The following is a 57346-nucleotide window of genomic DNA, read 5'->3' on the forward strand; positions in this document are numbered from 1 at the left end:
TCAACCCTATCGTCTGGAGATGGGCACGCGGCTGAAGACCCGGCGCGGGTCCAGCCTCTACGACTTCTGGGGCGAGCGGATCTCCAAACAGTTGAACGCCGACGCCGAAGGTCAATCAGACCCGACGCTGGTGAACCTCGCCAGCCAGGAATATTTTGGCGCCGTGGACGCCAAGGCGCTGAAGCTGCCGATCGTCACGCCGCAGTTTCGCGAGGAGAAGAATGGCGAGAGCCGCATCATCTCCTTCTTCGCCAAGAAGGCGCGCGGCGCCATGGCGCGCTTCGCCATCGACGAACGTGTGGAACGTGTTGCCGACCTGAAGGCTTTCGACCGCGACGGCTACGCTTTCGATAAGGCCGCCTCGACCGACAATGAGTGGATATTCATCAGATCGGGAAATTCTTGATCCCGACCGCATCCTGCCGCTAATCTCTCGCTGACGAACCAAGGGGCAGACCCATGTCGCAACAGCCTAATGCATCCTCGGGAGTTGACGGCGAGACGCCGACGCTCCGCAGTATCGGCGATCTGACGGGTCAGGTCTCGGTCATCACCGGATCGACCTCGGGCATCGGCCTTGCCTTGGCGCGGGCTGTAGCGGCGGGCGGTGGCGATGTGGTCCTGAACGGCTTGGGCGATCCCGCTGAGATAGAGCAAACGCGCGCCGAGCTGGAAGCCTCGTCCGGGGCTCGGGTTCGCTACCATCACGCCGACATGACGCGCGGCGAAGAGATCGCAGACATGGTCGCCTTCGCCCACAGCGAGCTCGGCCGTCTGGATATTCTGGTCAACAACGCCGGCATCCAACACGTCGAATCGGTCGAGAAATTCCCCACCGACCAGTGGGAGAAGATCATCGCCATCAATCTGTCCTCGGCCTTCTACGCCACCCGCGCCGCGATCCCGATCATGAAGGCGCAAGGGCGTGGCCGGATTGTCAACATGGCCTCGGCCCACGGCCTGGTTGCCAGCCCGTTCAAGTCCGCCTATGTCGCGGCCAAGCACGGCGTCATCGGCTTCACCAAGACGGTGGCGCTGGAACTGGCGCGGGACAACATCACCTGCAACGCCATCTGCCCCGGCTTCGTCGAGACGCCGATCGTGACCAAACAGATCGCAGACCAGGCTCGCACCCGCAACATGACCGAGGAGCAGGTGCTGACCGACGTCATCCTGGCGGCCCAGCCGACCAAGCGATTCGTGACGACCGACGAACTGACCGGGATCTTCCTCTATCTGGTCAGCGATCTCGGCGCCTCGGCGAATGGCACCAGCTTCTCCATAGACGGCGGCTGGACCGCTCAATAAATCTTGAATCGGGGCGGGCATGGCGATCTTCAAACGCAAGACCGCCCAACCGGCGGAAGGTCTTCCCGCTCCCACGGGCCGTCGCCCCGTCTGCCTCGCGCTTCAGGGCGGCGGCGCGCACGGCGCCTTTCAATGGGGCGTGCTGGATCGACTGCTGGAAGACGACCGACTGGATGTCCGTGCGGTGTCCGGCGTGTCGGCCGGCGCCATGAACGGCGCGGCGCTGGTCTCCGGCCTCGCGACTGGCGACGCCCGTGCGGCGCTGGACAAGCTGTGGCGCGAGGTGAACCAGTCCGGTGGCCGAAACGTCTTTGGCGACAGCGCGATGTGGAACGCCGCCCAACCGCCCGACTGGATCAAGGACAACCCCTTCTGGCGCGCCGGCGAGACGCTGGCGATGTCCATGAGCCCCTATGAATTCAACCCGCTGAACCACAATCCTCTGAAACGGGTGCTGAAGGCGGCTGTCGATTTCGGTGCGGTCCAGGCTTCGGACATCAAACTGTTTGTCGCCGCCACAGCCGTTCGTCAGGGCCGGACGCGCCTCTTCGAGACGGGCGAGATCAACGCTGATGTCCTGATGGCCTCCGCCTGCCTGCCCCACCTGTTCCAGGCGGTCGAGATCGACGGAGAGCCCTATTGGGACGGCGGCTATCTGACCAATCCGCCGCTCTGGCCCCTGACCGGCGAAGACACGCCAGACGATGTGCTGCTGGTGACGCTGAACCCGCTGGCCCGCAATGAGACGCCTCGCAGCGCCGGGGACATCGTGGATCGGCTGAACGAGATCGTCTTCAACGCACCCTTGGTCGCCGAACTTCGCGCCATCGCCCTGGCCGGCGAGATGATCGCGCACGGTCAGCTCAAGGGCGGGGGCTCGGGACCCTATCGGCATGTTCGACTACACGCCATCGAGGCGGACGGCTGGCTGTCGGACCTGTCGCTGCGGTCAAAGTTCAATACCGAATGGAGCTTCCTCAACGACCTGAAGGCGCGCGGCCGGGCCGCCGCTGACGACTGGCTTCAGACCTGTCTGCCGAGCGTCGGCCATCAGTCCAGCGTCGACCTCCAGGCCCGGTTCGGTTAGCCGACGAAGCCTGCGGCCCGTCTCAGCCGATCATTGATCGCCTCGCCCAATCCCGTCATCGGGATCGGCGAAACGGCGATCCCGACAGGATGCGTCCGATCAGCCTCACGCAACAGCCGAAACAGGTTTGCCGCCGCTTCTCGAAGGTCGCCAGACGGACTCAGGCTCCAGCGCGGATCGCCGACACCGGCGCCAAATCCCAGCAGGATTTCGCCGCTCTTCGCCTCATGCGCCTCTATCCTGACCGGGGCGTCCGGCGCGTAATGCAGAGCCAACCGGCCGGGCGAGCGATGCCCCTCCCCGCTGTCCGCCAACGGACCGACGAGAACCTCGATCTCTGACCGGGTGACAGCGCCCGGCCGCAGCAGGGCGACACGTCCGCCCAGAACCGACACGACCGTGCTCTCCAGCCCGACTTGGCAATGGCCGCCATCGACCGCGGCGGCGACCGCGAAGCCGGTTTCGTCCACCGCATCGGCGAACGTCGTCGGGCTGGGCCGTCCCGAGCGATTGGCCGACGGCGCCACGACGGGGCCGCCGAACGCCGCCAACACCGCTCTCGCCATCGGATGGGCCGGCACGCGGATCGCTACGCTGTCCAACCCGGCGCGGGCCAGATCGCAGACCCGTGTGGCGTCCCGAACAGGCGTGACGAGCGTCAATGGACCGGGCCAGAAAGCCTCGGCCAGGGCGCGAGCGGCCGGACCGAATTCTCCGATGGCCGCCGCTGCATCCGCATCGACAACGTGGGAAATCAGCGGATTAAACCTCGGCCGTCCTTTGGCCGCGAAGATGGCCGCAACCGCCTGGGCGTTGCCCGCATCGGCGCCCAGCCCATAGACGGTCTCGGTCGGTAGCAGGATCAGATCGCCGTTCGCCAGCGCCTGCGCCGTCTGAGCCGGGGTCTCGCTCACGGTCGACGGGGGATGATCGGGATCATCCGGTGCAGCACATTATCACGGTCTATGAACTGATGCTTCAGCGCCGCCAGAACATGCAGGGCGATCAGGACATAAAGGCCCTTCACCGCCAGCCCATGCAGCCCCATCAGACTGCGTGCCGCATCGCGTCCGCCACCGATGGGCAGAAGAGGCCAAGAGAACAGGCCGAACCATTCGATCGCACGCCCGCCGGCGGAAGACGCCAGCCAGCCGGTCAGCGGAATGACGATCAGCGCCAGATAAAACAGCACATGGCTGATCCGCGCGGCGATCCGCTGCCAGCGCGGCAAACCCGATGGCAAGGGAATGGCCGGATGGGCCATACGCCATCCGATCCGCGCCAGGGTCAGCGTCAGGATCGTCAGGCCCAGCGACTTGTGCAGCATCACGAACTGGCCTGAGATCGGCCCTTCCGTATTCTCATGCGCCGTGATCAGCAGCACCTGGATCAGGACCGCCAAGGCGATGCCCCAGTGAAACAGCAGGGAAACGGTCGAATATCGATTACGGGGCTCGCCCATCTCTTCCCTTCCGTGACGGCACTAGGTCACCTTGCACTTAGATGGGGCGCGTCGCCAAGACGCTTGCAGCGACCGCCCCCGACGCGGCACTTAGGCCGCAAAGACGATTGAGGAAACCCATGACCTACCGCGCCCCCGTTCGAGACCTGGCCTTCACCCTGGAGGCGGTGGCCGGCATGGCCGATGTGGCGGCGACCGGCGCCTTTCCCGACTATGACGCCGATGTCGCCTCGGCGGTGTTGGAGGCGGCGGGCCAGTTCTCCGAAGAAGTGTTGGCGCCCCTGAACCGTATCGGCGACCAGAAGGGTTCGACCTACGCCAATGGCTCGGTCACCGCCGCGCCGGGCTTCGCAGAAGCCTATCGCCAGTTTGCGGCGGGCGGCTGGACCGGCCTGTCCGCCTCGACCGAGGCCGGCGGTCAGGCCCTGCCCAAGGCGCTTGAACTCGCGGCTTATGAGACCGTCCATGCCGCCAACATGGCGTTCGGCCTGTGTCCCATGCTGTCCTTGGCCTCCATCGAGGCGCTGGAGCAGGTCGGAACGGAAGAGCAGAAGACCAAATATCTGACCAAACTGGTCAGCGGCGAATGGACCGGGGCCATGGTGCTGACCGAGCCCGGCGCAGGCTCCGATCTGGGCTCTCTGATCACCACGGCGACGCCGAACGGCGATGGCACCTACGCCCTGAACGGCCAGAAAATCTACATCACCTGGGGCGATCACGACGCTACCGACAATATCGTGCATCTGGTGCTGGCCCGCCTGCCTGACGCACCCAAGGGACCCAAGGGCATCAGCCTGTTCCTGACGCCCAAGTTCGCGGTCAACGACGACGGCACGCTGGGCGACCGCAACGCCTTCCGCCCGGTCGGGGTCGAGCACAAGCTGGGCATCCACGCCTCGCCCACCTGCGTCATGAGCTATGAAGGCGCCACCGCCGAACTGGTCGGTCAGCCGAACCAGGGCCTGGCCCATATGTTCGTGATGATGAACGCCGCGCGTCTCGCCGTTGGCGTCGAGGGCGTCGGCATCGCCGAGCGCGCTTACCAGCATGCCCTCGCATATGCACTTGACCGCCGCCAAGGCCGTTCGGTCTGGACGGGCGAGGCCAATGCTCCGATCTTCGATCATCCCGACGTGCGCCGGATGCTCAGCGTGATGAAGGCCAAGATTTCGGCCGCGCGCGCCATCTGCCTGTCCACCGGCGTCGCCGCCGATCTGGCGAAACACGCCGCGACCGAAGAGAAGCGTCGTCGCTGGAAGGGCCGCGAAGACCTGTTCACCCCCATCGCCAAGGCCTGGTCCACCGATATCGGCTGTGAGGTCGCCTCGATGGGGGTCCAGGTCCACGGCGGCATGGGCTTCATTGAGGAAACTGGCGCCGCCCAATACTATCGCGACGCCCGCATCGCCCCAATCTATGAGGGCACAAACGGCATCCAGGCGATGGATCTGGTCGGACGCAAGCTGTCGATGGACGGCGGCGAATCGGCCAAGGCCCTGATCGCGGACATGAAGGCGACACTGGTTGATCTGGGCGGTCTTTACAGCGGCAAGCCGGTCGAACGGTTCGCGACGGCCATTGAGGCGGTTCAGGACGCTACCCTTTGGCTGCTGGATCAGAAGGCCGATCCGAATGCTGCGGCCGACGTGTTGGCGGCCGCAGACGCCTATCTGAAACTGCTGGGCGACGTCGTCGGCGGTTGGATGCTGGCCAAGGGCGCGCTGGCGGCCAAGGCGAAGCTGGAGGCGCAGGACGGCGACCCGGCCTGGCTTCAAGGCAAGCTGGACCTCTACGAAGTCTATGCCGCCAATGTGCTGGGCCATGTCTCCAGCCGTCTGGCAGCCATCGGCCAAGGCGGCGAACTGCTGCAACGGATGACGGTGGACGCCTTGGCGGGCTGACGAGTCGCTGCTTTTCTTCATTTGACGTGCGACGCTCGCCGCGCCCAAACTTCGCGCTTCAACTATTTGGGGGAGCGACCGATGAATCGTCGGCAACTGATCATGTCCACCGCTGCGACGGCGCTCGCCGCCTCGGCCTCCCCTGCGCTCGCCCGCCAGTCCACCGGATCCTCCATGCCCCAACCGCCCGTCGCCAAGAAAATCCCTGTCGTCACCGAGCAGTTGGGCCGCACCCGCACCGACGACTATCAATGGATGAAGGACGACAACTGGCAGGCCGTTCTGCGCGACCCGACCCTGATCAAGGCAGAGGTCAAGGAGCATCTGACGGCTGAGAACGCCTATCGCGAGGCCATGATGGCCTCCACCCTGCCTCTGCAGCAGACGATGTTTGCGGAGATGCGCGGTCGCATCAAGGAAGACGACAGCTCCGTCCCGGCGCCGGACGGCGGCTGGAACTACTATGTCGAATACCAGACGGGCGATCAGCATCCGCGCTACATGCGCGTCGAGCGCCAAGGCACATGGATGGTGGACGGTCAGCCGGTGACGAAGAACTTCGTCATGGCCCCCGCGCCGCAACTGCTGCTGGACGCCAACGAACTGGCCAAGGGCAAGGCCTATTCCGAAGTCTCGGCCGCGAGCCACAGCCCGGATCACAGCCTGTTTGCCTATTCCGAGGATGCTCAGGGTTCCGAGGTCCATAAGATCTACGTCAAGGATCTGGCGACCGGCGAAGTCCTGCCCGCCGTGATCGACAGCGCCACCGGCGATTTCGTCTTTTCGCCGGACAGCCAGTGGATCTTCTGGACCAATCGCGACGACAACGGTCGCCCCGACAAGATCTTCCGTCGCCCGGTGCGCGGTGGCGAAACTACTCTGGTCTATGAAGAGGCCGACGACGGCATGTTCATCGGCGTGGGACGCTCGGCCGACGACCAGTTCATCGTCATCGGCATCCAGAACCAGGAAACCTCGGAGGCGCGCTATATCCCCGCCGCGACGCCGACGGCCGAACCCGTGGTGCTTGAGCCGCGTGTGGTCGCCATCCGCTACGACGTCGATCACTGGGGCGACCGCTGGGTAATCCGCACCAACGCCGACGACGCCATCGACTTCAAGATTGTCCAGGCCCCGACGGCGACGCCGTCGAAGGCGAACTGGACCGATCTTGTCCCGCACACGCCCGGCCGCTTCATCGAAAGCCTGGACCTGACGAACGACCACCTGGCGCGCCAGGAACGCGCCGATGCTAACACCCGCATCATCATTCGCGACCGTGCCGGCGAGGAGCACGAGATCGCCGTCGACGAACCCGCCTTCGCCCTGTCGCTGGCAGGCGCGTCCGAGTTCGAGACGACGACCACCCGCTACGCCTACAACTCGCCGTCAACCCCGACCCAGACCTTCGACTACGACATGGCGACGCGCGAGCGGACCCTGCGCAAGACGCAGGAGATTCCGTCGGGCCACAATATCGCGGACTATGTGGTCGAGCGGTTGAACGCCCCCGCTTCGGACGGACAACTGGTGCCGGTCACGGTGCTGCGCCGCAAATCTACCCCGGTTGACGGCTCCGCTCCGCTGCTGCTCTACGGCTACGGCTCCTACGGCATCCCCATGCCCGCCAGCTTCTCGACCAACCGGCTTTCGCTGGTGGATCGCGGCTGGATCTACGCCATCGCCCATATCAGGGGCGGCTCCGACAAGGGCTGGGGCTGGTTCCTCGATGCGCGGAAGATGACGAAGAAGAACACCTTCACCGACTTCATCGCCGCCGCCGAACATCTGATCGACCGCAAATACGCCGCGACCGGCAACATCGTCGCCCAGGGCGGATCGGCCGGCGGCCTGCTGATGGGCGCGGTCAACAACATGCGTCCCGACCTGTGGGCCGGTATCATCGGCCAGGTGCCGTTCGTCGATGTGATCAACACCATGAGCGACACCTCCCTGCCGCTGACGCCGCCGGAATGGCCCGAGTGGGGCAATCCTATCGAAGACCCGGCCGCCTACGACTACATGCTCAGCTACAGCCCCTACGATCAGGTCGAGCCCAAGGCCTATCCGGCGGTGCTGGCCACAGGCGGCCTGTCCGATCCGCGCGTCACCTATTGGGAGCCGGAAAAATGGGTCGCCAAGCTGCGACCCGCGACCACCTCGGGCAAGCCTGTGCTGCTGAAGATCAATATGGAGGCCGGGCACGGCGGCGCCGCCGGCCGGTTCGACTATCTGAAGGAAGTCGCCCACGACTACGCCTTCGCTGTCTGGGCCATCGACAAGGGCTGGGAGAAGGCGTGAGCGCACCGACGGTTCGCGACGCCCGCCCAGACGACCTCGCCGCAATCACGGCCATCTATGCCGAGAGCGTCGCCAATGGTCGCGGCACCTTCGAGCTGGAGGCGCCTGACGAGATCGAAATGGCGTCCCGGCTTGCCGGGGTGGACGCTCTGGGCCTGCCGCGACTGGTGGTCGAGATCGACGGCGCAGTCGCCGGCTACGCCTATGCCGGACCGTTCCGCACCCGTCAGGCCTATCGCTACATGGTCGAGGATTCGATCTATGTCGCGCCCTGGGCCAGGGGACGCGGCGTCGCCGGCGCTCTACTAGATGCGCTGATCGCGCGCTGCGAGGCGATGGGGCTTCGTCAGATGGTGGCGGTGATCGGCGATTCCGAAAACACGGGGTCCATCGCCCTGCATCTTACGCGCGGCTTCACCGACGCCGGCGTGTTCAAGGCGGCGGGATGGAAGCATGACGACTGGCGCGACGTGGTCTTCATGCAGCGGGCGCTGGGCGAAGGCGGTTCGGTCTCACCCGACGCCCCCGGCCTGCCGCTGGTGGACAAGAAGCCGACCCGTTGACGCATCGCCCCGACGCCTATTCTGACGTGGTGAAGATCCTTCAATCCCTGTTGATGCTGATCGGCGCCCTGGCGGTGCTGGCGCTCGGCACAGTCGGCGCGTCCGCGTCGCCTGCCGCCGCTGCGCCATGTCATGAAACTGAAACGGGCGAGGCCCCCAGCCACGCTCCCAAGGCCATGAAGGCGATGATCTGCTGCGTCGCCTGCGTGGCGACGCCGACACTGGATCCCGCGCGCCTGTCCGGCTTGAAGGTCTCGCCCGCGCGTCTTGCCGCCGTGCTGATCGACATGCCCGCTGGTCGGCTGCTGTCGCCCGAACCCGCCCCCCCCCCCCGCCTCCTGATCGTCTGACACCGCTCGCGCCTCTCGCAGGCGCAATCCGTCACGACCATCAGAGGAGGCCTTGAATGGCTATCCGTATTCTAGTCGGCGCCTGCGCCGGAGTTTCCCTGCTCGCCTTGGCTCAAGCCGCGGCGGCGCAGGATTATTCCCAACATGCTCCACCGACCACGACCGAACCGACTGCTGACCCGCACGCTGGCCACAACATGCCGATGCCGATGTCAGATGCGACGCCAGTCGATCACGCCAGCATGGGTCATACGATGACCAGCCCTTACGGCCCATGGCCCATGAGCCGCGACGCCTCGGGCACCGGCTGGCAACCCGACGCCGGCGAACATGGCGGCATCCACACCGTCGGGGGCGACTGGATGGTGATGACCCATGCCATGCTGAACCTGGTCTATGACACCCAGTCCGGGCCACGCGGCGGCGACAAGACCTTCGTCGCCGGCATGTTGATGACCTCGGCGCGGCGCGACTTCGACGACGGTTCGACACTGAACCTGCGGGCCATGCTCAGCCCCGACCCCCTGATGGGCAAGTCCGGCTATCCGCTGCTTCTGGCGGCGGGCGAGACGGCGGACGGGGTCAATCCCTTGGTCGATCGCCAGCACCCGCATGACCTCTTCATGGAACTGTCGGCCAGCTATTCGAAGCGTCTGTCCGACAAGGACAGCGTCTATGGCTACATCGGCCTGCCGGGCGAGCCCGCCTTCGGTCCGCCGGCCTTCATGCACCGGATGAGCGCCATAGACAGTCCCGAGGCGCCGATCACCCACCACTGGCTGGACTCGACCCATATCGTCTTTGGCGTGACGACCCTGGGCTGGGCGCATGACCGGTTCAAGATCGAGACTTCGGCCTTCAAGGGACGCGAGCCGGACGAGGAACGTTGGGGCATCGATTCGCCACGGCTGGACAGCTGGTCCGTGCGAACCGCCTGGAACCCGACCGACGAATGGTCGCTGCAGGCTTCCTACGCCGATGTCTCCGCGCCCGAACAGCTGGAACCGGAGGAGGACGAGATCAAATGGTCTGCCAGCGCTATCCATACATGGCGATTAGGCGACGACGGCTGGTGGTCATCGACCCTGGCCTGGGGCCGCAAGACCAACGATCACGGCGAGTCGAAAGACGGCTGGCTGCTGGAATCCGCCGTCCACCCCAACGACCGCTGGACCGTCTTCGCCCGCGCCGAACGGATCGAGACGGACGAGCTGGTTCCCGGCGTCGGCGGCGGACACGGCCCGCTCTACACGGTCGGCAAGGCGTCGGTCGGTGTCGTGCGGGACTGGCGGATCGCCGAACACGTCCGGTTCGGCCTCGGCGGTCTCTATGCAATGAACCGCGTGCCGACAGCGCTGGAGCCGATTTATGGCGGCGATCCCGACGGGGCGATGATCTTCATGCGGCTGAAGATCGACTGACGGTTCAGGCCCGTCCGGCTTCGGCCGGGCGGGCTGGCGGCTCGCCCATATGCCGCACGGCCTCATAGCCGAGCAGCGCCACACCCAGGGCGAGCATCAGCCCGCCGGCGATCAGCACCAGGCGAACATGCCGGTGCAGGTGATAAAGCAACTCGCCGATCATCGACGGTCCCGCCACATCTCGGATCGTGTCAAATCGATCCGTTCCGGGCATCATACTGCAAAATGCGGACCTGACCGAGTCCGGGAACAGCGTTCCCTCAGACGAGGCGGCTTTGGACCACGGCCGCGCCGATGAAGCTCGCGAACAGCGGGTGCGGCGCGAATGGACGACTCTTTAGCTCCGGGTGATATTGGACGCCGATGAACCAGGGATGGTCTGGGCGTTCGACCGTCTCGGGCAGGATGCCGTCGGGCGACAGGCCGGCGAAGACCAGGCCGGCCTTCTGCTCGATCGCGTCGCGATAGTTGATATTGACCTCATAGCGGTGACGGTGACGCTCGCTGATCGCGGTGGAGCCATAGATCTCGGCGATCTTGGACCCGGCCGTCAGGGTCGAATCATAGGCGCCCAGGCGCATCGTGCCGCCCAGATCGCCGCCCTGCTGGCGCAGGACGCGCTGATTACCTTGGGTCCATTCGGTCATCAGGCCGACGACAGGCTCGGCGGTCGGGCCGAACTCGGTTGACGAGGCCTTGGGATAGCCGGCCAGGTTTCGCGCCGCCTCGATCACCGCCATCTGCATGCCGAAGCAGATGCCGAAATAGGGGATGTTGCGCTCGCGGGCGAAACGAGCCGCCTCGATCTTGCCTTCCGAGCCACGCTCGCCGAAGCCGCCAGGCACCAGGACGGCATGGGCGCCCTGCAGCCGCTCTTCGCAGGCCTCAGGGTCACCCTCGAAGGTGTCGGCCTCGACCCAGTCGATGTTGACCTTGACGTTGTTGGCCACGCCGCCGTGATGCAGGGCCTCGATCAGGGACTTATAGGCGTCCTTCAGGACCGTATATTTGCCGACCACAGCAATGGTGACCTCGCCGTCGGGATGGAGGCGACGGCGCGCGATCTCCTGCCACAGCGACAGATCGGGCTCGGGCGCGTCATCGATGCCGAAATGGGCCAGGACTTCGCGATCTAGCCCCTCGCGGTGATAGTCCAGCGGCACGGCGTAGATGTCGGCCGAGTCCATCGCCTGGATGACGCCGCTTTCGCGCACGTTGCAGAACAGGCCGATCTTGCGTTTCTCCTCGGCCGGGATCGGAAATTCGCAGCGGCACAACAGGATGTCGGGCTGGATGCCGATGGACCGCAGTTCCTTGACCGAGTGCTGGGTCGGCTTGGTCTTCATCTCGCCGGCGGTCTTGATGAAGGGCAGCAGCGTCAGGTGGACGAAGCAGGACTGACCGCGCGGCAGGTCCTGGCCTAGCTGACGGATGGCTTCAAAGAAGGGCAGGCCCTCGATGTCGCCGACCGTGCCGCCGATCTCGACCAGGACGAAATCGACCTCCTCGCCGTCGTCGGTAAGGGCCTTGGTCAGGCAGAAGGACTTGATCTGGTCGGTGACGTGGGGAATGACTTGGACGGTCGCGCCCAGATAGTCGCCGCGACGCTCCTTCTCCAGGATGGTCGAATAGATCCGACCCGTGGTGATGTTGTCGGACTTGGCGGCCGACACCCCGGTGAACCGCTCGTAGTGGCCCAGGTCCAGGTCGGTTTCGGCGCCGTCGTCGGTCACGAAGACCTCGCCATGCTGGTACGGGCTCATCGTGCCCGGATCAACGTTCAGATAGGGGTCGAGCTTGCGCAGGCGGACCTTATAACCCCGCGCCTGTAGAAGAGCGCCGAGAGCGGCGGAGGCGAGGCCTTTTCCTAGCGAGGAAACCACGCCGCCGGTGATGAACACATAGCGAGCCATGGGGGGACACCTTACTGCATGATTCGCGAACGACGCACGCCGCCTGCGAATCGAACTGTTGATCAAAAGAAGAAAGCGCGCCCTGCGGCGCGCTTTCTGAAGTCGGGTCGTTGGCCTGACCGTTACCGGGAGGGCTGCTGGGCCGGCGCCTTGGTCGCTGACGGCAGGCTGGCTTCCAGATCATCCAGGGACGGGGCCGCCGGTTGGGCCGGAGCGGCGGGCTGTTGCTGGGCGGGCGCCTGCTGCTGGGTCTGCGGCGTGGTGGCTAGCGAGCCGACGGCGTTGGCGTCGATCACCGACACGGAAGCGCGGTCCATATTGCCGACGACGGTCAGGACGATCGTCAGACCGAACAGCAGGAAGGCCAGGATCCAGGTCACCTTGGTCAGCAGGTTGCCGGCGCCGCGCGCCGTCATGAAGCCCGACGGTCCGCCGCCCATCCCCAGGGCGCCGCCCTCGGAACGTTGAAGCAGCACCACGCCCGTCAGGGACACGGCGATGATGATGATGGCGACGAGCAGGATGGTCTGGAGCATGGCGTCATTCATGTGGGCGCGGATCTGCGCCGATCAAGCGGGGGCCTCTATCATCGAAGCTGACCCGGAGCAAACGTCAGACGGCCGCTTTGACGATGGGCATGAAGTCTTCGGCCTTCAGCGAGGCGCCGCCGACCAGGGCGCCGCCGACTTCCGGCGTGGCCAGAATGTCCCGGGCGTTTTCGGGCTTAACCGAACCGCCGTACAGGATCGGCGCGGTTCGCACGCTCTCGCCCAGCCGCTTGATCATGGCCGCACGGATAGCGGCATGGACTTCGGCGATCTGTTCCAGCGTCGGCGTCAGACCGGTCCCGATGGCCCATACCGGCTCATAGGCTATGGCGAAGTCGCGCTCGGACAGGCCCGTCGGCAAGGAACCCTCGACCTGGGCGGACACCACGGCGATGGCGTCGCCCGCCTCGCGTTGCTCCAGCGTTTCACCAACGCACACGATAGGTTCCAGCCCCGCAGCGATGGCCGCCTCCACCTTGGCGGCGACGTCCGCATCGGTCTCGCCAAAAGCGGCCCGGCGCTCCGAATGTCCCAGAATCACGACGGTCGCCCCCGCATCGGCCAGCATTTCCGCCGACACCGAGCCGGTGAAGGCGCCGACCGGCTTCTCATGGCAATCCTGACCGCCTACAGCGACGCCACTGCCCGCCAGCGCCACACGCACCCGGTCGATCAGCGTGGCCGGTGGGCACAGCACGACCCTATGCCCCAGCCCCGCTGCGCTGACGGCGTCCCTTATCGATTCAGCCTGCGCCAGGGCGGCCGACAGGCCGTTCATCTTCCAATTGCCGACGATCAACTTCACGGATTGTTTCATGGTCGCCTGTCTAGAAGGCGAAAACCGCGAAGCCAAGGGGCCGCGCCGCAATCCGAACACGATGCCGTCCTTGCAGCAGCGTGCCCGGCCCGACTATACGCGTCGATTGACACCAACATCGGCCCCTAATCTCGGCCAGTCTCGGGTTTTCGAATGCTCACCGCCTTCCGCGCCTTCTCTCGATCCAAATGGGCGGCCGCCCTCCTTGTCTTGATCGCGATCAGCTTCGTGATCGTCGGCGCGCGCATGGATGTGTTCTCCAACCTGGGTCCCAAGCATGTCATCGATGCGGGCGACCGTTCGATGAACGAGTTGGAGTTCCGCACGGCCTTCGACCAGGTGCGCGAACGTCTGCAGCAGCAGGTCGGTCGTCCCCTGACCAACCAGGAACTGATCGCGGAAAACATCCACACCCGCTTCCTGACCGAGCAGACCCAGCAGCTGGGCTTCCTGAACTGGGCCTGGAAGGCGGGCATCCGCCCCGGCAAGGAACTGATCGTCAAGCAGATCCGCCAGATCCCGGCCTTCTTCAACTCGGTCACCGGCCAGTTCGACCAGCAGGCCTATGAGGCCGCCCTGGCCCAACAGAACCTGACCCCGGCCATGCTGGAACAGGACCTGCGCGACCAATACGTCACCGAACACTTCGGCGCCGCCGTCTTCGCCGGCGCCCGCGTGCCGCGCATCTATGGCGCGCTGCTGGCCGGCTCGGCCTTCGAAAGCCGCGACGGTCGCTGGTTCGAGGTGACCTCTGCGATGGCCGGCCAGATTCCTGCCCCGACCGACGCTCAGCTGAACGCCTTCATCCAGGAAAACGCCGAGCGCCTGCGCGCGCCGGAGTTCCGCATGGTCTCCGTCGTCCTGTTCACGCCCGAAGCCTCGGCCGCGACGCCGATCACGGACGAGCGCATCCGCGAGCGTTTCGAGTTCAAGAAGGACACCCTTGGCAAGCCCGAGACCCGCACCTTCGTCACCCTGACGGCGCCGAACCGCGAAGCGGCCCAGAAGATCGCCGCCGCCCTGCGCGCCGGCCAGTCGCCGGCCGACGCTGGCCGCGCCAACAACGTCACGCCCGCGACGTTCGACGCCACGCCCCGCTCGGCCATCGGCGACGCCGCGACCGCCGGCGCGGTCTTCGGCCTGCAAGCCAATCAGGTCTCCGATCCAGTCCAGGCCGGCGTCGGCTTCGCGGTGGCCAAGGTCACCGCCATCCAACCCGCGGCGCCCGCGACACTGGATAGCGCGCGTGAAGAACTGATCCAGGAACTGCGCGCCGAAGATGTGAGGACCCAGACCTACGCCAAGGTCGAGAAGTACGAAGCCGCCCGCACCGCTGGCAAGAACCTGGCCGACGCCGCTCGCGACGCTGGCGGTCGCGTGGTCGATCTGCCCCCCTTCACCAAGGACGGCAAGCTGCCGAACGGCCAGGGGCTGAACGCACCGCCGCAGATCTTCGAGACGGCCTGGGGCCTGACCAAGGGCGGCGAAAGCGACGTGATCGACGCCGGCCAGGGCCAGTATTTCGCCGTGCGCGTCAACGACATCCGTCCGGCGGCCCTGCCGACCCTGGCCGAGGTGCGCGAGCCCTTGGCGGCTCAATGGATCCAGCGCGAGACGATGCGTCGTCTGTCCACCAAGGCCGAGGAACTGACCACCCGCGTTCGCAACGGCGAGGACATCGCCGCCGTCGCTCGTTCGGTCAATGCGCCCCTGACGGTCCGCACCGGCGTCGTCCGCAACCAGGCCACGCAGGACGCGCTGGGCCAAGGCGTGTTGCAGGGCCTGTTCGGCCAATCCAAGGGCCAAGCCTTCTCGCAACCGGCGTCGCAGACCGCCTATGTCGTCGGCCGCGTCGATAACGTCCACGCCGCCAATCCGGCCGTCGCCGGCCCGCTGGCCGAACAAGTCCGACCGCGTCTGACCCAGGAACTGGTTCAGGCAATGGTCGAAACCTCGATCGCGGCCGGTGCCCAGCGCTCCAAGGCGAAGAACGACCCGGCCCAGGCGCTGTCGGCGTTGGGCATTTCCGGCGATGCGACGCCCGCCGCCCCGGCGCAATGACCGAGGCTGCATCGGGGGAAGCCGACTTCGACGCCTTCGCCGCCGGCCTTTCGGCCGGTCGGCCGCAGGTGGTGGTGCGCCGGATCATCGACGACCTGGAAACACCCGTCTCGGCCTATCTGAAGCTTGGTCGCGACCGGCCCTACGCCTGCCTGCTGGAATCGGTCGAAGGCGGCGCGGTCAAGGGTCGCTATTCGATCCTGACGCTGGATCCTGATGTCGTCTGGCGCTGTCGTTCGAACGCGGCGGAACTGTCTCGTGGGCCGGACATCGCCGAGGGGCGGTTCACGCCCGAGGCCCTGCCGACGCTGCAATCGCTGCGCGCCCTGATCGCGGCGTCGAAGTTCGACCTGCCTGACGGCCTACCGCCCATGGCCGCGGGCCTGTTCGGTGTCTTCGGCTACGACATGGTTCGCCTGCTGGAGCCGTTGGGCGCGCCAAATCCCGATCCGCTGAATCTGCCGGACGCGGTTCTGACCCGACCGTCGCTGGTCGCCATCTTCGATTCCGTCCGCCACGAGATCGTTCTGGTCTCCGCCGCCTATCCCGACGCTGGCATCGCCCCCCGCGAGGCCTTCGACGCTGCCGTAGCGCGACTGGACGCCTTCGAGACCGCGCTGCGCGAGCCCCTGCCCATCCGCGCCGCGCCGCAGGAAACGCCGGCGCCGACCTTCAGCTCAGCCGTGGACGAAGCCGCGTTCGGCGAATTGGTCGCCAAGGCCAAGGACTACATCGGCGCAGGCGACATCTTCCAGGTCGTGCTCAGCCACCGGTTTTCGGCGCCCTGGACCGAGGATCCGTTCGCCTTCTATCGGTCCCTGCGTCGCCAGAACCCCTCGCCCTATCTGTTCTATCTGAACTTCGAGGGCTTCCAGCTGGCCGGTTCCAGCCCCGAAATCCTGGTGCGTCTGAAGGACGGCGAGGTCACCATTCGCCCCCTGGCCGGAACCCGCATGCGCGGTGCGACGCCCGAGGCCGACAAGGCGCTGGAAATCGAACTGCTGGCCGATCCCAAGGAACGCGCCGAACACCTGATGCTGCTCGACCTGGGTCGCAACGATGTCGGCCGTGTCGCCGCGCCCGGCACGGTCGAGGTGACCGAGAGTTTCATCGTCGAACGCTACAGCCAGGTCATGCACATCGTCTCCAACGTGCGCGGCAAAACCGACCCCAAGCTGGACGCGGTGGATACGCTCTTGGCCGCCCTGCCCGCCGGCACCCTGTCGGGAGCGCCCAAGGTGCGGGCGATGGAGGTCATCGACGAGCTGGAGAGCGAGAAGCGCGGCGTCGGTTACGGCGGCGGTGTCGGCTATATCTCGGCCGGCGGCGAGGCGGACATTTGCATCACCCTGCGCACGGCTTTGTTCGCCGACGATCGAATCTTCGTCCAGGCCGGGGCCGGCGTCGTCGCCGACAGCGATCCTGCGGCGGAATACGCCGAGACCCAACACAAGGCGCGCGCGCCGATGCGGGCGGCCGACGACGCCTGGCGCTTCCGCACCGGCAATCGTTAGCGCGTAACGGTCATCGTCGGATCGTCAAAGTGAACGCCAGGGCCGATGATGACGACGCCCGCCATCAGCACGGCCGCCGTCGCGGCGAATGCAGCGGCGCCGAGGGTGGCGACCGGGTTGGGCTTCGTCTCGACCACGACCAGCTTCGCCTTGGCGGCGGCGATCTTGGCGGCGATATCTTTTTCAGCGGCGAGTTTCACAGCCGCATTTATCTCCGGGTCGGGTTAAAATGCGCTTTACCGCCGCGCCCGCTTGGCGCGGACGCCCGTCAAGCCTAGAAGCCAAGCCATGATCCTCGTCGTCGATAACTACGACAGCTTCACCTACAACCTCGTCCACTACCTCGCGGAGTTGGGCGCGCCGACGCATGTGGTGCGCAACGACGACCTGACGGTGGACGAGGCGTGGGCGCTGAACCCCGCCGCCGTGCTGCTGTCGCCAGGCCCCTGTGCGCCGGACCAGGCCGGCATCTGCCTGCCGTTGATCGCGACCGCGCCGGCTTCGATGCCGATCCTTGGCGTCTGCCTGGGCCATCAGGCGATCGGCCAGGCCTTCGGCGGCGACGTGATCCGCGCCAAGACGCTGATGCACGGCAAGACCTCGCCGATCCTGCACGAGGGCAAGAGCGTCTTCGCCGGCCTGCCGTCGCCCTTCACCGCCACCCGCTATCATTCGCTGGCCGTGAAGCGTGAAACCCTGCCGGATTGTCTGGAGGTCACGTCCTGGACCGCCGACGGCGAGATCATGGGCCTGCAGCACCGCACCCGCCCGATCCACGGCGTGCAGTTCCACCCGGAATCCATCGCCACCGAACACGGTCACGACATGCTGGCCAACTTCCTCCAGATCGCCGGCGTAAAGCGCCTCGCGGCAGCCTGATCGTGGGCGATGGGTTCAAGCCGATCCTCGCCCGACTGGTCGAGGGCCATCCGCTGACGTCGCAACAGGCGCACGACTTCTTCGCCGCCTGCCTGCGTGGCGAGCCGACCCCGTCCCAGGTCGCCGCCGCCGTCACCGCAATGCGGATGCGCGGCGAGACGGTGGAAGAGATCACCGCCTTCGCCGGCGCCATGCGCGAGGCGGCGCTGACGCTGGATCATCCCTACGAGGTGATCGACACCTGCGGCACCGGCGGCGACGGGCAGCACACCTATAACATCTCCACGGCCGCCGCCCTCGTTCTGGCCGGAGCGGGCCTGAAGGTCGCCAAGCACGGCAACCGAGCTATGTCATCTAAATCAGGGTCTTCCGACGTTCTGTCGATCCTGGGCGTGAACCTGATGGCGGATCAGGCTCAGCAGAGGAAGGCGCTGGACGAGGCCGGCATCTGCTTCCTGTTCGCCCCCGCCTATCACGGGGCCATGCGCCATGTCGGGCCCGTCCGGGCCGAGATCGGTTTCCGCACCGTTTTTAATCTTTTGGGGCCGCTTTCAAACCCGGCGTCTGCGAAGCGTCAGGTCATGGGCGTCTATGATCCCCGCCTGCTGGAGCCCCTGGCCGAGGTGCTGGGCCGTCTTGGCGCGACGCGAGCCTGGACCGTTCACGGCCAGGGCCTGGACGAACTGGCGACCTCTGGATCGACCGAAGTCGCGGAATGGAAGGACGGCGCGGTTCGCCGTTTCCAGGTCACGCCCGAGGACGCCGGCCTGCCACGCGCCTCCATCGAAGACATCCGTGGCGGCGACGCCGAGGAGAACGCCGTCGCCCTGCGCGCGCTGCTGGCTGGCGCGGCCGGTCCGTACCGCGACATCGTGCTGCTGAACGCCGCCGCCGCCCTCGTGGTATCGGACCGGGCGGCCGACCTTGCCGAAGGTGCTTTCCTCGCCGCCGCCGCCATAGACGATGGCCGGGCCGCCGAGGCTCTGGAGCGTCTGGCCCGCATCACCTCCATGCCGCTGGAAAGCGAAGGCCCCGCATGACCGACGTTCTGGACCGCATCGCCACCTACAAGCGTGAAGACGTCGCCACCCGCAAGGCTACCACGTCGCAGGACGCGATCGAGACGCTGGCGCGAGCCGTTTCGGCTCCGCGCGGCTTTCGCGCGGCCCTGGAGCGCGTGGAAGAAGAAACCGGCCGCCCCGCCCTGATCGCCGAGATCAAGAAGGCCAGCCCATCCAAAGGGCTGATCCGTCCCGACTTCGACCCGCCGGCCTTGGCCCGTGCCTACGAAGCCGGCGGCGCGGCCTGTCTGTCGGTCCTGACCGACGGCCCCAGCTTTCAGGGCGACGACGCCTATCTGGGTCAGGCCCGCGACGCGGTCGCCCTGCCCTGCCTGCGAAAGGATTTTCTGGTCGATCCTTGGCAGGTGGCCGAGAGCCGCGCCCTGGGCGCCGACTGCATCCTGATCATCCTGGCCATGGTCGATAATCGGCTGGCTGCCGAACTGCTTTCCGAGGCCGAGCGCTTCGGCATGGACGCCCTGATCGAAACGCACGACGAGGAAGAAATGGCCCGCGCCTGTGCGCTGGGCGGCGATCTGGTCGGGGTCAATAATCGGTCGCTGCGCACCTTCGAGGTCGATCTGGAGGTGACTGAGCGTCTCTCGATGCTCAGCCCTGTCCGCGCCCTGTTGGTCGCCGAAAGCGGCATCTTCACGCCTGAGGATGTCGAGCGCGTCTCGGCCGCCCACGCCCAGGCAATTCTGGTCGGCGAGAGCCTGATGCGTCAGGCGGATGTCGAGGCGGCGACGCGGCAACTGCTGGCGGCCTGATCGCCTTCCTCGCGTCGTGCGGCGTCCCAAGGGCGCTGTTAAGTTGACATTAGGAAGGAACACTTACAGAACATCGACAAATGTTCACGGCCCGTTCCGATTCGTCGGCGGGCGCATGAGGGCCTGGCGATGCTCACGCGCAAGCAGCACGAACTGCTGATGTTCATTCACGAACGGATTCAGGAGACAGGCGTCTCCCCCTCCTTCGACGAGATGAAGGAGGCGCTGGACCTGGCGTCCAAGTCGGGCATCCACCGGCTGATAACGGCGCTGGAGGAGCGCGGCTTCATCCGCCGCCTCGCCCACCGCGCCCGCGCCCTGGAAGTCACCAAACTGCCCGAACAGGCCACGGCTGGCGCGCCGCGCGGCCGGGCCGGGTTCAAGCCTGACGTGATCGAAGGCGGCGGCGGACGCGCCCTGGCGCCGCTTGCGGCCAATGACACCCGAGAGTTGCCGTTGATGGGCAAGATCGCCGCCGGCACGCCGATCGACGCCATAGAGCACGAGACGGCGCGCTATCCCGTTCCCGAATCCATGCTGGGCTCGGGCGAACACTATCTGCTGGAGATCGAAGGCGATTCGATGATCGAGGCGGGCATTCTGAACGGCGACATGGTGGTCATCAAATCGACCGACAACGCCTCCTCGGGCGAGATCGTCGTGGCGCTGGTCGAAGGCGAACACGCGACGCTGAAGCGGATTCGCAAGAAGGGCGCCTCCATCGCGCTGGAGCCCGCCAACCGCAACTACGAAACCAAGATCTATGGGTCGGATCAGGTCGCCGTTCAGGGCAAGCTGGTCGGCCTCATGCGCCGCTATCATTGACGTCCGGGTTCGGTTGGCGTGTCCAGGGGCGGTCGCCCCGCACGTCGGCCGTCCAAACGGCGCGCCATCGAACTGGTTCGACCGCACTGTCACGCCATAACTCCACCGCGCCGCCTCGGGCGAAATCGACGCCGTCGAGTAGCAGGCGATCCTTGCAGACGCTCGGGATCGACGTGACGACCGCACGCACGCTAACGACTGGCGCCGCGCGGCATAACGTCTCCATCTGATCTAGACTCGGCGCTCTGCGACCCCACCAGATCGCAACGGGTCCAGCCTGTTTATCCTCAGGCCGACAAGAGAAGCGATCGCACGCCCAGCCCGCCTCAGATCGATCCGTCATGGTCAGGCCGCGCCGCCGCGACCACAGATCGACAGCGAACTCTCGGACGCCGGGCCTGACGATAACCGCCTGCTTCTCGCGGTGAAATGCGGCGTTTGTCCCCCCATCTCCGATCCACAGATCCGGCGTCGGCGCACGCGGCCACACCAGCACAGCCGCCGCCAGCGGCAGGCCCAGCCACCTCAGTCGTCCCTGCCACAGACAGACGAACAGCACCCCCAGAAAGGCGATCGGCAGGACATAATCGGGCGCACTGGCCACCGTCCGCACCGCCCCCGGAAGCCCCGCCGTCCAGGTTCCGATGGCCAGCATCAGATCGACGCCCCATCCCGCGACCGCCAGGAAAGGCCCACCCAGTCCCAGCGGCTCCAGGGCCGCGCCAATGGCCAGGGCCGGCATCAGGATGAAGTCCGCGACCGGAGAGGTGCCCAGGTTCGCCAACAGCCCATACATGGCCGTGCGGTTGAAATGCTGCATGGCGAACGGCCCCGTCGCCAGTCCCGCCACGACGCTGGCCGCCACCGCCGCCGCCAGCCACCCGCCAAGCCGCTGGATCGCCAGGAGTGGCCAAGGGGCTGAAATCTCACGCGGGCGTTTGGGCCAGGCCTCGACCAAGGCGACCAAGGCCGCCGTCGCCGCGAAAGACATCTGAAAGCCCGGGGTGACGATGGCTTCCGGCTGGATCGCCAGGACGATGAAGGCCGCCACCGCCAGACCGTGCATCGTCACCGCCTGCCGATCCAGCAGGATCGCCAGAAAGGCGATGGAGGCCGTGATCGCCGCCCGTTCGGCCGGAGGCGGCGCGCCCGACACCACCAGATAGACCCCGACCGCCGTCAGCCCGGCCACCGCCGCGACCTTCTTGCCGGGAACGCGCAGCGCCAGCCAAGGCCAGGCCGCCACGCCCAGCCGCACGGCAAAGAAGACGAAGCCGCCGACAATGGCCATGTGCAGCCCGGAGACAGACAGGATGTGCGCCAGGCCGGAATCCCGCATCACGTCCATGTCTTCCTGACTGATCCAGGTCTCGTGGCTGGTGGTCATGGCCGCGGCGATCCCGCCCGTCCGCTCGCCCAGACGCGCCACGATCCGTTCCGCCAAGGCGTAGCGTGCGCCGTTCACCGCCATCGCCAGCCTCAATCGCCAAGGCGCAGGCGCCAGATCTGCGCGTCGTGTCTCGCCCAGCGCGAACGCCACGCCGCCCATGCCCTGGAAGAAGGCGTTGCGGCCGAAATCATAGGCGCCGGGACTGGCAGGCGCAGGCGGTGGATTGAGGATGCCGAACAGGCGGATCGCCTCACCGGGTCTGGGCGGCTCGCCCCGCACCGTCGCCCGCAACCGCACGGGCGTCTGTTCGGGCGTCAGTCCGCGTATCCAGACGGGCGCGACCACAATCCGTGCGCCCCTCTGGCCCGGACTGTCGACGTCCACGACCCAGGCTTCAATCACAGTCGGTTCGCTCAATGCCGGCGCGATCGGCGCAGCGACCATTTCGGTGCGGACCTTGGCGGCCGCCAACCCGCCGGCGACACAGGCCAGCATCAATAGCGGCCAAGTCAGACGCCGCGCCCATCCCCGCCGCCTCGCCGTGATCCAAACCGCAAAGACGACGACGGCGCCCAGCAACAACGGCCACAATGCCGGCTCGGACCGCAGGGCGAAATGGACCGCGGCGCCGGCGCCGAAGGCGACTGGCGCCCATAGCCGCCATCGTAGTGTCTGCGCCTCGACCTGGTCGTTCAACCACGCGCGCAATCGCGCGGCGGGGGTAGGCTTTGCCGCGTCGGGGCGTATAAGGGCGTCGCTTACGGACCCCTCGCCTATGACCTCACCTTCCTCGACTGTCGTCACCCGCTTCGCTCCCTCGCCGACAGGCTATCTGCATATCGGCGGAGCGAGAACAGCATTATTCAACTGGCTGTACGCCAAGAGACACGCTGGGCGTTTTCTGATCCGTGTCGAGGACACAGACCGCGAGCGGTCTACCGAAGAGGCCGTCAAGGCCATCTTCGACGGCCTGAGCTGGCTGGAACTGTTCGCCGATGAAGAGCCGGTGTTCCAGTTCAGCCGCGCCGACCGCCACCGCGAGGTGGTCGATCAACTGCTCGAAACCGGCCACGCCTACCGCGACTTCACCTCTGCCGAGGACACCGGTCGTCTGCGCGACGAGGCCAAGGCCGAGCGGCGCACGTTTGAATCACCCTGGCGCGACCGTGACCCCACCGTCGATGACCTGGCCCTCCCCCACGTCGTGCGCTTCCGCCGACCGAAGTCGACGACCGTCACTGTTGCTGACGAGGTTCAAGGCGCCGTCAACTGGTCGACCGACGATCTGGACGACTTGGTGCTGCTGCGCTCGGACGGCGCACCGACCTATAATCTCGCGGTCGTCGTGGACGACCACGACATGGGCGTGACCCACGTCATCCGCGGTGACGATCATCTGAACAACGCCGCCCGTCAGAGCTTGATCTATGACGCCTTGGGCTGGACACGTCCGACCTTCGCTCACATCCCGCTGATCCACGGCCCCGACGGCGCCAAGCTGTCGAAGCGTCATGGCGCCCAGGCGGTGCATGAATATGCCGAAATGGGCTATCTGGCCGAGGCCATGCGCAACTATCTGGCCCGCCTGGGCTGGGCGCACGGTGACGACGAACTGTTCAGCGACGCCCAGGCGGTGGAATGGTTTGACCTCGCCGGCATCGGCAAGGCGCCGGCGAGGCTGGATTTCGACAAGCTGGCCCACGTCAACTCTCACTGGCTGCGCCTTGCGGACGATGAGCGGTTGTCCAAGCTGACGCTGGACGCGCACCTGCAGCGCGGACACAGCCTCGCCGAAGCGGACGAGGCCCGGCTTCAACGCGCTATGCCCTTCGTCAAGGATCGCGCCAAGACTGTGCTGGACCTGGCCGAACAGACGGCCTTCGTGCTGAAATCCCGCCCTCTGACCATAGACGAAAAGGGCCAGGCCCTGCTGAGCGGTGAGACGCTGGAGCGCCTCTGCCGCCTGCGCGACCGGCTGGCCCTGTTCCAGTCGTGGGACGTGTTCGCGCTGGAAGCAGAACTCAAGGCTTTCGCCGAATCCGAGGGCGTTGGCTTCGGCAAGATCGGTCCGCCGATGCGTATGGCCCTTACCGCTGGGTCAACATCACCTGATATTGCGCGAACTTTGTCGGCTCTTGGGCACGACGAAAGTCTCGGGCGCTTGGATGATGCGCTGCAACAGACTAAGTGATCACCCACAAACCAAAAAGCGGCCGACGCCTCCCCGCGCCTGGACGTATGATGCAAAGGGGCATTCATGACTGAACAAGCCAAAACCGCCAGCTCGGCGACCCTGTCCTTCGAGGACAAGACCATCGAGTTGCCGGTCCTTTCGGGCTCCACCGGCCCGGACGTCATCGACATCCGCAAGCTCTATGCGGGAACGGGCGCCTTCACCTTCGATCCCGGCTTCACCTCCACGGCCGCCTGCGAATCGGCCCTGACCTATATCGACGGCGACGCCGGCGTGCTGTTGCACCGCGGCTATCCGATCGACCAACTGGCGTCGAAGTCGAACTTCGTCGAGGTCTGCCACCTGCTGCTGCACGGCGAACTGCCGACCGCCGCGCAGTACGAGAAGTTCGAGAACAGCATCACCACCCACACGATGCTGCACAGCCAGTTCGATCGCTTCTTCGAAGGCTTCCGCCGCGACGCCCACCCGATGGCGATCATGGTCGGCACCGTCGGCGCGCTTTCGGCCTTCTATCACGACAGCCTGGACATCCATGATCCGGTGCAGCGCGACATCTCGGCCATCCGCCTGATCGCCAAGATGCCCACCATCGCGGCTCGCGCATACAAATACCATATCGGCCAGCCGTTCGTGTCGCCGCGCAACGACCTGTCCTATGCCGAGAACTTCCTGCGCATGTGCTTCGCCGTGCCGGCCGAGGACTATCACGTCGATCCGGCCCTGGTTCGCGCCATGGACCGCATCTTCACCCTGCACGCCGACCATGAGCAGAACGCCTCGACATCGACCGTGCGTCTGGCCGGTTCGTCGGGCGCCAATCCGTTCGCCTGTATCGCCGCCGGCATCGCCTGCCTGTGGGGCCCTTCGCACGGCGGCGCCAACGAGGAGGCGCTGACCATGCTCAAGCAGATCGGCACCCCGGAAAACATCCCGGAGTTCATCCAGGGCGTGAAGGACCGCAAGTACAAGCTGATGGGCTTCGGCCACCGCGTGTACAAGAACTACGACCCGCGCGCCAAGGTTATGCAACAGTCGGCCTATGAAGTGCTGGCCGCCACAGGCCGCGAGAACGACCCGCTGTTCCTGGTCGCCAAGGAGCTGGAGAAGGTCGCACTGTCGGACGAATACTTCACCTCGCGCAAGCTGTTCCCGAACGTCGATTTCTATTCGGGCATCACCCTGTCGGCGATGGGCTTCCCGACCACCATGTTCACCGTCCTGTTCGCCCTGGCCCGCACCGTGGGCTGGATTTCGCAGTGGCAGGAAATGATGGCCGATCCCTCGCAGAAGATCGGCCGCCCGCGCCAGCTCTACACGGGCCCGACCGAGCGCGATTACGTGCCGATCGAACAGCGCGGCTGATCGACAGCTTCAAGTCTGAACTGCAGAACGCCGGGGAACCATCCCCGGCGTTTTTCTTTGCCGTCAGACCAGCTTCAGATCGGCGAACCGCGCGGCCAAGTCATCCAGGTCGCGGTGCATGTGGGCGACGCCGATTGCGGCGGCGCCCAAGGCCATGTCGTCGCCTTCCATGGCCATGGACAGGGCCAGGCTCTGGTCGATGGCCCCCATCGGCGCGGCGGCCTTACCCTGCGAAAAGGCTTCCAGCTGCTCCACCGCGCGCGCCGCGTCCTGTGACCAGGGATCCAGCCGCGTGCCTGCGCCTTCGGCCTGAAAACCACGCCCCAGAATCACGATGTCGCTACGCACCCGCCAGAAGGCGCGTGCCAGGGCCGCGCGGTCCGCGGTCTCACGCTGGGGCCCCGGCAGATCGATCACATTCTTCGCCGCCTGACCCAGCGCATCCAGCCGTCGTTTCAGATCGGTATGGCGTCGGGTGATCTCGGACGCGTCCGACGCATCGCCGTTCGATATCAGAGACAGCAGCGCCGCCGCTTCCCCCGCCGCCTCACGCGCCTGCAGCTTGAACGACTGACGGGCGTGTCGGGGAAACAGCGCCAAGATGGCCATCACACCGACGCCGCTGCCGACCAGGATTTCCATCACCCGATCCAGAGCCAGCGACGCCGGCCCTTCCGCCCCGGTCCCGCCCGCGATGACGATGGTCGCCGTCACGGGCGCGATCTTCAGCCAGGGGCGGCCAGTTCCGAAAAACGCCAGCAAGGCCGTGGATGCGGCGATGCTCAGGGCCATGCTTTCCATGCCGGGCGGCCGCAGGAAGGCGAAGACCGCACCAGCCAACGCGCCCGTCACCGTGCCGTGGCCCGATCCCGCGCGACGGTCAGCACCCCGCCCCCGACGCTGGCCTGGATGACAACGATGGCGGAGATCACACTCCAGTAGGGGTGCGGCAGGTTCAGCCATGTGGCGAGATAGAGGGCGGCCATGGCGCCGACCGCCATCTGCAGCGCGGCCCGAACCTCGGCGGCGCGCCGAGGACTGAGGGCCCGCCCCATCGTCAGGCCTTCCGTTTGGCGGCGATGACCTTCAACACGGCGTCCGCCGCCAACTCCGACGGGTCCGCTCCGCCGCGCCCCATCAGATCCAGGGCCGCTGTCTGACGTTGCGCCTGTTCGACCGCCATTGCCGGATCGGACAGCAACCGACCAACCGCCGCCGCCAGGATGGCGGGTGTCGCCTCGTGCTGGATAAACTCGGGCGCGATCCGGTCGTCGGCGGCGATGTTGAACAGTGTGACGTGTTTCGCCGTCACCAACCGCTTCATCAACTGATAGCTCAGCCCGTCGATCTTGTATGCGATGACCATCGGCGCACCGGCCAGGGCCAATTCGGTGGAGACCGTTCCGCTGGTGGCCAGGGCGACCGTCGCGGCGCGCATGGCGTCGTATTTCTGGGCCTCGTCCACCAGATGCACCCGGAACGGCCAGGCCGCGACCCGTCCCGCGACATCCTTGGCCACCGTCCCGGCGGCGACGACGGCGATTTCCAGAGTCGGATCGATGGCCTTCAACTTGCCGATCGCCGCTTCATAGACAGGCGTCATTCGTGTGATCTCGCTGGGGCGGCTGCCCGGAAGCACCAGCAGCAGCTTGGCGTTGGCGGCGATGCCGCGTCGCGCACGGAAGGCTGCGCCGTCGGCGCCGGCCATATCGACATGCAAGGCGGACGAGCCGACTACGGTCGTCGGCAGACCTTCCCGCTCGAACCAGGGGGCGTCGAAGCTGTAGAGCGCCAGCAGATGATCCACCGCACCTGCCAACGTCCTGGCTCGGCCCGGCCGTGACGCCCACACCTGCGGCCCGACGTATTTGATCAGAGGCACGTCCGGGCGCGCCGCGCGAATGGCCTTGGCGACACGGATCGTGAAGCCCCAGCTGTCGATCAGGACCACGGCGTCGGGCTTTTCTCGCTCGGCCAGCGCCGCCGTCTCCTCGACGCGGCGCTTGACCTTGCCATAGGCGCGAAGGCCCTCGATCCAGCCCAGGATCGACAGTTCGGCGATGTCGAACGGGCTGACGACGCCCTCCGCCGCCATCCGGGGACCGCCGACGCCGACGAAAGTGACGTCCGCACCCAGCCGCGCTTTCAGCGCCTTGGCCAGACCCGCGCCGAGTGCGTCGCCCGAGGCCTCGGCCGCCACCAGCATGATCTTCAGCGGGCTGCTCATCGCGCTTCGCCCCACACGAACAGGCCCAGCCGGTCCGCCGCCGCAATGATGGCCGCGCGGTCGATCAAGATCAGCCGCCCTACCACCCCGCCGATGCCCGCCAGGCCAGCCGCCGCCGCCATCTCGACCGTGCGCGGTCCGATCACCGGCATATCCACCCGCAGGTCCTGGATCGGCTTGGGCGCCTTGCCCAGCGCGCCCTTGCGGTCACCGGTCGAGCCGCGCAGATCGGTCGGCAGTCCCGCGACCCGGCTCAGCATGGCGTCGGTCCCCTCTTGGGCCTCAACCGCCAGCACCAGGCCGTCACACACGACCGCGCCCTGACCGATGTCCAATTCGCCTGACTTTTCTGCGACGTGCAGCGCCTTCTTCAGATCTGCCAACTGCTCCGGCGTCGGTGAAACGGCGCCCAAGGCCCCAGCAGCCAGCGTGTCTCCACCCAGTATGTCGTCGGCGCCCTCGACGGCGAAGCCTTCGGCCTCGAACACCGACAGGATCTTGCGCAACAGGGCGTCATCGCCCTTGGTCGCCGACGCCACGATGCCCGGCAGCAGGGTCGCGCCTTTGAAATCTGGCTTCAGCGTTTTGAAATCAGGCCTGTTGACGATGCCCGCCAGGCAGACCGTCGTGCAGCCCTCGGTCTTCAGCGCCTTCAGGATGGCGCCGATCTGGGCCATGCCGAACTCGGCGCCCGGCCAGCGGATCAGGTGGGGATCGGCGAACCCAGCCAGACGGATCAGGAAGATAGGCCGCCCCTCTGCATCGCACCGCGTCGCCACTGCCGCCGGCAGGTCGCCGCCGCCGGCGATCAGGCCCAGCTTGCCGGAACCGGTCATTCCGCGTTCGGCAGGCACAGCGGACGCCGCCCGCCGTCGCGGATGAAGGCGATGATCTCCATGATCTCGGGCAGGTCGGCATAGGTGTCGGCTACGCCGTCGATCCGACCCGCGAACTCGCCCTGCCCCTCGAACAGGTCGCGATAGGCCGCCAGCAACCGGCGCACCTGGTCCTTGCCATAGCCCTTGCGCTTCAGCCCGATCAGGTTCAGCCCGCGCAGTCGCGCGTGATTGCCCCAGGCCGAGCCATAGGGGATGACGTCGCGGGTCACGGCCGCCAGACCGCCGATGATCGCCCCCTGCCCCACGCGCCCGTTCTGGTGCACGGCGCACAGGCCGCCCAGAAAAACCTTGTTCCCAACCTGGGCATGACCGCCCAGGGTGGCGTTGTTGGCCATGACGACATTGTTCCCGACCACGCAGTCATGGCCCACATGGGCGCCGGTCATGAACAGGTTGCTGGCGCCGACCACGGTCACGCCTGTCCCCTGCGGCGTTCCCCGGTTGAAGGTGCAGTGTTCGCGGATCAGGTTGTTCTCGCCGATCTCCAGCCGCACCGGCTCGCCCTTGTATCCGTTGTGCTGGGGGTCGCCACCGATGACCGCGAACGGATGGATCACCGTCCCGGCGCCGACCGTCGTGTCCTGCTGAACCACCACGTGACTGACCAGACGCGCGTTCTCGGCCAGGACCACATTCGGCCCGACGGTGCACCAGGGCCCGACCTCGACTCCGTCGGCCAGGGTCGCCGTGGTGTCGATCAGGGCGGTCGGGTGGATGGTCATCAGGCGGCGGGCGCTGGAACGGGAACGGTCACGACCATGGCCATGAACTCCGCCTCGGCCGCCAGCTTCCCGTCGATGAAGGTCTCTCCGCGGAACTTGTAGGCGTCGCCACGCGCCTTGATCACCTTGACCTCCATGCGCAGCTGGTCGCCCGGCCGCGCGGGCTTGCGAAAGCGCACGCCGTCGATGGACATGAACATGATGACCTTGTCGGCCACAGCCACATCCAAGGTCTTGGACATCAGCAGGGCGCCGGTCTGGGCCATGGCCTCGACGATCAGCACGCCCGGCATGACCGGATCGATCGGGAAGTGGCCCGGGAAGAAGGGCTCGTTGTGGGTGACGTTCTTGATGCCTACGATGGAGGTCCGGGGCACGAAGTCCTCGGCCTTGTCCACCAGCAGGAAGGGATAGCGGTGCGGCAGCCGCCGCATCACCTCGGCGTAATCGATCTTGCCGTCTTCGCTCATCCCTATGATTCCTTTGGAGCCTTCTTTGCAGAGGCCTGTTTGGCGAGCCAGATCGTCTCGCGCAAGAACTGTCGGATCGGACGCGCCGGATAGCCGGACCAGGTCTCACCCGCCGGAATGTCGGCCAGCACGCCTGCACCGGCCGCGACACGCGCGCCCTCGCCGATGGTGATGTGGTCGCCGACCCCCGCCTTGCCGCCGAAAATGACGTTGTCACCGCTGGTGACGGATCCTGAAATCCCCGTGTTTCCGGCCATCAGATTGTTGCGGCCGATGACGCAGTTGTGGCCCACCATGACCAGATTATCGATCTTGGTGTTCTCGCCGATGACCGTGTCGTCATAGGCGCCTCGGTCGATGCAGCTGTTGGCGCCGACCGTGACACCGTCCTGCAGTATGACGCGGCCCAGCTGTGGGATGTCCATGGCGCCGGCGGCCGTTCCGGTGGCGCCGAAGCCCGCCTCGCCGATACGCGCCCCGGCATACAGTTTCACCCGGTCGCCGATCAGGGCGAAGCCGACCGTGACGTTCGAGCCGATGACGCAATCGCGGCCAATCTGAACGCCGGGCGCGATGACGCTGTTGGCGCCGATGCGGGATCCGCGACCGATACGGACACCCTTGCCCAGGATCGCGCCCGGTTCGACCACGACGCTGTCGTCCTCGGCCGCCTCGTCGCGCGTGATCGCCGCGTCGAGCGTGATGGGCCGATGCAGAAGAAGCGACGCCTTGGCCCAGGCGGCCTGAGGCGTTCGCGAGACGATCACTGCCGCGTCTTCAGGCGCCACTTCAGTGGCCTCGGCCGGCACGATCACGCAGCCGGCCTTTGTCGCCGTCAGGGCCGAGGCGAACTTGCGGTCGCCCAGAAACGTGATCGCGCCCCCGTCCGCAGAGGACAAGGGCGCGACGGAAGCGATCATGCGATCCCCGCCCCGCGCGACCTCGCCGCCAATCTGAGCCGCCAGTTCGGCGACGCTGAGGGGCGACAGGGTTTCGAAGAAGCGAGAATCCGGCATCGGCGGCTTAGTTGGCGGCCGCCGGTTGAGCTTGCGTCTGAGCCGGCACCGGCAGGCGGTTGAAGCTCAGGGTCGGCAGGGCGGTGTTCAGACGCTGGATGGCCAGATCGGTGACGTCCATGGCGGGGTTCATCATGAAGACGCTCTCACGGTCGAGCAGCAGACCGCAGCCCTTTTCTTGATACAGCGCGGTCAGGATCGGCGAGACGGCTTCGGTGATGGCCTGGCGCTGCATGCCCAGGGTGTAGCGCAGCTCGTTTTCGCGGGTGGATTCCAGTTGCTGGGCTTCCTGCGCGCGCTGTTGCAGAGCTTGACGACGCTGCTGAAGTTGGTCGGCCGGCAGGCTGGAGCCCGACGTCTGAAGCTGCTGGGCTTCGGTCTGGATTTGGGTGGCGTAGGGTTGCAGTTCGCCTTGAACTTCTTGGGCCAGTTGCTGCATGCGGGCTTCGACAGCCTGACCGGCCGACGACTGGGCCAGCAGACGTGCGTTGTAATAGACGCAGACGCCGGGGATGACCGGGCCGGGGTTGGCGGGAGCCGCCTGTTGCGCCGAAGCGGCGGTGGCGATGAGCGAAGCGGCGGCGGTCGCCGCGATGATCAGAGCTTTCATTGGGTTTCCTCGTGCGGTCGAAAAGCCGCGATTAGAACTGGGTGGATGTCGAGAAGCGGAAGGATTCCGTCTTGTCGTAGACTTCCTTGGACAGAACCCTGGAGATGTCGAAACGGATCGGCCCCATCGGCGATTTCCAGTGAACGCTGATGCCGGCCGACGCCCGCAGCGACAGCTCGTCGGCGATAGTGGTGTTCACAGTGCCCGTGGATGTCAGTTTGTAGCGGTCGTCAAGCGCGCCCAGCGTACCAAATTCGGCGAACAGCGAGGTCTTGATGCCGTACTGCTCGGGCAGGTAGTTTGGCAACGTCAGCTCGACCGTGCCGATAGCGTAAAAGTTGCCGCCCAACGCGTCGGTCCTGTTGAGATCGCGTGGCCCCATACCGGCCGTCTTGAAGCCGCGGAAGCTGTTTCCGCCCTTAAAGAAGCGGTCGTTGATGCGGATAGGGTCACCGTTCCAGCCACTGATGTAGCCGGATGAACCCTGGACGCTGACGACCCACGCCGGCGTAAAGCCATAGTACCATTTGGCGTCGACCTCGGTCTTCACATAATTTACGTCTCCACCCAGACCCGCCAGGTCTTGGCGCAACGACCCGGACCATCCGCGCGTGGGACGGATCGGGTCATTGGTGTAGTTCATCTGCAGCGTATAGCCCGCCGACGAGTTGATGTAGCTACCGATCTGGTCGCACAAAGCCGAGGTTCCCCGGCCTGCGCCGGCGCAGAATCCAGACGGAACGATGATCTCGTCAGACTTCAGGAAGTAGCGCGTGCTAAGCAGCATATTGCCGTTCAGCGGGTAGGACAGTCGCAGACCCGCGCCGGTCGAACGATAGTCGTAAGACGAAAATCTGCTCAGGTCGTAGCGGGAGTGGAACAGGTCAAAGCCGGCCCGCAGATCACGGCCCAGGAATTTCGGCTCGGTGAAGCGGAAGTCCACCTGCTGGCGCAGCGTACCCCATTCCAGACGCGACACCACATTCTGACCGCGCCCGCGGAAGTTCCGCTCCGAAATGCCCAGGTTGACGGTGAAGGAGTCGACCGAGCTGAAGCCGGCGCCGACGGACAGTTCGCCGGTCGGCTGCTCCTGAACGTTGACGTTGATGATCGAGCGGTCCGGCGCGCTGCCGCGCGTTTCCTCGACCGTCACATCCTTGAAGAAGCCCAGTGCACGCAGGTTGTTGCGCGACCGCTCCATCAGGGCGCGGTTGAAGGCGTCGCCTTCGGTCAGCAGCAGTTCGCGGCGGATGACCGGGTCGATGGTGCGGGTGTTGCCGACCACATTGATGCGGTCGATATAGACCCGCTGGCCTTCCGACACATTGAAAGTCACATCGACCGTGTCCGTCTCGGGATTGGCTTTATAGGTCGGGTTGATCTCGACGAAAGCATAGCCAGCCGACCCGGCGGCGAAGGTCAGGGCATCGACCGCCTGCTCGATCTTGTCGCTTTCATAAAGGTCGCCCGAACGGATCGGGATCAGCCGCTGCAGGAAGTCGGGATTGAGCCGGTCGTTCTGGGTGACGACCTTGACCTCGCCGAAGTTGTACTTTTCACCTTCGTTCAGCGTCAGCGACAGCTGGAACGCCTGATCGTCGGGCTGCAGCTCGGCGACCGACGAAACGACGCGGAAATCATAATAGCCGCGGTTCGTATAGAACTTCCGCAGTTGCTCCTGATCGTACTCAAGGCGGTTGGGATCATAATTATCGTTGTTCGAGAAGAACTTCCACCAGGTCGACTTCTCGGTGACCATCACGCCGCGCACGTCGCGATCCGAGAAGGCCTGGTTGCCCAGGATGTTGATGGCGCTGATCCCGGTCTGCGGACCTTCGTTGATCTCGAAGATGACATCGACGCGGTTCTGCTCCAGCTGCACCAGCTTGGGCGTCACGGTCGCGGAAATCCGGCCTTGCAGGCGGTACAGTTCGACGATGGCGCCGACGTCTTCCTGAACCTTGGCGCGGGTATAGATGCCGCGCGGGGCCAAGGTGACTTCCTTGGTCAGTTTGTCCTTCGAAAGCGCCTTGTTGCCCTCGAACACCACCTGGTTGATGATCGGGTTCTCGACGATCTGAACGATCAGGTCGCCATTCTGGATACCCAGTTGAACATCGGCGAACAGGCCGGTGCGCGACAGGGTGCGCACGGCGACGTCCAGCACTGAGGCGTCGACCGCGTCACCGGGGCGGATCGGCAGATAGGACAGGACCGTCGTCTGGTCGATCCGCTGGGCGCCTTGGACGATGATACGGTTGATCGTGATCGTCTGCGGCGCAGCGATCTCGACGCGTGGCTCGGCGCCAGCGGCGGCGGGCGCCGGCGTCGCAGTTTGGGCAGGAGCCGGGGCCGGCGTGGCGGGCGCCGTCGCGGGTGCGGTCTGGGCCAGCGCAGGCGCGCCGAGCCCTGCGGCGACCGCCAGAGCCAGCAGGCTAGAACGGGCGCTCAGTCGAACGGCGGCGCGAGAGGTCATGTCATTCATTCGGGAAACCATCGGGGGCTGGCGTCGGCTCACGAGACGAGCCCGCCGAGGAATTGGAAGAGGTTGAGCTTCTGTAGGTCGTTCCACGTCGCGAACAACATAAATCCCGCCAAAAGCGCAAGGCCTGCACGATAGCCCATCTCCTGGAACCGCGCCGACACAGGCTGCCTGGCTACGGCTTCGTAGCCGTAGAAAAGCAGATGCCCGCCGTCGAGGATCGGGATGGGAAGCAGGTTTAGAAAGCCGATTCCGATCGAAAGTATGGCGGCCAAGGTTGTCAGCGTCAGGATCAGGTTGATTGCAATGGCTCCGGGAGCCGGATTGGCCTCGACCGCAGCGGTCGTCAGCGATCCCGTCGCCTTGGCGATGCCCAACGGTCCGCTGAACTGATCGCCCGACTCGCGACCGGTCACTAGACGTCCGAGATAGGTCAGGGTCGAGCCGATCACGTCGCCGGTCTGGCGCACGCCTTCGACCACGGCGCCGACCGGGCCGTAACGAACATGGCGCACATCGCCGGCCGACGACCCCAGGCCCAGTCCGATGCGGCCGACCTTGACCCGTCCGGCGATGGGGTCGTTCTCTTCACGGCGTTCGGGCGTGGCGATCAGTTCGACCGGCTGCCCGGCGCGTTCGACGGTGAAACGGACAGGGTCGCCGGTGGAGAGCATGACGGTGCGCGTCACCGCGCTGCCATCCTTGATGGCCTTGCCGTTCACATCGGTGATCAGGTCGCCGACCTGGAAGCCGGCGGTGGCTGCGGGCGATCCCGCCTGAACCTGAGCCACGCGGGCGGGGCGCAACGAAACGCCCACAGCCATGAAGACGACCGCAAAGATCGTGATGGCCAGGATGAAGTTGGCGACCGGACCGGCCGCGACGATCAGCGCGCGCTGCCACACCGGCTTGAAGTGGAAATAGTCGCGCTCGGCGCCGGGTCCGCGCTCGGCGACCACCCTCTGGCGCAGTTCGTTCAGCCCCGCCTGATCCGGCACGCTGGAGGCGTCCAGATCGCCAGAGAACTTCACATAGCCGCCTAGCGGCAGCCAACCCAGCCGCCATTCGATGCCGTGACGATCGGTGCGGCTGAACACGGCCTTGCCGAAGCCGACCGCGAAACGATCCACCTTCACGCCAAAGGCGCGCGCGACGAGGAAGTGACCCAGTTCATGGATGGTGACGATGAACGTCAGCACCAGCAGGAACGAGGCGATTGAGATCAGGACCTGACCCAGGACGCCCAGCATTCGAAAATCGTCTCCCCTCGCCTGCTATCAGGCCGCGTTCGCAAGACCGGCGATGACGGACCCGGCCATTCGACGCGTCTCGGCATCGACCGAAAGGGCCGCGCCGCAGGCGTCTCCAGAACCGAAAGCCATCCCCGCTTTCGTCGCACGCTCAAGGGTTTCGGCGACGACTGCGGCAATATTGAGAAAGGCCAGCTTGCGGTCAAGAAATGCGAAGGCCGCAACCTCATTCGCCGCATTGAACACGGCGGGCGTTGCGCCTCCCGCCTTCAACGCCTGACGGGCCAGATCCAGGGCCGGGAAGCGCGCCAGATCGGGCGCCTCGAACGTCAGCCGACCCAGAGCCGCCAAATCCAGCTTGGGCGCCGGCCAGGCGATGCGGTCAGGCCAGGCCAGGGCGCAGGCGATGGGCGTGCGCATGTCCGGCGGCCCCATCTGGGCCAGCGTCGAACCATCCACATATTCCACAAGGCTGTGGATGATCGATTCAGGGTGCACCACCACGTCGATTCGGTCCTGCGGCATGTCGAACAGATAGGCCGCCTCGATCATCTCCAGGCCCTTGTTGGCCATGGTGGCGCTGTCGACCGAAATCTTGGCGCCCATGCTCCAGTTCGGATGCGCCACCGCCTGTTCGGGCGTGATGCCGATCATCCGTTCGCGCGGGGTCTGGCGGAAAGGCCCGCCCGATGCGGTCAGGATCAGCTTGGAAACCCGTTCGGGCGCTTCGGCCGGAAAGACCTGGAAGATGGCGGAGTGCTCGGAATCGACCGGGATCAGCCGTCCCCCAGCCCGCTTGACCCGTTCGATCAGCGCCGGCCCGCAGCAGACCAGGCTTTCCTTGTTGGCCAGCGCCAGGGTCGCGCCGGTGGCCGCCGCCGCCCATGCCGACTTCAATCCTGCCGCGCCGACGATCGCGGCCATGATCCAATCGACTGGCCGCGTCGCCGCCTCGACGATGGCGGCGTCGCCGGCGGCGACCGCGATATCCGTGCCGGCCAAGGCGTCGCGCAATTCGTGCAATCTCGCAGGATCGGCCGTGACCGCCACCTTCGGACGCCAGCGTCGCGCCTGCTCGGCCAATTTGGCGATATTGGCTCCGCCGGTCAGCGCCTCGACCTCGAAGGCGCCAGTGCCTGTCGCTTCGGCCTGAGCCATCAGATCCAGCGTCGAGGCGCCGACCGATCCGGTCGATCCCAGCACCGTGACGCGACGCCGGATCACGCGCCGCGCTCCAGCAACAGGACGATCAACCGCCCGGCGGCGACCACGACGACCGCGAACATCAAACCATCAACTCGGTCCAACAGGCCGCCGTGACCAGGAATGGTGTTGCCCGCGTCCTTGACCCCGAACCGCCTTTTCAGCGCCGATTCCCACAGGTCGCCCGCCATGGTCGCCAAGGCGGCCGCAAAGCCCAGCACCGCGCCCCACACGACGGTCAGCGCGCCCATATCCAGCCAGGCGGTCATGATGGCGCCCGCAATGGCCCCGGCGACGATACCGCCGATGAACCCGGACCAGGTCTTGTTGGGCGAGAAACGCGGCCATAGCTTGGGTCCGCCGAACGTCGATCCCGCCAGATAGGCCAGGATATCCGCCGACCAGGCCACGGCGAAGACCAGTACGGTCCAGTGCAAACCGACGACGCTGTCCACGTCGCGCAGCCAGATCAGCAGGACCGAAGGCCAGCCGAGATAGAGCACGCCATAGGCCGCATCCAATGCCTCCTGCCCCCGGCTGCGGGCATAGACACCAGCCGCGACAGCGCCGAACACCAGCATGACGAAGGCGACGGACATGGCGCCGAAATGGGCGCTGATCACCGCCGCAACGACACCGAAACTGACGGCGCCGCCCATGACGCGGCGGGCGTGCGGCGCGCTCATCGACGCCCATTCGAAGGCCAGGACGATGCTGGCCACGGTCATCAGCGCCAGGAACCAGATGCCCCCAGCCCAGGTCGCGGCCACGGCGGCGGGCGCCAGCACGACGGCGGAAGCGGCCCGAAGGGCGATGTCGCGTCCCTTGACCGCCATCAGGCCGTCGCGCGCACGGGGGCGACCTCTCGACCGCCATAGCGACGGTCACGTTGCCCAAAGGTGGCGATCGCCTCGGCAAGGGCCTTGGGCCCATAGTCGGGCCACAGGACGTCCTGGAACACCAGCTCGGCGTAGGCCGCTTCCCACAGCAGGAAGTTCGACAGGCGCTGCTCGCCGGACGTGCGCACGATCAGGTCCAGCGGCGGCGCGCCCGCCGTGGCTAGACCGGACGCCAGGACGGCCTCGGTGATCGGTTCGGCCGTCTCTCCCGCCAGAACCCGGTCCATGTGTCGCCGCGCAGCGTCCACCAGATCTGCCCGGCCGCCATAGTTGAAGGCGACTTGCAGCAAGAAGCGGTCGTTATGCGCCGTCTGGGCCTCGGCCCTTTCGATGATGGCGGCGATGTCGGCAGGCAAACCTTCGCGACGGCCCAGGATTCTCAGACGCACACCCGCTTTCGCCAGACGCGCCAGATCGCTGGCCACATAGGTCCGCACCAGACCCATCAGGTCGGACACCTCGTCCTCGGGCCGGCTCCAGTTCTCGGTCGAGAAACCGAACACCGTCAGACACTCGATGCCCAGATCGGGCGCCGCCTGGATCGTCCGCTTCAGCGCCTGTACGCCCTCGCGATGACCCAGAGCGCGCGGCAAGCCCCGCGCCTTCGCCCAGCGGCCATTGCCGTCCATGATTATGGCGACATGACGCGGCCCATCGGGACCCCGTCCCTGTGGGCGTTGGCCAGAAGGCGCGGCGCTGTCTGCCGTCATCTGTGGTGTGATCCCTTCGGGGCCAAGCCGTTTCGCCTCAGACCTGCATGATCTCTTGCTCTTTGGTCTTCAAGGCCTCGTCGATGCGCTTGATGGCCGCGTCGGTTTCCTTCTGGACCTCAGTCTCCATCTTCTTCTGCTCGTCCTGGCTGATCTCGCCGGCCTTCTCGGCCTTCTTCAGGTCGTCGTTGGCGTCGCGGCGGACGTTGCGGACCGAAATCTTCTGCTGCTCGGTGTATTTTCCGGCCAGCTTGACCAGATCCTTGCGACGTTCCTCGGTCAGGGGCGGCACGGGGATACGCAGCGTCTGGCCGTCGACGATGGGGTTCAGGCCCAGGTTGGCGTTGCGAATGGCCTTCTCGACCGCGACGACCATGCCCTTGTCCCAGACGTTGACGCTGATCATGCGCGGCTCGGGCACGCTGATGGCGGCGACGGCGCTCAGCGGCGAGGCCGAGCCATAGGCTTCGACCCGCACGGGCTCCAGCAGGCCGGCGTTGGCGCGTCCGGTCCGCAGGCCGCTGAACTCTTCCTTCAGGGCGGTGACCGACCGCTCCATGCGGTCGCGGTATGTCTTAAGTTCAGGCTTTGCCATGGTCTTGGTCTCTCTTGTCTTTCCTGGTCACGCAGACGTTCAAGCGACGTCCTGAATGACCGTGAACGTGCCTTCGCCGGTCAGGGTCCGGCGCAGCGAGTTGTCTTCCCGAATGGAGAAGACCACGATCGGGATGCCCGTGTCGCGCATCATGGCGATGGCCGACGCATCCATGACCCGCAGATCCTTGGCCAGAACGTCCTGGTAAGTCAGGGTCTCGTAGCGGGTGGCGGTCGGATCCTTCTTGGGATCGGCGGTATAGACGCCGTCCACGCTGGTGCCCTTCAGCAGGGCGTCGCAGCCCATTTCGGCGGCGCGCAGCGCGGCGCCTGAGTCCGTGGTGAAGAAGGGTGCGCCGACGCCGGCGGCGAAGATCACCACCCGTCCCTTTTCCAGATGACGCAGGGCGCGGCGGCGGATGTAGGGTTCGGCGATGGCCGCCATCGGAATGGCGCTCTGCACGCGAGTCGATACGCCGATCTTCTCCAGCGCCGACTGCATCGCCAGGGCGTTCATGATGGTGGCCAGCATGCCCATATAGTCGGCCTGGGCGCGTTCCATGCCTGCTGCGGCCTTGGACAGGCCGCGGAAGATGTTGCCGCCGCCGATGACCAGGCAGATCTCGACGCCTTCGGCCGCGACGTCCGCGACCGACTTGGCCACAGCATCGACGGTGTTCATGTCGACGCCGAACGACTGATCGCCCATCAGCACCTCGCCGGAAACCTTCAGCAGGACGCGTTTGTAGCGGAAGGTCGAGGTGGCGTCGGGCATGCGGGAAGGTCCGTTTGACTGCGGCGCCATTGAATCAGGCGACTTCTTATAGACGAAGGGCGCGCCGGCCATCAAAGCCGAACGCGCCCTTCTGATACAAAACCCTCACGAATGAGGGGAAGACTTGTTAGTTGCCGCCCATCATGGAGGCGACTTCCGACGCGAAGTCGGGGCCTTCGACCTTCTCTACGCCTTCACCCAGCGCCAAACGGACGAAGCCGGCCAGGTGCAGGTTGGAGGAGCCCAGTTCCTTGGCCGAGTTGGCGACCAGCTGTTCGATGGTCACGTCCGGGTCCATGACGAACGGCTGCTTGGACAGCACCACGTCCTTCTGGAACTTGTTGATCTGGCCTTCCACGATCTTGGCGATCATGGCTTCCGGGCGACCTTCTTCCTTGGCCTTTTCGGTCAGAACGGTGCGTTCCTTCTCGATGGCGGCGGGGTCCAGGTCATCGGTGTTCAGCGACAGCGGAGCGGTTGCTGCAACGTGCATGGCGATCTTGCGACCCAGTTCGCGAAGAGCGGTCTTGTCGCCCTCGCCTTCCAGAGCCACCAGCACGCCGATACGGCCCACGCCCGGCGAAACAGCGTTGTGGACGTAGGTCGAGACGACGCCTTCCGACACCGACAGGCGGGCGGCGCGGCGCAGTTGCATGTTCTCGCCGATGGTGGCGATCATGTTGGTCACTTCGTCCTGAACAGTCTTGCCGGCTTCCAGTTCGGCGCCGTGCAGGGCTTCGACCGTGTGGTGGTCCAGACCCAGTTGGGCGAACGACTTGGCGGCGTTCTGGAACAGTTCGTTGCGAGCGACGAAATCGGTCTCGGCGTTGAACTCGATGGCGGCGGCGACTTCGCCCTTGCCGTCTTCCTTGGACGCGACGGCGACCAGGCCTTCAGCGGCGACGCGGTCGGCCTTCTTGGCGGCCTTGGACAGGCCCTTGGCGCGCAGCCAGTCGATCGATGCTTCGATGTTGCCGTCGTTTTCGACCAGCGCCTTCTTGCAGTCCATCATGCCGACGCCCGAACGCTCGCGAAGTTCCTTCACGAGGGCGGCAGTGATCTCGGCCATGTTCTTCTCCTTGGGGGATTTCGTATGTGGGAACGGCCGGACTGACTTAGCCCGGCCGTGTGTCAGTTCGTCAGGCGGCGCTCATAGCGCGAACGCCGTCCTGCGGGCGATCAGCCCGCGGCCTTCTCGGTTTCGACGGCGTCGTTCGCTTCCGAAGTGGCGGCCTTGGCGGCTTCGTCGGCGACAGCCGGCTCAGCGGGGGCCGGTTCAGCAGCGGCTTCCAGTTCGGCGGCGACCGATTCCGTACCAGCCGGAGCGGCATCGGCTTCAACCGGGGTCGAGGCTTCACGCAGCATGGGCTCTTCCGGATTGATCGCAGCGCCCAGGTCCACGCCCGAGGCCGAAGCGCCGGCGGCCAGACCGTCCAGGACGGCGTCGGCGATCAGGTCGCAGTAGGTCTGGATGGCGCGGGCGGCGTCATCGTTGCCGGGGACCGGATAGGTGATGCCGTCCGGGTCCGAGTTGGTGTCCAGGATGGCGATGATCGGGATGTTCAGCTTGCGGGCTTCCTGTATCGCGATCGCTTCCTTGTTGGTGTCGATCACGAACATGATGTCCGGGATCGAACCCATGTCCTTGATGCCGCCCAGCGACAGTTCCAGCTTGTCCTTCTCGCGCTCCAGGTTCAGCAGCTCCTTCTTGACGCGGCCTTCACCGCCGTTCTCGAGGATGCCTTCCAGTTCGCGCAGACGGGCGATCGAGCCCGAGACGGTACGCCAGTTGGTCAGCGTACCGCCGAGCCAACGGTTGTTCATGTAGTACTGGGCGCAGCGCTTGGCGGCTTCGGCGACCGGCTCAGCGGCCTGGCGCTTGGTGCCGACGAACAGGACGCGACCGCCCTTGGCGGCGACTTCGCGCACGGCCACCAGAGCCTGGTGGAACAGCGGCATCGTCTGCGAAAGGTCGATGATGTGGATGTTCGAGCGCGAGCCGAAGATGTAGCGATCCATCTTCGGGTTCCAGCGGTGCGTCTGGTGGCCGAAGTGAGCGCCTGCTTCAAGCAGGGTACGCATCGAGAATTCTGGCAAAGCCATGATCGTTCAGTCCTTTTTCCGATCAAACGTGGCGCGGGGGATTAAAGGTCTGACGACCCTCGGAATGGAGCGTATCGGGATGTCTCCCCGAAGCGCGCCTCACCCGCGTTGCGAAATGCGGGGGCGATGTAGGCCGGATGGGCCGCAATAGCAAGCTCTGCGGACATCAGCTCTCTGGCTGAGCCTCGATCCTCGCCTTCAGCCAATCCCACCGATCCTGGTATTCAGAGAGGTGCTCACGCTTCTGTTGGACACAGAGCTCATCGAATATGCGCCTTGTTCGGCAAAAGATGCGGTGGACGCTGACTTCTCGCCCAGCACGGCCAATGCCTCCGCATAGCTCATGATGAATGCCGTTGGGGCGATCATGACGCGCCAGACATAAATCATGGTGATGCCGCGCTCGGCGTATTTGGCGTTCAAGCTGAAAGCTTCGCCGGTGGCGCACTTCAGTTGCAGAGGCAACGCCTTGATGCCGCCGACACCGGCTTCCTTGAATGCGATAAGATCGATCCCGGAATCGACCACGGGCGTCGCCACCTCGATACCGTGAGCGAGAAGCCTGGAAACCACCCAACTTCTGCCTGCAAGTTCGACCTCGCGCGAATTGCGCCCGGCCATCAGGCGTCCTCCAGCATCACCACGCCGGGCGCAGATTTCAGAGCGCCACGCAGGGCGCCGTCGAGGCGGTAGCGGCCGGGAATTTTGACCTCCACCTCACGCCCCTGCTCCAGGCCCGCGATCATGAAGGAAATCTCCCCGCCCTTGCCGATCGCCCCGGAGCGGGCGCGCTCCAGCCGGGCCTTCAGCGCTTCGGCGTCCGCGCTGCGGGCCGAGACGTGGATGCGCAGGCCGATGTTGGCGTCGTCCAGCAGGTTGTCCATACGCGAGGCGTCGTCCCCGAAGAAGCGCACCTCCCCTTCCGACGACTTGGCGCGCACCCGCACCATGACCGAGGCGCCGGGCTCCAGTACCTCGCGGCATTTGCGCAGTTGCTCAGGCGGGAAAAGACATTCGAACTCGCCCGTGGGGTCCGAGAAGGTGACGAAGGCGAACTTCTCGCCCGTCCGCGCGCTGGCCCGTTCCTGCTTGCGACGCACGACGCCCGCCATCTGGAAGGCCTCATGGCCGGACTCGGCCAGAGGAATGGCCTCGGCGACGAAGGTGACGCGCTTGCGCCTCAGGGCCGATGTCATCTCGTCCAGCGGGTGGCCGGACAGATAGAAGCCCACGGCCGACAGTTCGTGATCAAGCCGTTCCGGCCCGACCCAGGGTTCGACGGTCTTCAGCCGCGGACGGCCGACGTGGGCCTGGTCGCCGCCGAACAGGTTGACCTGAGACGAGGCGCGCTCGGCCGCCACGCTCTGGCAATAGGCCATCAGCACATCGGCCTGTTCCAGCAACTGACGCCGGTTGGGGTGGATGCTGTCGAAGGCGCCGGCCTTGGCCAGGCCTTCCAGCGCGCGCTTGTTGACGCTGCGGGGATCGACGCGTTCCAGGAAGTCGAAGATGTCGGCGAAACGGCCGCCCGTCTCGCGCACCTCGATGACGTGTTTCATCGCCTCCAGGCCCACGTTGCGGATCGCGCCCAGGGCGTAAAGCACCGCCCCCTTGTCGTCGTCGAAGGCCACGTCGAAGTCCGCTGACGACCGGTTGATGTCGGGCGAAAGCACCGGCACCTCGAACCGTCGCGCGTCCTGATAGAAGACCGCCAACTTGTCGGTGTTCGACAGGTCCAGGCTCATCGACGCGGCGAAGAACTCCACCGGCTGGTTGGCCTTCAACCAACCCGTCTGGAACGAGATCAGCGCATAGGCGGCGGCGTGGGACTTGTTGAAGCCATAGCCCGCGAACTTGGCCACCAGATCGAAGATGGAGCCGGATTGAACCTCGGGCACCGTCTTTTCCAACGCTCCCGCGATGAAGCGCGCCCGCTGGAAGTCCATCTCCTCCTTCTTCTTCTTGCCCATGGCGCGACGCAGCAGGTCGGCCTCGCCCAGGCTGTAGCCCGCCAGGATCTGGGCGATCTTCATCACCTGTTCCTGGTAGATGATGACGCCGTAGGTCTCGGTCAGGACCTCCTTCAGGCTGGGGTGCAGATAATCGACCTCGGCCCGACCGAACTTGCGGTCGATATAGGTGTCGATCATCTCCATCGGTCCCGGCCGATAGAGGGAAATCAGGGCGGTGATCTCTTCGATGGAGCCGCAACGCATCTTGCGCAGGGTGTCGCGCATGCCCTGGGATTCCAGCTGGAACACCCCGACCGTCTGGCCCGAGGCCATCAGCTCATAGGTGCGCGCATCGTCCAGCGGCAGCGTATTCCAGTCCTTGGCCGCGCCGCGCCGTTCCAGATAGGCGCGGGCGCGGTCCAGCACGGTCAGGGTCTTCAGGCCCAGGAAGTCGAACTTGACCAGACCCGCCGGCTCGACCCACTTCATGTTGAACTGGGACGCGGGAATGGTGGAGCGTGGATCCTGATACAGCGGCACCAGCTCCGTCAGCGGCCGGTCGCCGATGACGATGCCGGCGGCGTGGGTCGAGGCGTTGCGATACAGCCCCTCCAGCTCCAGCGCCGTTTCCAGCAGGGTGCGAACCGCCGGTTCGGCGTCCCTCGCTTCCTTCAGGCGCGGCTCCAGTTCGATGGCCTGGGCCAGGGTGACGGGCGCAGCCGGGTTGTTCGGCACCATCTTGCAGAGCCGGTCCACCTGGCCCAGCGGCATCTGCAGCACGCGGCCCACGTCACGCAGAACGGCCCGCGCCTGAAGCGTGCCGAAGGTGATGATCTGGGCCACCCGGTCCTTGCCGTAACGGTCCTGGACGTAGTCGATCACCTCCTCGCGCCGCTCTTGGCAGAAGTCGATGTCGAAGTCGGGCATGGAGACCCGCTCGGGATTCAGGAACCGCTCGAACAGCAGGCCGAACCGCAAAGGGTCCAGATCGGTGATGGTCAGGGACCAGGCGACCAAAGACCCGGCGCCGGAGCCCCGCCCAGGCCCCACGGGAATGCCATGGGTCTTGGCCCATTTGATGAAGTCCGCCACGATGAGGAAGTAGCCCGGGAACCCCATCTGCTGGATGATCCCGACCTCCCACTCCAGACGGGTCCAGTATTCCGCCTCGGGAAAGGCCGGCGCGACCTCGGTCAGGCGAACCTTCAGCCCCTCGCGCGCCTGGTGCGCCAGTTCGTCGGCTTCGGAGCGCCCTGCCCCGGTGTCGAATCGCGGCAGGATGGGCGCGTGGGTCTCGACCAGGAAGGCGCAACGACGCGCGATGTCGATGGTGTTGTCGCAGGCTTCTGGCAGGTCGGCGAATAGTTCGCGCATGACGGCGGCCGGCTTGAACCAATGCTCGCCGGTGATGCGGCGACGATCCTCCTGACCGGTGAAGGCGCCGTCGGCGATGCACAGCAGGGCGTCGTGCGACTTCGCCTGTGCCGCCTTGGCGTAATAGACGTCGTTGGTGGCGACCACGGGCGTGTCGTTGGCGTAGGCCCATTCGACCAGACCCGGCTCGGCCCGTTTCTCGTCATCCAGCCCGTGGCGTTGAAGTTCGACATAGAAGCGGTCGCCGAAGGCTGCCTTGATGGTCGCCAGGGTCGCGGCGCCTTCAACCTTGTTGCCTTGGGCGAAAAGCGGATCGACCGGGCCGTCCGGGCCGCCGGACAGCAGGATCAATCCTTCGGAACGCGCCACGACCTGTTCCCAGGACACGCCCGGCTCGGCCATCTCGCCCGCGTCCAGATAGGCTGACGACGACAGCGCACACAGATTCAGCCACCCGGCGGTATTCTGAGCCAGCACCACTACGGTCGGAACCTTGGCCCAGCGCGCCTTGATCTGGCCGCCGATGCCGAAGACCGGCAAGGCGCAGGCCACGAGAGGCTGGACGCCCGCCTCCTTGGCCGTCTGGCTGAACTCCAGCGCGCCGAACAGGTTGGCCCGATCCGCGACCCCGACCGCCGGCATGCCCGCATCGGCCGCCAACTTGCCGACCTTGGCCGCCTTGATCGCGCCTTCCAGCAGCGAATAGGCCGAGCGGACCCGCAGATGGACGAAACCCTGACTGTTCACCGGCTCCCTCACACCTTCTCCGACCTCGCCCCTGGATGGGCTGCCTATCCTGACCTGACTCTCATATCGGGCGGCGATCAACCATCACAAACCCGTTCTCGGGCGGATGGGCTGTGGATCACTGACTTCAGACGGTCATCGACAAAACACTGTCTAATCCGTCTAATTCGTCTGATCTCAGGCGCCGGTGACGTTGATCGCTACGGTCCAGACCATCAGCACGAAGCCGCCGCACGACGCCAGCGACAGCATATCTCTCATCAAACGCGGCATGACATTGCCTCCCACCAATCCGATATGTTCTGCTAATGTTCTATGTTGGCTTTTTGTTCTCGTCAACCATCGCGTTTGAAACCATTCGACCGACGCCGTCGTAGTGAGTGTAAACGGAGATCGACCGATGTCTAATCGCACCACGCTCGCCGCGCTCGCATCCCTGACCATCGGGGTGCTGGCGCTCGGCGCACCCCTGCCCCGCCCGGCCGAGGCCCAGACGACGCCGGCGCTTCAAACGGCCATCTTCGCCGGCGGATGCTTCTGGTCCGAGGAGAAGGCGTTCGACGATGTGCCGGGCGTGCGGTCCGCCGTGTCGGGCTTTGTCGGCGGGCACACGGTCAATCCGACCTATGAACAGGTGGTGCGCGGCGGCACCGGCCATATGGAAGCGATCCAGGTCACCTTCGATCCGCGCGTCGTCAGCTATCGCACCCTGGTCGATCGGTACTGGCGCACAATCGATCCGACAGATCCGAACGGACAGTTCTGCGACCAAGGGCCTTCGTATCGCTCGGCCGTGTTCGCCACGGATGGCCAACGCACGGACGCCGTCGCCTCGCGCGATGCGGCCATGCGGATCTTGAGAAGGAGCTTCACCACGCCGGTCGTCGGCGCCCAGCGGTTCTGGCCGGCGGGGGCGGAGCATCAGGACTATGCCAAGCGCCATGCCGCCAGCTATCAGGCCTATCGGGTCGGTTGCCGCCGCCCAGATCGCCTGCGGGCGATCTGGGGCGACGCCGCCGTCAGCTGATTTTTTAGTACGCCTGGCTCAATATGCGTGGCTTTGGGCCGCGCGCTCTTCCAGGTGCCCGTCCTTCAGGGCGAAGACGCGGTCCATATGGCCGGCCAACTCCATGTTGTGGGTGGCGATCAGGGCTGCGACGCCTGTATTCTTGGCCAGGTCGCGCAGGGATTCGAACACCGATTGACTGGTGGTCGGGTCCAGGTTGCCGGTCGGTTCGTCGGCCAGCAGCAGACGCGGGCCATTGGCCAGCGCTCGGCCGATGGCGACCCGCTGCTGCTCGCCGCCTGACATTTGGGCCGGTTGGTGCGTCAAGCGCTCGCCCAGGCCCAGGGCCGTCAGGGTGACCTCGGCGCGTTTACGGGCTTCGTCCTGTGGGAGCCCCGCGATCCGCATCGGCAGGGCGACGTTGTCGCGCGCGTCGAACTCGGGCAGCAGATGGTGAAACTGATAGACGAAGCCGATCCGGCCCAGACGCAGGCGCGTGCGGGCGCGCTCGTCCAGATCGCCGACCTGTTCGCCGTCGATGGCGACTGTGCCGCTCGTCGGCTTTTCCAGCAGGCCGGCGGCGTGCAGCAACGACGACTTGCCCGAACCCGAAGGCCCAATCAATCCGACCAGTTCGCCCGGAAACACGTCCAGATCGACGCCCTTCAGTACGGTCAGGCCGCCTTGCGCGGTGTCATAGGTGCGGGTCAGGCCGCGCACCGACAGGATGGGAGCCTTACTCATAACGGAGCGCCTCCACGGGATCGATGCGAGATGCGGTCCAGGACGGCGGCAGGCTGGCGATACAGCTCATCAGCAGCGACCAGAAGGTCACCCAGGCCACGTCCAGCGGATCGACCAGGGCCGGAATGGCGTCCAGCATATAGACGTCGGAATCGAACAGCTTGGTCTGCAGCACGAACTCCAGGAAATGCTGGATCGGACCGATGTTCCAGCAGAACAGCAGGCCCAACACCAGACCGGCGATGGTGCCCGCCACCCCGATCATGGCGCCGGCCATGAAGAAGACGCGAAGGATGGACGACGGACTGGCGCCGATGGTGCGCAGGATGGCGATGTCGCGGCCCTTGTTCTTCACCAGCATGACGATGCCGGAGATGATGTTCATGGCGGCGATGGCGACGACCAGGCCCAGGATGATGCTCATGGCCACCCGCTCGACCTTCAACGCGCCGTAGAAGGCGGCCAGACGCTCGCGCCAGTCGCTGACGACCGCGCCGGGTCCGGCGGCGTCATGGATTGCGGCGGTCAGGGCGCCGACCTGATCGGGGTCGTCGACCTTGATCTCGATGGCGTCCCAGACGCCCTCCTTGCCGAAGAAGAGCTGCTGCTGTTCCAGCGGCATGAAGATGAAGGCGCGGTCGTAGTCGGCGGCGCCCGAGCGGAACAGGCCGCCGACGAAATAGGTCTTCTCCAGTCCGCCCAGATTGCCGAAGGCGCTGTCGGCGCCGGTGGGCGAATACAGAGTGACCGGGTCGCCGACCCGCAGCCCCATCGACGTCGCCAAGGCGGCTCCGACCAGAATGCGGTCGCCGCCATAGGGGCCCTTGCCGAACCCGGCGCGCTCCTGCGGCGTCAGGCTGTCGAACACATATTGGGTCTTGGCCAGATCTTCGGGACGGATGCCCTTGGCGATGGCGCCCGTCGTATAGCTGCCGACGCGGATCAGGCTTTGCGCCTCGTTCAGCGGACTGGCGCTGGCGACGCCTGGCACGGCCTGGATCCGTTTCAGCGCGGCCTCACGGTCCGGCGAGGTCAGCACTGGCCCCTGCACATACATGTGTCCGTTGAAGGCCAGCATCCGGCCCAGCAGTTCGCTGCGGAAGCCGGACATGATGCTCATGACGCTGATCAGCACGGCGACGGCCAGCATGATGCCGATGAAGCTGATCACCGCGATGGTGGCGACGCCGCCCTCCTTGCGCTTGGCGCGCAGGTAGCGGAGGGCCAGGCCGATCTCCCACGAGGAGAAGGCGCCGGAAGGACGGGACGGCAGGCTCAAGCGGTCAGCCTTTCGATGGCTTCGGCGAGCGGCACGGAAACCTTCTCGCCGGTGGCGCGGCGCTTCAGTTCGACCACGCCGTCCGCCAGTCCCTTGGGACCGATAGTCAGTTGCCAGGGAATGCCGATCAGGTCTGCAGTGGCGAACTTGCCGCCCGGACGCTCGTCGGTGTCGTCGTACAGCACGTCCTTGCCGAGTTTTTCCAGCTGAGCCACCGCGTCCTCGCAGGCCGCCGAGACGGCCTCGTCATTGGCGCGCAGGTTGATGACCACCACGTCGAACGGGGCCACGGCGTCGGGCCAGATGATGCCGCCGGCGTCGTGGCTGGCCTCGATGATGGCGCCCAGCAGGCGCGACACGCCGACGCCATAGCTGCCCATGTGGACCTCGGCGTCCTGACCGTCAGGCCCGGCGACCTTGGCCTTCATCGGCAAGGAGTATTTGGTGCCGAAATAGAAGATGTGGCCGACCTCGATGCCGCGCGCCGACAGACGGTCGCCCTCGGCGGTCTGGGCCTCGAACTGGGCTGCGTCGTGCATTTCCTCGGTTGCTGCGTACAGGGCCGTGCGCTCGTCGAACACGGCCTGCAGCGCCTCGGCGTCAAGGTCGTGACCGGGAGGGGCCATCTCGACCAGCTTGCGGTCGCAGAAGACCTCGCTCTCGCCGGTTTCAGCCAGGACGATGAACTCGTGGCTCAGGTCGCCACCGATCGGCCCGGTGTCGGCGCGCATCGGCACGGCCTTCAGACCCATGCGGGCGAAGGTGTTCAGATAGGCCGTAAACATGCGGTTGTAGGCGACGCGTGCAGACGCCTCATCCACGTCGAAGGAATAGGCGTCCTTCATCAGGAACTCGCGGCCGCGCATGACGCCGAACCGGGGCCGGCGCTCGTCGCGGAACTTCCACTGGATGTGAAACAGGTTCAGCGGCAGCGACTTGTAGGACTTCACATAGGCGCGGAAGATGTCGGTGATCATCTCCTCGTTGGTCGGCCCGTACAGCAGCTCCCGCTCGTGGCGGTCGGTGATGCGCAGCATTTCGGGACCGTAGGCGTCATAGCGGCCGCTCTCGCGCCACAGGTCGGCCAGTTGCAGGGTCGGCATCAGCAGTTCGACCGCCCCTGCCCGCTGCTGTTCCTCGCGCACGATCTGCTCGACCTTGCGCAGCACCCTCAGACCCAGCGGCAGCCAGGCGTAGATACCGGCGGCCTCCTGTTTGATCATGCCGGCACGCAGCATCAGCTGGTGCGAGACGATCTGGGCGTCCGAAGGGGCTTCCTTCAGCGTGGGCAGGAAAAAGCGCGACAGGCGCATGGTCGGAAATCCTAGGCGTAGAGACGGAACAAGGCTTTAGCCGCTGGACCGGGGCGAAAGCTAGGCCGGGTTGCGGTTTAGACGGCCGGTCCGTTGGCGAAGTTCGGCAAGGGCAGCCAGCCGGTGAAGATCAGCACCATGATGAAGACCCAGGCCAGGGCCGAGACCCAGGTCGTGGTCAGGAACTTCTTCTTCAGGTTCGGCGTCTTTGGCGCGCCCCACTGGGAGCCGTCGGTAGGCGGCTCGTGCGTCTCGCTCGCCGTGCCTAGCGGCAGCACGGCGAACAGCACCGTCCACCAGACGATGATGTAGATGCCGACCATGGTGAAGACGCCGATGGGCATGACGGACCTCTAGGGATGCGGCCGGCCGACGCCGTAGCGGGCCGCCAGATAGGGCGCGATGGCGTGATCCTGAAGGAAGCGACGGCCGGTCGTTTCGCTGACCTGTGCATCTGGCCAGTCGAGCGTGTCGTCCAGGATCAGGATGGGGCAGCTCTGATACGCCTCACCGACCTGTTCGATGACGGGCTGGCGCGGACGGGGATGGTCGAGATAGACGACCTCCAACGCATCGCGAAGCTGGGGATAGAAGGCCAGCACGCCTTCGATATAGGCGCCGGGCGGACAGAACCACGGTCCACCTTGGTCGTCGTGCCAGTCGGGGTTCAATAGGAAGAGTCGCTCAGCCATCGGTGGGATATATCCGAGTTGAGGAGATTGTCGCGACCGCTATTCGCATTCGGCCCCGAACCCCGGCGCACGCAGGGCCAAAAGGATCGACGAGCGGGCCTGCTGGGTGATCGCTCCCGACCCTTGCAGCACACAGCCGACAGCGGTGTTGGAGTTCGGCGCCAAGAGGCCATAGGTCAGGCCCTCGGACGCCAGTCGCGCCTGTGCGCCTTTTAGCGTCTCGATGGCCGTGGCGACGCGGGCAGGATCGTTGGTGATGCGGGTCATCTCGTGCAGCGCCTCGCCCGAACTAGGAAAGTCATAGGCGTTCGGGTCGAACGGCGCGATCTCGGCCGACAGGCGTTCGGGATGGGTGTCGATGCCGAACTTGGCGTTCTGGCTGGCTGAAAAGACGATGGCCGGCCCGCTCTCGGGCACCACCAGAATATAGGCGTGGCGCGGAAACAGCAGATATTGCGCCAGGAACTTGGTCACCGGCACCAACGGCATGCCGTCCGGCCCCAGAGCGTGGGCGCCGACATAGACGCCTGATGGCACGCTGCGCGCATCGATCCGGCCGTTCAGCTTCAGGATCCGATCCACCATCACATGGTCGAGCAGGAAGACCCCGTCCTCGGCCTCGCGCTCCAGAAACGCATGGATGGCGACGGTATCGGGCGCCGGTCCCAGGTCGCGGCCATAGACGGTGGGAAAGGCGGTCGGCGACATTGGCGTGCCATCCGGCGGGCTGAACCACAGGACGCGCAATTCCTGCACCGTCCGCGCCAGTGGATCCTCGCCCCGGAACGTCGACAGGCTGAGCACCAGATTGACGGCGGCGAACATAGCGACGAAGCCGACCATCCCCTGCCCCACGATCACCGCCCAGCGCCGCCAGCTGTGCAACGGATGGCGGGCATGACGCACTCGCTCAAGCAGACGGCGCGCGCGCGTGGGTTTGTCAGACATGGGTTCCCCCGAGCGTTCAGGCGCGCAGAAAATGCGCCCGAACGGTCAAGGTTGCATCAGACCCGCAGGACGACCGTTTCGACGATGGGACGACGATCCCAGATCTGCTGGCTGGCCTTTTTCAGCACCCGGGCGACGGCCTGTTCGATGACCATTTCGTCGTCCAGCGCATCGCCCTTCAGACCCTTGATCACCTGCTCGACCCGCTCGGCCAGCTTGTCCAGCGCATCGCCCAAGGGCGTGCCGGTGTCGCCGGGCAGGCCCACACTGCGGATGTCGATGTCGCTGGCGATACGGCCGCGCTTGTCCAGGGCGAAGCTGACGATCAGCACGCCGTTGGTCGAGGCGTGACGACGCTCTTTCAAAGCCTCGCCCTGTTCGGTCACCAGCATGCCGCCGTCGACATAGAGACGGCCGTTCGGCACCTCGTCGATGATCTTGGCCGGTCCGGGCGCCAGGCGCACCATGTCGCCGTTGCGGGGCGTCACGGTCTCCTTGATGCCGATGTCCTTGGCCAGGTTGGCGTGTTCCAGCAAGAAGCGGCGCACGCCGTGGGTCGGCACCGCGATCTGAGGCCGGACCCAGTCGTACATCTGCTTCAGCTCGTCACGGCACGGGTGACCCGAGACGTGAATACCGGGGTGATCCTTCTCGGTGTAAAGGCGCACGCCTCGGTCCGCGAGGCGATCTTGCAGATTGCCGATGGCCAGTTCGTTGCCGGGGATCTGGCGCGACGAGAAGATGCAGTGGTCGCCCAAGCCCAACTTCACGACCGGGTGGGTGCCGTCGGCGACGCGCGACAGGGCCGCGCGAGCTTCACCCTGGCTGCCGGTGCACAGGTACAGGATCTGGTCGGCGGGCCAGACGCGGGCCTCTTCGTCCGACAGGAAGGGCTTCACGTCCTGCAACATGCCGACGTGCTTCGCCGCCGCGGTGATCTTGTGCATCGAGCGGCCGGCCAGCGACACGCGACGCCCACAGGCCTCGGCGGCGCGGATGACGCTGTCCATCCGGGCGACGTTGGAGGCGAAACAGCCCACGGCGACGCGGCCCTTGAGGCTGGCGATCAGTTTGGAGATGGCGACGGCGACATCGCCCTCGGACCCGGCGACGCCCGGCACGAACACGTTGGTCGAATCGCAGACCATGGCCAGCACACCCTCGTCGCCCATGGCGCGGATGGCGGGGGCGTCGGTCTTCTCGCCGATGATCGGCTGGTCGTCGATCTTCCAGTCGCCGGTGTGGAACACCATGCCCAGCGGGGTGTCGATGGCCAGGCCGCTCGGCTCGGCGATCGAGTGGCTCATGTTGACGAAGGTCACGCCGAAGGAACCAACATCCACAGTCCCGCCCAGCGGCACCTCGATCACCTGGACCTCGTCAAAGATACCGCGCTCGCGCAGCTTGTCCTTGATCAGATAGGCGGTGAAGGGCGTGGCGTAGACCGGCGCCTTGATGCGCGGCCACAGCCAGCCCAGGGCGCCGATGTGATCCTCGTGCGCGTGGGTCAGCATGATGCCCTTGATGTTCTCCCCTTCCAGGAAGGCGGGATCGGGCACGATCACGTCGACACCAGGCGTGGACAGGTCGCCGAAGGTGACGCCGACATCGACGATCAGCCATTCACGATTGTCCGCCGGGCCAAAGCCATAGGCGTTCAGGTTCATACCGACTTCGTCCGAGCCGCCCAGCGGCAGGAAAACGAGTTCGTCTTGGGTTTGCTTTTTCATTCACTCAGTCAGATGGGCGTTACGACGCCAGATTTCGAGGAGGCCGCGAATAGTCAGGTCGGGGTCGAAGTGATCGATGCTGTCGGTCGCGCCTTCGAACAGGCTGGCGACGCCGCCGGTGCCGATGACGGTCATGGGCCGACCCCACTCCGTCTTGATGCGCCCGACCAGGCCTTCGATCAATGAGATATAGCCCCAGAAGACGCCGGACTGCATGGCCTCGACCGTGCCCTTGCCGATGACATGTTCGGGTTTCTGGATGGCGATGCGCGGCAGTTTGGCCGCCGCCTCATGCAGCGCCTGAAGCGATAGATTGATGCCGGGGGCGATCAGCCCGCCCTCGAACGCGCCGTCGCTGGACACGATGTCGAAGGTCGTCGCCGTGCCGCTGTCGATCAGCAGCAGGTCGCCGGGATAAAGCAGCGACGCCCCGACAGCGTTGACCAGCCGGTCGGCCCCCGCCTCGCTGGGCTTGGCGATCCGCACCTCGATGCCCAGTTCGGCATTCTCGCCGATCACCAGCGGTTCGATGTTCAGATAGCGACGCGCCAGATTGCGAAGGTTGAAGATCGACTGCGGCACGACACTGGAGATGATGCAGCCGCTCAGGGCATCGAACTCCAGCCCCTTCATCACCATCAGCTGGTTCAGCCAGACGGCGTATTCGTCCGCCGTGCGGCTGGCCTCGGTCGCGGCGCGCCACTGGGCGATCCAGTCCGAGCCGTCGTGGACCGCGAACAGCGTGTTGGTGTTGCCCTGCTCGATCGCCAGCAGCATTAGGCGGCCTTGCCGAAAAACACGTCGCCAGCGGAGATCAGTCGTACCGAACCGTCGTCCAGACGCAGACGCAAGGCGCCATCCGGCTCAACCCCCTCAGCAAGACCCTCGATGGTTTCATTGTCCAGGCGCGCGACGCACGGGCCATTCAAGCCGGTCAGGCGGCTGGTCCAGGCGTCCAGAACCGGCTCAAACCCCATCGTCTGCCAACGGCCCCACCAGACGGCGAAGGTCTCGGCCAGGATCTCTGCGGCGGCTTCGATAGGCGGGACATAGGCCAGGTCGGCGCGCAGGCGGGCGGCGACCGATGTGGCCCCCCGCTCCGTGCCTTCCGGCGCATGGGCAAGGTTCACACCGATGCCGATGGCCATCCACAAATCGCCATTCGCGTGGGCGCCGGACTCGACCAAGATGCCAGAGACCTTGATCCGGTCCAGCAGGACGTCATTGGGCCATTTGATCGACACCAGGGCCGGCGAGACGAAGACGTCCAGCAGGTCGGCGACGGCCAGGGCCGCGACGAAGGTGGCTTGGGCTGCCTCGGCCGCCGACTTGGGCGTGGTGACCAGCAGTGTTGCGGCCAAATTGCCCTGTTCGCTTTCCCACTTGCGGCCGCGACGCCCGCGACCGGCGGTCTGACGGCGCGCTACGATCCAGCGCGGCCCGGCCTCCCCGGCCTCGGCAAGGCGGCGCGCCTCGGCGTTGGTCGAGTCGATCTCGTCGAGGATGACCAGGGGGACGGCCGTCAACGCCCTACCCGTTCCCGAAGCCGGCGCTCGCAACCTTGGTCAGCGGCTCCAGCCAGGTCAGGCCCACGATCACCAGCGGGAAGGAGAAGGCGGCGCACGCCCACCCGATCCACTTGGCCTCGACCGGCGCGGCATCGGTGACGATCTCGTCCAGCGGCGGATCGAACCACATCAGCTTGAGGATGCGCAGATAGTAGAAGGCAGCGACGACCGAGGCGACCAGACCGGCGGCCGCTACGGGCCACAGACCCGCATCGGCGGCGGCGCCGAACACATAGTACTTGCCCCAGAAGCCCGAGAACGGCGGCATGCCCAGCACCGACAGCGACAGGATGGTCAACGCCACGGCCGTCAACGGACGATCTTTCTTCAGACCAGCGAGGTCGGCGATGCGACGGATCGGACGGCCCGACTTGGACAGGCTGAGCAGGATGGCGAAGAAGCCCAGCTGGTCGATGACATACAGGGTCATGAACATCAGCATGGCCTGCAACCCCTCGGCCGTGCCGGCCGCGATGCCCAGAAGCGCATAGCCGATGTTCGCGATCGACGAATAGGCCAGCAGGCGCTGGATGTCCTTTTGCGCCAGCCCGCCGAAGGCGCCGACGACGAAGCTGATCAGTGAGATGGCGATCAGGACCTGGGACCATTGGGCGTGGGCGTCGCCGAAGCCGTGTTCCAGCGTCCGGGCGATCAGGACCATGGCCGCGACCTTGGGCGCCGTGGCGAACAGGGCCACGACCGGGGTCGGCGCGCCTTCATAGACGTCGGGCGTCCACATGTGGAACGGCGCGGCGGAGACCTTGAACGCCAGGCCGCAGATCAGGAAGACCAGGCCGAACACCAGGCCCGGCCCCGGATTGTCCGAGGCGACGGCGGCGATGTCTTCGAACCGCATCGAACCGGCGAAACCGTAGATCAGGCTGGCGCCATACAGCAGCAGGCCCGACGACAGGGCGCCCAGGACGAAATACTTCAGACCCGCTTCGGACGCCTTGACGTCGTTTCTGTGGAAGGCGGCCAGCACATAGAGGGCCAGCGAGTGCAGCTCGATCCCGACATACATGGAGATCAGGTCGCCCGAGGACGCCATCATCCCCATGCCGACCGAGGCCAGCACGATCAGGACCGGATATTCGAACTTGGCGATGCGCGTGCGCTTCATCCAGCCGTCGCCCAGCACGACCGCCACCGCGGCCGACAGATAGATCAGGCTCTTGGCGTAGATGGCCAGCGGGTCGGCGACGTATGCGCCGTTGAAGGCGACGCCCCAGGGCCCGACTATAGAGATGACGGCGGCGGCGATCAGCAGCAGGACCGACAGGATCGACACCAGACGGGCGCTCTTGTCGCCGATGAAGGCGCCGACCATCAGCAGGACCAGGGCGCCGACCGCGAGGGTGACTTCCGAGGCGGCGAGATGCAGGGCGGAGGATAGATCAGGCATCTTTAAGTCTCACCCGCCGATCGCGGCGCGATACGCGCTGGTCAGGGCCTCGACGGCAGGCCCGGTGTAATCGAGGACGGCGGCCGGATGGACCCCCAGCCAGATGGTGCCGACGATCAACGGCACGAACAACAGCAATTCGCGCTTGTCGATGTCGGTGATGGTCTCAAGCTTCGGATTGGTGATCTCGCCGAACATGACCGCACGGTACAGGGTCAGGGCATAGACGGCCGAGAAGATCACGCCCGAGGCCGCGACCAGGGCCGCCCAGGTCGAGGCCTGATAGGCGCCCGTCATGGTCAGCACTTCACCTACGAAGCCCGAGGTGCCCGGCAGGCCGACGTTGGCCATGGTGAACATCAGGAAGATGGCCGCATACCAGGGCATCCGCGACGTCAGGCCGCCGTAGAAGGCGATTTCTCGGGTGTGCATCCGGTCGTAGACGACGCCGACGCACAGGAACAGCGCGCCCGAGATCAGACCGTGGCTGATCATCTGGAAGATGGCGCCCTGCATCCCGACGTCATTGCCCGAGAAGATGCCCAGGGTGACGAAGCCCATGTGGGCGACGGACGAATAGGCGATCAGCTTCTTGATGTCCGTCTGACGCCAGGCGACCAGCGACGTATAGACGATGGCGATCACCGACAGGGTGAAGACCAGCGGTCGGAACATCTCCGACGCCATCGGGAACATCGGCACGTTGAACAGGATGAAGCCGTATCCGCCCAGCTTCAGCAGGATGCCGGCCAGGATGACCGAACCGGCCGTCGGCGCCTGGACGTGGGCGTCGGGCAGCCAGGTGTGGACCGGCCACATCGGCATCTTGACCGCGAACGAGGCGAAGAAGGCCAGCCACAGGATCGGCTGAACGGCCGGGTCGAAGGCGAAACGC

General features: G+C 65.8%; 55 protein-coding genes (2 of these 55 only partly in view). 17 read left to right on the top strand and 38 right to left on the bottom strand.

Annotation, left to right across the window (positions count from 1 at the left end; genetic code table 11):
• The 3 genes in view from yaaA to WC597_RS12905 are tightly spaced (at most 53 nt apart) and all read left to right on the top strand, a layout consistent with a single transcriptional unit that may run on beyond the window.
• Positions 1-406: the 3' portion of a peroxide stress protein YaaA gene (gene yaaA / locus WC597_RS12895; RefSeq protein ID WP_372693761.1), read on the top strand. Its footprint begins 365 nt before the window's first position; the window shows 406 of its 771 coding nt (coding positions 366-771); the start codon falls outside the window, past its left edge; its stop codon occupies positions 404-406.
• Positions 407-459: 53 nt separating this feature from the next.
• Complete coding sequence (locus WC597_RS12900) at positions 460-1308, top strand: 3-hydroxybutyrate dehydrogenase (RefSeq protein WP_372693762.1); 849 nt, start codon at positions 460-462, stop codon at positions 1306-1308.
• Between the two features lie 19 nt (positions 1309-1327).
• Positions 1328-2395, top strand: coding sequence for a patatin-like phospholipase family protein (locus WC597_RS12905; protein ID WP_372693764.1), 1068 nt, complete (start codon positions 1328-1330; stop codon positions 2393-2395).
• Here the strand turns inward: WC597_RS12905 and WC597_RS12910 are convergent.
• Positions 2392-3309, bottom strand: coding sequence for an L-threonylcarbamoyladenylate synthase (locus WC597_RS12910; protein WP_372693766.1), 918 nt, complete (start codon positions 3307-3309; stop codon positions 2392-2394). The genes WC597_RS12905 and WC597_RS12910 overlap by 4 nt on opposite strands.
• Positions 3306-3857, bottom strand: a complete 552-nt coding sequence (locus WC597_RS12915; protein WP_372693768.1) for a cytochrome b — start codon at positions 3855-3857, stop codon at positions 3306-3308. The genes WC597_RS12910 and WC597_RS12915 overlap by 4 nt, the downstream gene beginning before the upstream one ends.
• A 119-nt stretch (positions 3858-3976) precedes the next feature.
• Here WC597_RS12915 and WC597_RS12920 point away from each other — a divergent pair, with 119 nt between their 5' ends.
• From WC597_RS12920 to WC597_RS12940, 5 genes are all read left to right on the top strand, one after another.
• Positions 3977-5761 carry an acyl-CoA dehydrogenase gene (locus WC597_RS12920; RefSeq protein WP_372693770.1) on the top strand — a complete coding sequence of 595 codons (1785 nt, stop codon included), beginning with the start codon at positions 3977-3979 and terminating at the stop codon, positions 5759-5761.
• A gap of 81 nt (positions 5762-5842) precedes the next feature.
• Complete coding sequence (locus WC597_RS12925) at positions 5843-8062, top strand: S9 family peptidase (protein ID WP_372693772.1); 2220 nt, start codon at positions 5843-5845, stop codon at positions 8060-8062.
• Positions 8059-8625 (top strand): N-acetyltransferase family protein, encoded by a 567-nt coding sequence (locus tag WC597_RS12930; protein ID WP_372693774.1) that lies wholly within the window; start codon positions 8059-8061, stop codon positions 8623-8625. Before WC597_RS12925 ends, WC597_RS12930 begins: the two co-directional genes overlap by 4 nt.
• Positions 8622-8975 carry a hypothetical protein gene (locus tag WC597_RS12935; protein WP_372693776.1) on the top strand — a complete coding sequence of 118 codons (354 nt, stop codon included), beginning with the start codon at positions 8622-8624 and terminating at the stop codon, positions 8973-8975. Before WC597_RS12930 ends, WC597_RS12935 begins: the two co-directional genes overlap by 4 nt.
• A gap of 56 nt (positions 8976-9031) precedes the next feature.
• Positions 9032-10396: a hypothetical protein gene (locus WC597_RS12940; protein ID WP_372693778.1), complete on the top strand. Its 1365-nt coding sequence runs from the start codon at positions 9032-9034 to the stop codon at positions 10394-10396.
• A gap of 4 nt (positions 10397-10400) precedes the next feature.
• Here the strand turns inward: WC597_RS12940 and WC597_RS12945 are convergent, their stop codons facing one another.
• The 4 genes from WC597_RS12945 to tpiA form a co-directional block, all read right to left on the bottom strand.
• On the bottom strand, positions 10401-10559 hold the full coding sequence (locus tag WC597_RS12945) for a hypothetical protein (protein WP_372693780.1): 159 nt from the start codon (positions 10557-10559) through the stop codon (positions 10401-10403).
• 97 nt (positions 10560-10656) lie between these two features.
• Entirely contained in the window at positions 10657-12309 is a 1653-nt protein-coding gene (locus WC597_RS12950; RefSeq protein WP_372693782.1) for a CTP synthase, read from the bottom strand.
• A 122-nt stretch (positions 12310-12431) separates the two neighbouring features.
• Positions 12432-12857: a preprotein translocase subunit SecG gene (gene secG, locus WC597_RS12955; RefSeq protein ID WP_372693784.1), complete on the bottom strand. Its 426-nt coding sequence runs from the start codon at positions 12855-12857 to the stop codon at positions 12432-12434.
• Positions 12858-12921: 64 nt separating this feature from the next.
• Positions 12922-13674 (bottom strand): triose-phosphate isomerase, encoded by a 753-nt coding sequence (gene tpiA / locus WC597_RS12960; RefSeq protein ID WP_372693786.1) that lies wholly within the window; start codon positions 13672-13674, stop codon positions 12922-12924.
• A 153-nt stretch (positions 13675-13827) separates the two neighbouring features.
• Between tpiA and WC597_RS12965 the strand changes: the two genes are divergently transcribed.
• The gene (locus WC597_RS12965; protein WP_372693788.1) at positions 13828-15735 is read left to right on the top strand and encodes a peptidyl-prolyl cis-trans isomerase; all 1908 of its coding nucleotides are present in this window, start codon (positions 13828-13830) and stop codon (positions 15733-15735) included.
• Positions 15732-17249, top strand: a complete 1518-nt coding sequence (gene trpE / locus WC597_RS12970) for an anthranilate synthase component I (RefSeq protein WP_372693790.1) — start codon at positions 15732-15734, stop codon at positions 17247-17249. Before WC597_RS12965 ends, trpE begins: the two co-directional genes overlap by 4 nt.
• On the opposite strand, the gene WC597_RS12975 is transcribed toward trpE, so the two are convergent.
• The gene (locus WC597_RS12975; RefSeq protein WP_372693792.1) at positions 17246-17449 is read right to left on the bottom strand and encodes a peptidoglycan-binding protein; all 204 of its coding nucleotides are present in this window, start codon (positions 17447-17449) and stop codon (positions 17246-17248) included. The genes trpE and WC597_RS12975 overlap by 4 nt on opposite strands.
• Before the next feature lie 88 nt (positions 17450-17537).
• Here WC597_RS12975 and WC597_RS12980 point away from each other — a divergent pair, with 88 nt between their 5' ends.
• From WC597_RS12980 to lexA, 4 genes are all read left to right on the top strand, one after another.
• The gene (locus tag WC597_RS12980; RefSeq protein WP_372693794.1) at positions 17538-18128 is read left to right on the top strand and encodes an aminodeoxychorismate/anthranilate synthase component II; all 591 of its coding nucleotides are present in this window, start codon (positions 17538-17540) and stop codon (positions 18126-18128) included.
• 2 nt (positions 18129-18130) lie between these two features.
• On the top strand, positions 18131-19168 hold the full coding sequence (gene trpD, locus WC597_RS12985; RefSeq protein ID WP_372693796.1) for an anthranilate phosphoribosyltransferase: 1038 nt from the start codon (positions 18131-18133) through the stop codon (positions 19166-19168).
• Positions 19165-19959, top strand: coding sequence for an indole-3-glycerol phosphate synthase TrpC (gene trpC, locus WC597_RS12990; RefSeq protein WP_372693798.1), 795 nt, complete (start codon positions 19165-19167; stop codon positions 19957-19959). The genes trpD and trpC overlap by 4 nt, the downstream gene beginning before the upstream one ends.
• 129 nt (positions 19960-20088) lie before the next feature.
• Positions 20089-20784 (top strand): transcriptional repressor LexA, encoded by a 696-nt coding sequence (lexA, locus tag WC597_RS12995; RefSeq protein WP_372693800.1) that lies wholly within the window; start codon positions 20089-20091, stop codon positions 20782-20784.
• Here the strand turns inward: lexA and WC597_RS13000 are convergent.
• A complete protein-coding gene (locus WC597_RS13000; RefSeq protein WP_372693802.1) occupies positions 20765-22870 on the bottom strand; it encodes a ComEC/Rec2 family competence protein in 2106 nt (701 codons plus the stop codon). The genes lexA and WC597_RS13000 overlap by 20 nt on opposite strands.
• Positions 22871-22949: 79 nt before the next feature.
• On the opposite strand from WC597_RS13000, the gene gltX reads away from it, so the two are divergent.
• Positions 22950-24365, top strand: a complete 1416-nt coding sequence (gltX, locus tag WC597_RS13005; protein ID WP_372693804.1) for a glutamate--tRNA ligase — start codon at positions 22950-22952, stop codon at positions 24363-24365.
• Between the two features lie 66 nt (positions 24366-24431).
• Entirely contained in the window at positions 24432-25733 is a 1302-nt protein-coding gene (gene gltA, locus WC597_RS13010) for a citrate synthase (protein WP_372693806.1), read from the top strand.
• 63 nt (positions 25734-25796) lie between these two features.
• On the opposite strand, the gene WC597_RS13015 is transcribed toward gltA, so the two are convergent.
• The 19 genes from WC597_RS13015 to dnaE form a co-directional block, all read right to left on the bottom strand.
• On the bottom strand, positions 25797-26585 hold the full coding sequence (locus WC597_RS13015) for an FUSC family protein (RefSeq protein WP_372693808.1): 789 nt from the start codon (positions 26583-26585) through the stop codon (positions 25797-25799).
• The gene (locus WC597_RS13020; protein ID WP_372693810.1) at positions 26582-26788 is read right to left on the bottom strand and encodes an FUSC family protein; all 207 of its coding nucleotides are present in this window, start codon (positions 26786-26788) and stop codon (positions 26582-26584) included. The genes WC597_RS13015 and WC597_RS13020 overlap by 4 nt, the downstream gene beginning before the upstream one ends.
• A 2-nt stretch (positions 26789-26790) precedes the next feature.
• On the bottom strand, positions 26791-27960 hold the full coding sequence (gene lpxB, locus WC597_RS13025) for a lipid-A-disaccharide synthase (protein WP_372693812.1): 1170 nt from the start codon (positions 27958-27960) through the stop codon (positions 26791-26793).
• A complete protein-coding gene (locus WC597_RS13030; protein WP_372693814.1) occupies positions 27957-28796 on the bottom strand; it encodes an LpxI family protein in 840 nt (279 codons plus the stop codon). Before WC597_RS13030 ends, lpxB begins: the two co-directional genes overlap by 4 nt.
• A complete protein-coding gene (gene lpxA / locus WC597_RS13035; RefSeq protein ID WP_372693816.1) occupies positions 28793-29581 on the bottom strand; it encodes an acyl-ACP--UDP-N-acetylglucosamine O-acyltransferase in 789 nt (262 codons plus the stop codon). Before lpxA ends, WC597_RS13030 begins: the two co-directional genes overlap by 4 nt.
• A complete protein-coding gene (fabZ, locus tag WC597_RS13040; RefSeq protein ID WP_372693818.1) occupies positions 29581-30051 on the bottom strand; it encodes a 3-hydroxyacyl-ACP dehydratase FabZ in 471 nt (156 codons plus the stop codon). The genes lpxA and fabZ overlap by 1 nt, the downstream gene beginning before the upstream one ends.
• A 2-nt stretch (positions 30052-30053) precedes the next feature.
• Positions 30054-31067, bottom strand: a complete 1014-nt coding sequence (lpxD, locus tag WC597_RS13045; protein WP_372693820.1) for a UDP-3-O-(3-hydroxymyristoyl)glucosamine N-acyltransferase — start codon at positions 31065-31067, stop codon at positions 30054-30056.
• Between the two features lie 7 nt (positions 31068-31074).
• Positions 31075-31677, bottom strand: coding sequence for an OmpH family outer membrane protein (locus tag WC597_RS13050; RefSeq protein ID WP_372693822.1), 603 nt, complete (start codon positions 31675-31677; stop codon positions 31075-31077).
• Between the two features lie 31 nt (positions 31678-31708).
• Complete coding sequence (gene bamA / locus WC597_RS13055; protein WP_372693824.1) at positions 31709-34162, bottom strand: outer membrane protein assembly factor BamA; 2454 nt, start codon at positions 34160-34162, stop codon at positions 31709-31711.
• Between the two features lie 29 nt (positions 34163-34191).
• Positions 34192-35409 carry an RIP metalloprotease gene (locus tag WC597_RS13060; RefSeq protein ID WP_372693826.1) on the bottom strand — a complete coding sequence of 406 codons (1218 nt, stop codon included), beginning with the start codon at positions 35407-35409 and terminating at the stop codon, positions 34192-34194.
• 27 nt (positions 35410-35436) lie between these two features.
• On the bottom strand, positions 35437-36633 hold the full coding sequence (gene dxr, locus WC597_RS13065; RefSeq protein ID WP_372693828.1) for a 1-deoxy-D-xylulose-5-phosphate reductoisomerase: 1197 nt from the start codon (positions 36631-36633) through the stop codon (positions 35437-35439).
• Positions 36630-37448, bottom strand: a complete 819-nt coding sequence (locus tag WC597_RS13070; protein WP_372693830.1) for a phosphatidate cytidylyltransferase — start codon at positions 37446-37448, stop codon at positions 36630-36632. Before WC597_RS13070 ends, dxr begins: the two co-directional genes overlap by 4 nt.
• Entirely contained in the window at positions 37448-38221 is a 774-nt protein-coding gene (gene uppS / locus WC597_RS13075) for a polyprenyl diphosphate synthase (RefSeq protein WP_372693832.1), read from the bottom strand. Before uppS ends, WC597_RS13070 begins: the two co-directional genes overlap by 1 nt.
• A 37-nt stretch (positions 38222-38258) precedes the next feature.
• Positions 38259-38816, bottom strand: a complete 558-nt coding sequence (gene frr, locus WC597_RS13080; RefSeq protein WP_135195906.1) for a ribosome recycling factor — start codon at positions 38814-38816, stop codon at positions 38259-38261.
• 39 nt (positions 38817-38855) lie between these two features.
• Positions 38856-39590 carry a UMP kinase gene (gene pyrH / locus WC597_RS13085; RefSeq protein WP_372693834.1) on the bottom strand — a complete coding sequence of 245 codons (735 nt, stop codon included), beginning with the start codon at positions 39588-39590 and terminating at the stop codon, positions 38856-38858.
• Positions 39591-39717: 127 nt separating this feature from the next.
• Entirely contained in the window at positions 39718-40659 is a 942-nt protein-coding gene (gene tsf / locus WC597_RS13090) for a translation elongation factor Ts (RefSeq protein ID WP_372693836.1), read from the bottom strand.
• A gap of 110 nt (positions 40660-40769) precedes the next feature.
• Positions 40770-41693: a 30S ribosomal protein S2 gene (rpsB, locus tag WC597_RS13095; RefSeq protein ID WP_372693838.1), complete on the bottom strand. Its 924-nt coding sequence runs from the start codon at positions 41691-41693 to the stop codon at positions 40770-40772.
• 198 nt (positions 41694-41891) lie between these two features.
• Positions 41892-42314: a hypothetical protein gene (locus tag WC597_RS13100; RefSeq protein WP_372693840.1), complete on the bottom strand. Its 423-nt coding sequence runs from the start codon at positions 42312-42314 to the stop codon at positions 41892-41894.
• On the bottom strand, positions 42314-45766 hold the full coding sequence (gene dnaE, locus WC597_RS13105; protein ID WP_372693842.1) for a DNA polymerase III subunit alpha: 3453 nt from the start codon (positions 45764-45766) through the stop codon (positions 42314-42316). Before dnaE ends, WC597_RS13100 begins: the two co-directional genes overlap by 1 nt.
• Before the next feature lie 400 nt (positions 45767-46166).
• On the opposite strand from dnaE, the gene msrA reads away from it, so the two are divergent.
• Positions 46167-46793 (top strand): peptide-methionine (S)-S-oxide reductase MsrA, encoded by a 627-nt coding sequence (msrA, locus tag WC597_RS13110; RefSeq protein WP_372693844.1) that lies wholly within the window; start codon positions 46167-46169, stop codon positions 46791-46793.
• A gap of 18 nt (positions 46794-46811) precedes the next feature.
• On the opposite strand, the gene WC597_RS13115 is transcribed toward msrA, so the two are convergent.
• The 11 genes from WC597_RS13115 to WC597_RS13165 all read right to left on the bottom strand — a co-directional run.
• Positions 46812-47516, bottom strand: coding sequence for an ABC transporter ATP-binding protein (locus WC597_RS13115; RefSeq protein ID WP_372693846.1), 705 nt, complete (start codon positions 47514-47516; stop codon positions 46812-46814).
• A complete protein-coding gene (locus WC597_RS13120) occupies positions 47509-48795 on the bottom strand; it encodes a lipoprotein-releasing ABC transporter permease subunit (RefSeq protein ID WP_372693848.1) in 1287 nt (428 codons plus the stop codon). The genes WC597_RS13115 and WC597_RS13120 overlap by 8 nt, the downstream gene beginning before the upstream one ends.
• The gene (gene proS, locus WC597_RS13125) at positions 48792-50108 is read right to left on the bottom strand and encodes a proline--tRNA ligase (protein WP_372693850.1); all 1317 of its coding nucleotides are present in this window, start codon (positions 50106-50108) and stop codon (positions 48792-48794) included. The genes WC597_RS13120 and proS overlap by 4 nt, the downstream gene beginning before the upstream one ends.
• Before the next feature lie 77 nt (positions 50109-50185).
• Positions 50186-50452: a DUF1467 family protein gene (locus WC597_RS13130; RefSeq protein WP_372693852.1), complete on the bottom strand. Its 267-nt coding sequence runs from the start codon at positions 50450-50452 to the stop codon at positions 50186-50188.
• Positions 50453-50461: 9 nt separating this feature from the next.
• Positions 50462-50800 (bottom strand): DUF3088 family protein, encoded by a 339-nt coding sequence (locus WC597_RS13135; RefSeq protein WP_372693854.1) that lies wholly within the window; start codon positions 50798-50800, stop codon positions 50462-50464.
• A 39-nt stretch (positions 50801-50839) separates the two neighbouring features.
• Positions 50840-51748 (bottom strand): hypothetical protein, encoded by a 909-nt coding sequence (locus WC597_RS13140; RefSeq protein WP_372693856.1) that lies wholly within the window; start codon positions 51746-51748, stop codon positions 50840-50842.
• Between the two features lie 56 nt (positions 51749-51804).
• The gene (locus tag WC597_RS13145; protein ID WP_372693858.1) at positions 51805-53478 is read right to left on the bottom strand and encodes a ribonuclease J; all 1674 of its coding nucleotides are present in this window, start codon (positions 53476-53478) and stop codon (positions 51805-51807) included.
• The gene (locus WC597_RS13150; protein WP_372693860.1) at positions 53479-54255 is read right to left on the bottom strand and encodes a type III pantothenate kinase; all 777 of its coding nucleotides are present in this window, start codon (positions 54253-54255) and stop codon (positions 53479-53481) included.
• Positions 54255-55004 (bottom strand): biotin--[acetyl-CoA-carboxylase] ligase, encoded by a 750-nt coding sequence (locus tag WC597_RS13155; RefSeq protein WP_372693862.1) that lies wholly within the window; start codon positions 55002-55004, stop codon positions 54255-54257. Before WC597_RS13155 ends, WC597_RS13150 begins: the two co-directional genes overlap by 1 nt.
• Before the next feature lie 4 nt (positions 55005-55008).
• Positions 55009-56451, bottom strand: a complete 1443-nt coding sequence (gene nuoN, locus WC597_RS13160; RefSeq protein ID WP_372693864.1) for an NADH-quinone oxidoreductase subunit NuoN — start codon at positions 56449-56451, stop codon at positions 55009-55011.
• Positions 56452-56460: 9 nt separating this feature from the next.
• Positions 56461-57346, bottom strand: partial view of an NADH-quinone oxidoreductase subunit M gene (locus WC597_RS13165; RefSeq protein WP_372693866.1) — the 3' portion only. The gene runs 599 nt beyond the window's last position; only the last 886 of its 1485 coding nucleotides appear in the window; its start codon lies beyond the right edge, outside the window — the gene reads right to left on this strand; its stop codon occupies positions 56461-56463.

The organism is Brevundimonas sp. (genome assembly GCF_041648115.1).
Classification (GTDB): domain Bacteria; phylum Pseudomonadota; class Alphaproteobacteria; order Caulobacterales; family Caulobacteraceae; genus Brevundimonas.

Bases quoted from the DNA above. Each gene is read 5' to 3' on its own strand.
- WC597_RS12900 (WP_372693762.1), top strand. From the start codon at position 460: ATGTCGCAACAGCCTAATGCATCCTCGGGAGTTGACGGCGAGACGCCG.
- WC597_RS12905 (WP_372693764.1), top strand. From the start codon at position 1,328: ATGGCGATCTTCAAACGCAAGACCGCCCAACCGGCGGAAGGTCTTCCC.
- WC597_RS12915 (WP_372693768.1), bottom strand. From the start codon at position 3,857: ATGGGCGAGCCCCGTAATCGATATTCGACCGTTTCCCTGCTGTTTCAC.
- WC597_RS12920 (WP_372693770.1), top strand. From the start codon at position 3,977: ATGACCTACCGCGCCCCCGTTCGAGACCTGGCCTTCACCCTGGAGGCG.
- WC597_RS12925 (WP_372693772.1), top strand. From the start codon at position 5,843: ATGAATCGTCGGCAACTGATCATGTCCACCGCTGCGACGGCGCTCGCC.
- WC597_RS12940 (WP_372693778.1), top strand. From the start codon at position 9,032: ATGGCTATCCGTATTCTAGTCGGCGCCTGCGCCGGAGTTTCCCTGCTC.
- WC597_RS12945 (WP_372693780.1), bottom strand. From the start codon at position 10,559: ATGATCGGCGAGTTGCTTTATCACCTGCACCGGCATGTTCGCCTGGTG.
- WC597_RS12950 (WP_372693782.1), bottom strand. From the start codon at position 12,309: ATGGCTCGCTATGTGTTCATCACCGGCGGCGTGGTTTCCTCGCTAGGA.
- secG (WP_372693784.1), bottom strand. From the start codon at position 12,857: ATGAATGACGCCATGCTCCAGACCATCCTGCTCGTCGCCATCATCATC.
- tpiA (WP_372693786.1), bottom strand. From the start codon at position 13,674: ATGAAACAATCCGTGAAGTTGATCGTCGGCAATTGGAAGATGAACGGC.
- WC597_RS12965 (WP_372693788.1), top strand. From the start codon at position 13,828: ATGCTCACCGCCTTCCGCGCCTTCTCTCGATCCAAATGGGCGGCCGCC.
- trpE (WP_372693790.1), top strand. From the start codon at position 15,732: ATGACCGAGGCTGCATCGGGGGAAGCCGACTTCGACGCCTTCGCCGCC.
- WC597_RS12980 (WP_372693794.1), top strand. From the start codon at position 17,538: ATGATCCTCGTCGTCGATAACTACGACAGCTTCACCTACAACCTCGTC.
- trpC (WP_372693798.1), top strand. From the start codon at position 19,165: ATGACCGACGTTCTGGACCGCATCGCCACCTACAAGCGTGAAGACGTC.
- lexA (WP_372693800.1), top strand. From the start codon at position 20,089: ATGCTCACGCGCAAGCAGCACGAACTGCTGATGTTCATTCACGAACGG.
- gltX (WP_372693804.1), top strand. From the start codon at position 22,950: ATGACCTCACCTTCCTCGACTGTCGTCACCCGCTTCGCTCCCTCGCCG.
- gltA (WP_372693806.1), top strand. From the start codon at position 24,432: ATGACTGAACAAGCCAAAACCGCCAGCTCGGCGACCCTGTCCTTCGAG.
- WC597_RS13020 (WP_372693810.1), bottom strand. From the start codon at position 26,788: ATGGGGCGGGCCCTCAGTCCTCGGCGCGCCGCCGAGGTTCGGGCCGCG.
- lpxB (WP_372693812.1), bottom strand. From the start codon at position 27,960: ATGAGCAGCCCGCTGAAGATCATGCTGGTGGCGGCCGAGGCCTCGGGC.
- WC597_RS13030 (WP_372693814.1), bottom strand. From the start codon at position 28,796: ATGACCGGTTCCGGCAAGCTGGGCCTGATCGCCGGCGGCGGCGACCTG.
- lpxA (WP_372693816.1), bottom strand. From the start codon at position 29,581: ATGACCATCCACCCGACCGCCCTGATCGACACCACGGCGACCCTGGCC.
- fabZ (WP_372693818.1), bottom strand. From the start codon at position 30,051: ATGAGCGAAGACGGCAAGATCGATTACGCCGAGGTGATGCGGCGGCTG.
- lpxD (WP_372693820.1), bottom strand. From the start codon at position 31,067: ATGCCGGATTCTCGCTTCTTCGAAACCCTGTCGCCCCTCAGCGTCGCC.
- WC597_RS13050 (WP_372693822.1), bottom strand. From the start codon at position 31,677: ATGAAAGCTCTGATCATCGCGGCGACCGCCGCCGCTTCGCTCATCGCC.
- bamA (WP_372693824.1), bottom strand. From the start codon at position 34,162: ATGAATGACATGACCTCTCGCGCCGCCGTTCGACTGAGCGCCCGTTCT.
- WC597_RS13060 (WP_372693826.1), bottom strand. From the start codon at position 35,409: ATGCTGGGCGTCCTGGGTCAGGTCCTGATCTCAATCGCCTCGTTCCTG.
- WC597_RS13070 (WP_372693830.1), bottom strand. From the start codon at position 37,448: ATGGCGGTCAAGGGACGCGACATCGCCCTTCGGGCCGCTTCCGCCGTC.
- uppS (WP_372693832.1), bottom strand. From the start codon at position 38,221: ATGACGGCAGACAGCGCCGCGCCTTCTGGCCAACGCCCACAGGGACGG.
- frr (WP_135195906.1), bottom strand. From the start codon at position 38,816: ATGGCAAAGCCTGAACTTAAGACATACCGCGACCGCATGGAGCGGTCG.
- pyrH (WP_372693834.1), bottom strand. From the start codon at position 39,590: ATGCCCGACGCCACCTCGACCTTCCGCTACAAACGCGTCCTGCTGAAG.
- tsf (WP_372693836.1), bottom strand. From the start codon at position 40,659: ATGGCCGAGATCACTGCCGCCCTCGTGAAGGAACTTCGCGAGCGTTCG.
- rpsB (WP_372693838.1), bottom strand. From the start codon at position 41,693: ATGGCTTTGCCAGAATTCTCGATGCGTACCCTGCTTGAAGCAGGCGCT.
- WC597_RS13100 (WP_372693840.1), bottom strand. From the start codon at position 42,314: ATGGCCGGGCGCAATTCGCGCGAGGTCGAACTTGCAGGCAGAAGTTGG.
- msrA (WP_372693844.1), top strand. From the start codon at position 46,167: ATGTCTAATCGCACCACGCTCGCCGCGCTCGCATCCCTGACCATCGGG.
- WC597_RS13115 (WP_372693846.1), bottom strand. From the start codon at position 47,516: ATGAGTAAGGCTCCCATCCTGTCGGTGCGCGGCCTGACCCGCACCTAT.
- proS (WP_372693850.1), bottom strand. From the start codon at position 50,108: ATGCGCCTGTCGCGCTTTTTCCTGCCCACGCTGAAGGAAGCCCCTTCG.
- WC597_RS13130 (WP_372693852.1), bottom strand. From the start codon at position 50,452: ATGCCCATCGGCGTCTTCACCATGGTCGGCATCTACATCATCGTCTGG.
- WC597_RS13135 (WP_372693854.1), bottom strand. From the start codon at position 50,800: ATGGCTGAGCGACTCTTCCTATTGAACCCCGACTGGCACGACGACCAA.
- WC597_RS13140 (WP_372693856.1), bottom strand. From the start codon at position 51,748: ATGTCTGACAAACCCACGCGCGCGCGCCGTCTGCTTGAGCGAGTGCGT.
- WC597_RS13145 (WP_372693858.1), bottom strand. From the start codon at position 53,478: ATGAAAAAGCAAACCCAAGACGAACTCGTTTTCCTGCCGCTGGGCGGC.
- WC597_RS13150 (WP_372693860.1), bottom strand. From the start codon at position 54,255: ATGCTGCTGGCGATCGAGCAGGGCAACACCAACACGCTGTTCGCGGTC.
- nuoN (WP_372693864.1), bottom strand. From the start codon at position 56,451: ATGCCTGATCTATCCTCCGCCCTGCATCTCGCCGCCTCGGAAGTCACC.